Below are 57,671 nucleotides of genomic sequence, written 5' to 3' on the forward strand. Positions count from 1 at the left end.
TCACTTTAAGTGTAGTAGCGTCTTTTGGCGGTGCTAACTTTTCTGTGTACTTAGGGTAAAAACGATCGGGAAATGAATTATCGAAACTGTAATAAATATCAAGCCCAGGTACCTCTGTACTCAATTCGATCATAAGCTGCTTATCTGCCGATCTGCTTACACTAAATATAGGGTCATAAACACTTGGGGCATATTTTGTTTCAGCTACGTCGAGCCTTTTAAAATGCTGCTCAACCCGATTAAAGAAATTGTTCCAGTTTTTCTTTTCAATAGGCGACCATACGGACTCCGCTATGGCCAGCCCTCTTGGCCAGGTCATATATTCTGCCTGGCGGATATTGTAAACTTGTTCAGTCCATAAGTTGGCCTGTCCGCCTTTAATGTATTTTTTGTCAACACCAGCCGGGATAGGATCGAACTCATATGATTTACTTAGTCTTAATGAGGCATATACCTTGGGTTCTGTAATGGGGTCAGCCTGCATATAATCTAGGTAAGCATAAGTAGTTGGACTCATCACTACTTCGTGTTTTCTTTTGGCTGCTTCAATCCCGTATTTCATACCCCGCCAGCTCATCACGCTAGTGTTTGGTGGCATATCTCCATCCAGAATCTCATCCCAACCCATAAATTTCTTACCTTTTGATTCAACGATCTTTTGTACCCGCTTTTCAAAATAGCCCTGAACCTGATGCATATTTTTTAAGCCTTCCTTTTTCATTAGGGCTTTAATGCTATCACTCTTTTCCCAAAAGTTAAACGGAGCCTCATCACCACCCATATGAATGTATTCGAATGGGAATAATTGGGCTACCTGTGTAATTACAGTATCTAAAAAAGTGTACACTTTTTCATTGGCAGGACAAAGCGTGTTGTCTACTAGAGCAATAGGAGGGGCGCCTCTCGACCAATCCATAATTCGTTCACCAGAACGTACACGGTAGTTCTCGGCACCAGGGGTACATGATAATTCGGGATACGAAGCAATCGCAGCTAAACTATGACCGGGAACATCTATTTCTGGCATTATATCTACAAATCTTTCTTTAGCATATTGCACTAGTTCTCTTATATCATCCTGGGTGTAAAAACCTCCATAGTTTCGGGGCTCATCAGCGGCAGGAGGGAAGAAGTTTCCGAATTCACCTATCTTTTTAACATTCCATGCACCTACTTCAGTTAATTTTGGCAAACCTTTTATTTCTATTCTCCATCCCTCATCATCAGTTAGATGTAGATGCAGGATATTGTATTTGTATCTTACCATTGCATCTATGTATTGTTTCACTTCTGCTTTGGTGAAAAAATGACGTGCGACATCAAACATTAATCCTCTCCACCCCACTCGTGGATAATCTATTATTTCTACACAAGGAGCTTTCCATTCTATATTTTCAACAGCTTCTTTACTTTCAATTTCTTTAGGAAACAACTGGATAAGACTCTGAACACCATAAAATAAGCCTGCTGGTTTGTTTGCTTTAATGGTAATATGATTAGGTGTTACCGACAATTGATACCCCTCTTTACCTAACGCCGAATTTGCTTTTTCATTTAGGATGAGGTTAATGGTTGATTTTGCAGACGGAGTGCTCACCTCAGCAACGTAACTTCCTGTTGGAATAGAAAGTCTTTCTTGTAAAAAAGCCACCACCTGCTTAATTTCTGCCACTGCCGGGGCTTGTATAACGACATTTGAAGGAAGCAAAAAATACCCCTCACTTTTTATAACTGATACCGGTTCTGGTATAATTGCAATATCCGGTGCATTGTTTACTATAGCAACAGTTTCTGTTGTAGCTTCGGTATTGGGAATAGCATACTGACCGAAGGCAGGAATACTTAAAAGACTTAAACAGAGCAGGTAAAAGGTGTTTTTCATAATTGCCGCAATTTATCAATTTTACTTAAGGGCATCCAAAACCCGGAACAGTTTTTTGCTGATCCCGGAACCAGAATAGTTGTTTATGTTAATTACTATGATATATTTATTGCCGTTCTTGTCGGTGTAATAGCCGGCATAGGCTGATACGTCATTAATACTTCCGCTTTTAAGTCTCATGCCATTGTTTTCCGGCATGGATTCGTAATAAGCAGGGAACCAGCTTTCCTTTTGACTTTGAAAAAGAACGCTTGCCATTGCTGCGGTTGTTACTCGGGTGCCAGGCGATAGGCCACTGCCATCCAAAATGTTTAGCGCGCGACTATCTATGCCTTTTGCGGACCAGTAATTAATTACAGTAGCAGCTCCGTTTTGTGTGGTAGCTTCTTTTCCCGATTTCCAGGCAATGGTTTTTAATAAGTGTTCTCCATATAGGTTCACACTTTTTTTATTGAACCAGTATACAATTTCGCTAAGAGCAGGGGAGCTTATTGTTGTTAATTTTTGGGTTACTACCGGCATTGGTTTTTGTTCTGCCGTCAACTGTCTGGCTGTAGTAGGTGTTTCTGTTGCGCTTATGCCTATACGATGTAAAGTGTCTTGTAATCTAAATGCCGCATCAAAAGCCGGATCAGGCAGTGCTGCCGAAACTCCCGATTTTGAAATGCCAATAGCCCAGCTTCCTCTTAAATACGCAGTAGTGCTAAGTGGAGGTAAATAGGCATAAACCCTGTCTCCTGTGCCCTCAGCGCCCGCCTTCAATTCATTTACAAACTTAATGTAAGGCATTTCAGGGACGGTTTTTAATACTGTTACAGTCCGCTCAGCTTTATTTGCCTTTAAATGAAGATCAAATTGGTTCTCTCTCCAACTCAGTGCCGAAGCCCCTGCACCATAGTAATTACCTATATCTTGCCAAATCCAACCATCAGGAGTCGTTTGGCTTCCCCATAAACCATCATCGCCTATAACTTTTCCTTCAATCTTTTTAATCCCGGCACCTTTTATGGCATTTACCCATTGATTTAAGATCACCCCTTCTTTAGTTGTTTCATATCGCCATGAACCCAATGTAGGGTCTCCGCCGCCAACAATAATCAGGTTTCCTTTTAATGTCCCTTCTGAATTGATGGTGCCGCTGTAGGCTAATGTTGTCTGGTATTGAAAATCTTTACCTAGTAATCCAAATGCAGTTGCTGAGGTGATGGTTTTCAATGTCGACGCAGTAGCCACGCCTATATTCTCATTTCTGGCGAAGATCGTTTGTCCAGTTTTTGCATCCAGTACACATAAAGAGGTTAGTGCATATTTTGCCTGCGGGTCGGCAAGTAAATTATTAAAGGCCTGTTCCAGTTTCTGCACAGGCGCCTGTGCGTAAACAAGACTTTGAGACAATAAGAACAGTAAAAGGAAAAATTTCTTTAACATAGGCATTTTAAAAAAAAAGTGATGTAAAAATAGCAATCGAGCTATTTCTACATCACTAACGTTTTTTACAGATATTTTATATCAGCTCATTTCTTACCAGGAACTCTGCAATCTGTACAGCGTTGGTAGCAGCACCTTTACGCAGGTTATCGGCAACAATCCACATGTTTAATGTGTTTGGCAACGATTCATCACGTCTGATCCTTCCTACAAATACTTCATCTTTTTCATGAGCATCTTTAGGCATCGGGTATTTAAGGTTCGCTGTATCATCAACAACAATGATTCCTTCAGTTTTAGTAAGCAAATCTCTTACATCAGCAAGGTCAAAATCATTCTCAAACTCTATGTTCACTGATTCAGAGTGCCCCCCCATAACCGGGATACGTACTGTAGTAGCAGTAACCCTGATGCTGTCATCGCCCATGATCTTGCGTGTTTCAAGTATCATTTTCATTTCCTCTTTAGTATATCCGTTTTCAGTGAATACATCAATTTGAGGAATAACATTTAAATCAATAGGATATGCGTAAGCCATAGGGCCGTCTGTAATACCTTTACGCTCATTCATTAGTTGTTCTACAGCTTTTACACCAGTACCGGTAACAGACTGGTAGGTAGAAACCACAACGCGTTTGATTCTATATTTATCGTGAAGTGGTTTTAAAGCCACTACCATTTGTATGGTTGAACAGTTAGGGTTTGCAATGATCTTATCATCGATAGATAATTCATTTGCATTAACTTCAGGAACGATCAGTTTTTTTGAAGGATCCATACGCCATGCCGACGAATTATCGATTACTGTTGTACCAGCCTCTGCAAAAAGAGGAGCATATGTTAATGAGGTACCACCACCTGCAGAGAACAATGCGATGTCGGGCCTCATTGCAATTGCAGTTTCCATATTTACAACAGCATACTTCTTACCCTTGAATGAGATTTCCTTACCAACACTCTTCTCAGATGCTACAGGGATCAATTCAGTTAACGGGAAGTTACGCTCTTCTAATACTTTTAACATTACGGTGCCTACCAGACCGGTGGCGCCAACTACTGCAATTTTCATTTTTTTCTAATTGTTTTTTACTTGTTTTTAATTAATTATAAAGGTTTTATGTTTAATAAGTCCCCAAAGATGTGAAATATTTCAGCATTAAGTAAATGTTTCTGCAAACCAGGGTACTTATAAACAAAAAAGGGAAGTGATTTTTGTAAACCACTTCCCTTTTGTTGTTAAGATATATCTTCTTAAACCAGTTCGCGATTTACGTAATCAAAGCTTTGCTTAATGCTTACAAAAGGATCCTTTGAGAAATTCTCCTGCTCAACAATTAAGTGTTTAAGGCCTGATTCCTTGGCGTGCTTATAAATGCTCTTAAAGTCGATTTTTCCACTTCCTACTTCTGTATTAATCGTATTGTTCGCTTTATCCATATCCTTTACATGCCACATCACAAAACGACCAGGATGTTTCGCAAATAATGCAAGTGGATCGTTCCCGGATCTTACAACCCAGTATAAATCCATCTCAAACTGAACATTTTTCTTGTCGGTTTCCTGAAGCAATATGTCGTATCCGGTAGTATCTCCGTATTTTTTAAATTCAAAATCGTGATTATGGTATGCTAGCTGTAATCCAGATTTAGCACACAGTTCTGCTGCTTCATTTAATCTTGCCGCTACCTTTTTAAAAGCATCAAGATCGGGTCTTAATGATTCATCAAGATATGGACAGGTTAGATATTCCATATTTAAAGTTAAAGCACCTTCAATTAAAGGTTTAACTTCGTCCAGATTGCCGCTTTTAATAAAGCCATCTAAGCCAAAGTGGCCACTAGGAGCTTTTAATCCATTCGCATCAAGCAAACCTTTAAATGTTTTGGCATCTAAACCCCAAAATCCTGCATCAGCAGTATAACCATAGGTTTCAACTTCCTTGTAACCGGCTTTTGCTACCTTTTCTATTACACCTTTAACATCTTTAGGTAGTAATTCTCTTAAGGTATAAAGTTGTAGCCCAATTGGATGCGCACCACCTGCAGCAGGCGTGCTGCTGCAGGCAAAAGATGGTAATAACGCTGCACCTGCAACGGCAATACCTGCCTGCTTAATAAAATTTCTTCTAGAATTCATAGTTTTTGAATTATACATCACAAATATTTACTGCTTCTCTTAATGACTTCATACCGTCTTTACTCTTTGGAATAAATTCCTGGGCAAGATAGCCTTTGAAACCAGTTGCTACAATAGCTTTAATAATAGCAGGATAAAATAGTTCCTGAGTATCATCAATCTCATTTCTTCCGGGTACTCCGGCCGTGTGATAATGAGAAATGTATTGGTGGTTATTTGTTATTGTACTGATAACATTCCCCTCGTCAATTTGCATATGGTAAATGTCATAAAGCAATTTAAAGTTTTCAGAGCCTAACCTTTTACATAGTTCGACACCCCAAGGGGTATTATCGCACTGATAATCTCCATGGTTAACTTTACTGTTAAGTAGCTCCATAACCACTACTACATTATGCTTTTCAGCAATTGGAAGTATTTGTTTTAAGCCTTCAACACAGTTTTTTAATCCTGTCTCATCGTCTTTACCCCTACGGTTTCCGCTGAAGCAGATCAATTGCTTGTAGCCCGCTTCGGCAACCTTCGGAATCATTTCTGAATAGTTTTTAATCAGTGTTGCATGAAATTTAGGATCATTCCACCCGTCCGGGATACTGATTTCTGCACCATTACACATTGAAGAGTATAAGCCATGTTTCTTTAACGTAGCCCAATCATTAGGGCCAACAAGGTCTATCGCTTTAATGCCGATTTTTTTTGCCTCAATACATAAAGTATCAAGATCTACGCTTCCAAAGCACCAACGGCAAACAGAATGATTTACATTTCCTTTTAACATAGTTGACTTATATGGGTCAAGAGCAAAAGCGGGCAAAGCTGCCGAAACACCTAATGCGGCGGTTCCGGCAACGATATTTTTCAGTGCAGTTCTCCTGCTTAATTCTGATTCCATTTTTTTAAATATCTAAATTTTGATTTGGTTCAAATAGATTAATGGGCAATAGCTTCTTCTTCAATTTTCTTCTTGTCATTGAAAGTTAGTGCAAACAATAAGAAAACTACAAATGCAATACCAGATGGGATTAGCCACACCATTTTCCAGTCGGCAGCTCCGTTGGCACCTTTGTAAGTATCTGTAATCCATCCTGCAACTTCAAATCCAATAAGCATACCAACACCATATGTTGCTAACGTGATTAATCCCTGAGCAGCACTTTTATATCTTTCACCAGCTTTTGAATTGGTGTAGATCTGTCCTGATACAAAAAAGAAATCATAGCAAATACCATGTAATGCAATGCCAATCAGAATCATAAAGCTAAGCTCTCCTGCATTTCCATAGGCAAATAATAAATACCTAACAGACCATGCCAGCATACCCACAAGAATGGTTTTTTTGAATCCATATTTTTTGAAAAAGAATGGAATCAATAGTAAAAATAGCGCCTCTGAAATTTGTCCTATTGCCATTTTACCGGTAGGCCCTTCAACACCGATATTAGATAAGAAAGGGTGGGCATTTTGGTAATAGAATGCCAGAGGGATACAGATTAGGATAGCAGAAACAAAGAATATAGCAAAGTTTTTATCCTTTAATAGTTTCAAAGCGTCAAGACCTAAAATATCACCGATCTTTACTTTTTCACCTGCAGCTACTTTTGGTGGCGTTTTAGGTAATGTGAAACTAAATAAGCCTAAGCCTAATGAGGCAATACCAGCCATAAGGAAAGTATTTTTCAATAAACCTGCAGACAAGGCCTCAGGTGAATCCCAAATGAATACGTAACTGATAATTAGTCCAGCTGTAATCCAACCGATAGTTCCCCAAATCCTGATAGGAGAGAACTCTTTCTCCGGATCTTTCATCTGGTTAAAGGATACTGAATTCACCAATGCAAGTGTTGGCATATAAAGGATCATATAGCCTAATACGTATGGATAAAAAACAGATATATCTGCAGCAGTATACATTTGGTACATTAAAGCAGCACCAAGAAGGTGTAAAACACCAAGGATTTTTTCTGCATTGAAAAATCTATCGGCAATTAAGCCGATAATAAAAGGGGCAACTATTGCTCCCCATGATTGGGTTGAAAAAACAGCGGCAGTTTCTGAGCCAGAAGCAGAAAGGTTCTTGTCCAGAAAAGTACCTAAGGTAACAAACCATGATCCCCAGATAAAAAATTCCAGGAACATCATGATTGATAATTTAACACGGTTAGTCGTATTCATATTCGGGTTTTCGTTATTCTTTAAAAGTTAAATTATAGTTCTTTAATCATAATGTTACGGTACCAAACAGCATCTCCATGATCCTGAAGAGCTATTTTGCCTGATTTAAAAGTTCCAAATCCTTCCCAGCCAGCAAACTTGCTTTTTGAAACAAGATTTTTCCAGTTTTCATCCCAGAGTGTAGTAGTTACCACTTTAACGCCATTTAATCTTAATTCAAGGGCTCCATTGTTACTGATTACTTCAGCTGTATTCCATTCTCCAACAGGTTTTACCGGTTCAGAGTTACTTTTAACAAGATCATACAAATCTCCCGCTCTGTGCTTGGTTATCTTTCCGTCCGGATGACCATCGTTGTCCAGCACCTGCATTTCTAAACCTGTACTGTATGTAGCACCATATTTCGGGTCTTCGTGTACATAGAAAATTATACCGCTATTCGCTTTAGGAGCTACTTTCCATTCCAGTTTTAAATGGAAATTGCTGTATTCCTTATCTGTCACTAAATCACCTCCACCATCATTTTGGCCGTTTGGATCAAAGTGGAGTGTTCCATCTTCTACTTTCCATTTACTGCCGGCGGTTGTTTTTCCATATGTATGCCATCCGGCAGTGGATTCACCATTAAATAGTTTGGTGAATCCTTTGGTGCCTTTTTGACTTTTTGTACTACTGCAGCTCATTATTGTTGTTAAGATCAGCGCAGAGAAAATGTATTTTTTCATTATGTGGTTTAAAATTGTTCTTTATTTTTTATGCGCCCAAAGTCCAGCCTTTGCGATACTCACGTTTCACATATTGGTTCACATCATCAAGGTTAGTAACCTTCATCAGGTCGTTATCCCAAAGTAATTTAATATTACGGCCAGGATAAGAGATTTTTCCTTCACTGTTTTTACGTTGAACATCTACACCACGTATAGCAAGGTTTGCCATTAACAAGGCTTCTGTAAGCGGGCCTGCAATTTCAAAAGGAGAACTTACTTCCTGCTTGCCATAACCGGCAATAGCAGCTTCAACCCATTGTTTGTAGTGGCCACCTGCGCCACCTTGTACGCGGGCAAATTTTTGCGCTACCTTGATGTCTTTGTTTTTAGTTAAAGGAAGTAATTTCGGATTTGCGCTATAAGTTTCGCTCATCATTTTACCTTTTGTACCAATAAATAAGGTACCATTACCACCGTCTCCAAAGGTTTCGTTAGCTTGTAATTCTTCTGGTCTTTCAGGTTGGATACCACCATCCATCCAGTGTACAGTAACATCGCCCTTGGTCTTAGTTGTTTTAGGGAATTTTAATGTAACGTGACTTGATGGAGGACAACTATCAGGGAAATATCCTCTTTTGAATTCATCAACATATACAGAACCAACACTCGCCTGAACTTCGCTTGCATATTTTAAATTCAATACGCTAAACGGAGCTTCTAGTAGGTGACAGCCCATATCTCCAAGAGCACCAGTACCATAATCCCACCAGCCACGCCAGTTAAACGGAACCAATTTATCTACATAGTCTTTGTATGGGGCAGTACCTAACCAAAGATCCCAATCAAGATCTGATGGCACCTGAGCTTTGTTAGCCGACCATGGAATACCTTGAGGCCATACCGGACGATCTGTCCATGCATAAACCGTGTGTACATCTCCAATCAATCCTGCGTCATACCATTCTTTCATTTGTCTTGGGCCATCATTTGAAGCACCCTGATTTCCCATTTGGGTAACCACTTTATACTTTTTAGCAGCAGCAGTTAAAGCTCTTGCCTCATAAATATCATGAGTTAAAGGTTTTTGCACATACACATGCTTACCCAATTGCATTGCTGCAAGGGCAATAATGGCATGGTTATGATCTGGAGTAGAAACAGAAACAGCATCAAAATTTTTAGCTTCTTTATCCATCAATTCACGCCAATCTCTATAATATTTAGCTTTAGGGAAAGCTTTTACACTATTCGCAGCTCTTGAATCATGCACATCGCATAAAAAACCAATATCGGCTTTTCCACTTTTTGCAAATTCAGCAATATCAGATTGACCTTTTCCGCCTGCACCAATTCCCGCTACAATTAATCTGTCGCTAGGAGCTAAAAATCCTTTTCCGCCCAAAACGTGACGCGGAACTATCATAAATGCAGATGCAGCAATAGCTGATGTTTTTAGAAAACTACGTCTGTTGGTAGCATTCTGATCTTTTTTTGTTTCTTCCATGGTTCTATTTGGTTAGGTAGGTTGAATTATTTTTTAAGTGATAAAATATATTTTACCATTTCTTTTGCATCGTCTTTACTTAATGTTGGGTGCGGAGTCATTGGAATTGCACCCCAAACACCTTGTCCACCTGCAATGATCTTATCAGCCAGATGGTCAATGTTCTCTTCAGTTGCAGGATATTTACCAGCCACATTTACATAAGCAGGTCCAACAAGTTTTTGAGTTTTGCTATGACATGCAAGGCAGTCAGACTTAGAAATAAGTGCTTCGCCTTTTCCCTTTTCTGCAGTGGCAGCCGGAGCTGCCGGTGTAGTTGCAGCTGGTGCAGGTGCTGCTTCCTTTGCAGCCGTATCAGTAGCGGCAGGGGTTGTAGCTTCAGTTGCAGGAGTTGATGCTGATGTATTAGCTGAATCTGCAGCTTTATTTGCTGCGGCTCTTTCTTCCGGACTTGCACATGAGGCCATAAAGATTGCTAAACAGCCTAAAACTAATAATGTTCTTTTCATTGTTGTGTTGTATTATTTATCTAAACCTAAAATTCTGTTATTGAAATCATCGTCACCACCAGAAGCAGCAAAATCATCGAATGCTTTAGTGGTTACTTTTATGATATTCTTTTTAATGAATTCCGCGCCTTCTCTGGCGCCAACTTCAGCATCCTTAATGCAGCATTCCCATTCCATTACCGCCCATCCTTTGTAATCATATTGCGCAAGCTTACTGAATATGGTTTTGAAATCTACTTGTCCATCACCAGGAGAACGATATCTTCCGGCACGATTCGCCCAGCTTTGGTAACCACCAAATGTTCCTTGTTTACCTGTTGCATTAAATTCAGAATCTTTAACATGGAATGCCTTTATGCGCTCATGATAAAAATCAATATACTGAATATAATCAAGCTGTTGTAAAACAAAGTGTGAAGGATCGTAAAGCAAGCACGCACGAGGGTGATTGTTTACTTTTTCAAGGAACATCTCATAAGTGATGCCATCAAAGAGGTCTTCGCCTGGGTGTATCTCGTAACATACATCTACACCACAGGTATCAAACTCATTTAATATTGGCGTCCATCTTTTTGCAAGTTCGGTAAAAGCTGCATCAACAAGTCCTTCCGGACGTTGAGGCCACGGATGGAACATATGCCATAACAACGAACCACTAAATGTAGCATGTGCATTTAAACCAAGATTCTGAGAAGCTTTTGCAGCATATTTTAATTGCTGTACTGCCCATTCTGTTCTTGCTTTTGGATTGTTTTTATACTGATCAGGAGCAAAGGCATCAAATGCAAGGTCATATGCCGGATGTACAGCAACCAGCTGACCTTGTAAATGTGTCGACAATTCCGTGATTTCCAAACCGTATGATCTAACCTTACCGGTTAATTCATCAGCATAAGTTTTGCTTTCTGCTGCTTTTTGAAGGTCAATAAACCTTGTGTCAAGCGTGGGTACCTGGATACCCTTAAAGCCTAAGCTTGCCGCCCATTCACAAATAGCATCTAAAGAATTAAAAGGAGCCTCATCACCAATAAATTGAGCAAGGAAAACTCCGGGACCTTTAAGTGTTGTCATGATGTTTTTTATATTTTAAAATCTGTCCATTTTTGATCAGACTGACTTGAAGCTACTACTGTATCAATAAATGCCATACCTCTTACACCATCTTCAACCCTTGGGAAATCCAGCATGGCTTCTGTAGGAGTTGTTCCATGGATTTTAGCCGAAACCGTAAGTGCAAAATTTCTATAAATGTTTGCAAAAGCTTCCAGGTAGCCTTCCGGATGTCCGCCTGGAACACGTAAGTTGTGTTTTGCAATATCTGAAAGATAAGCTTGTCCTGCGCGGTAAATCTGAGCTGGTTCATTAAGCCATTTTAAAGTTAACGTATTTGGCTCTTGCTGGTTCCACTCTAATCCGCCTTTTTCTCCATATACTCTAATTTTTAAAGCATTTTCTTCACCTGCAGCTACCTGAGATGCTGATAATACACCGCTTGCGCCATTGTCAAATTTCAAAAGTACGTTACCGTCGTCATCAAGTGCCCTTCCCTGAACTACAACGTTCAGATCGGCACATAGCTTAGTGATTTTTAAGCCTGAAATATACTCTGCTAATTGCGCAGCGTGTGTTCCTATATCTCCCATACAACCGCTTTTTCCACTTTTGGTTGGGTCGGTGCGCCATGCGGCCTGGGCATTTCCTTCTCTTTCGGTAAGGGTGCTTAGCCATCCCTGAGGATACTCAACCATGATTTTTCTAATGGCACCAAGTTTTCCTTCTTTTACCATTTGTCTGGCTTGTTTTACCATTGGATAACCAGAGTAGGTATGAGTTAAGCATAGAATTAAGCCAGTTTCCTGTACTTTTTGCTGTAATAACTTAGCTTCTTCAAGAGATAAAGCAATTGGTTTTTCAATTACCACGTTAAACCCATGATCCAAGGCCATCATTGCAGGAGCAAAGTGGGCAAAATTTGGGGTAACAATAGTTACAAAGTCGATACGTTTGTCAGCAGGTAATTTGCTTTCTTTCTCAATCATTTCCTCAAAGTTCATATAAACCCTGTCTTCCGGAAGGAATAACATTTCACCAGATTCTCTGGCAATTTCGGGGTGTATACTCAATGCTCCGCAGCAAAACTCTACCTGGCCGTCAATGTTAGCGGCAATACGATGAACTGCACCGATAAACGCGTCTTTACCGCCGCCTACCATGCCCATTCTAATTTTTCTTGTCTTCATTAAATGTTACCTTTTTTTAATTCACTAACTGCAAAATCACAAGCTCTTGCTGTTAAAGCCATATATGTTAATGATGGATTCTGGCATGCAGCTGAAGTCATGCAAGAACCATCTGTTACAAATACATTTTTTACTTCATGCATCTGATTCCATTTATTTAATACCGAAGTTTTAGGGTCATGTCCCATGCGGGCAGTTCCCATTTCGTGTATTGCCATACCTGGAGCAGATCCGTTGTCATAAGTTTTTACGTCTTTAATTCCTGATGCTTCAAGCATTTCTGCAGCATCATTCATCATGTCAACGCGCATTTTTTGTTCGTTATCTTTAAACTCACAATCAATAGCCAATACAGGTTGACCCCATTTGTCTTTTTTGCTTTTGTCTATATAAACACGGTTTTCGAAATATGGGAGAGACTCACCGAAACCTCCTAATCCCATGTTCCATGCACCTGGTGTAGTCATTTGATCTTTAAATTCAGCACCAAATGCCATTTCAGCAACATCAGCATGCCAGTTACCTCTGCTTGCACCACCTTGATAGCCGAAACCTCTTACGTAGTCGCGTTTATCATTGCCCATGTTTCTATATCTAGGTATATAGATTCCGTTTGCTCTGCGGCCATAAGTATATTTGTCGTCAAAACCTTCAGCTCTTCCAGATGCACCACAACGGAAGTGGTGATCCATTAAGTTATGTCCCAATTGTCCACTGCCATTACCTAATCCATCAGGGAACTCAGCAGATGTAGAGTTAAGCAATAGGAAAGTTGAGCCTAAAGTTGATCCGTTTACAAAAACGATCTTTGCAAAATATTCTATAGTTTCTTTTGTTTCTGAGTCTATTACTACAACACCTTTTGCTTTTTGGGTTTCTTTATCATAGATAATGGTGTTTACTAATGAAAAAGGACGTAAAGTAAGGTTTCCTGTAGCTACAGCTGCAGGTAGGGTAGATGACTGAGTGCTAAAATAAGCTCCAAACGGACAACCTCTGCTGCAAAGATTACGGTATTGGCAAGATCCTCTTCCTCCATGAGGGACAGTTAAATTGGCTGTACGGCCAATTGTCATGATTCTCGATTTTTTCCACTTATCTTCAATACGTTTCTTTACATCTTTTTCAACGCAGTTCATCTCCATTGGGGGTAGGAATTGACCATCAGGTAATGCCGGCCAGCCTTCTACTTGTCCGCTGATACCTGCAAATTTCTCTACATAGTCATACCATGGAGCAATATCTTTATATCTGATTGGCCAGTCAACACCATGCCCATCTTTAAGGTTGTCTTCAAAGTTAAGATCGCTAAAACGGTAACTCTGTCTGCCCCACATCAGTGATTTTCCACCAACATGAAATCCGCGGTACCAGTCAAAACGTTTAATTTCTGTATACGGGCAATCGTGGTCATTTACCCAATAACTCTCGTTGAATTCCGAGTATGGATAATCTCTCTTTTGCACCGGATGCGCTTCTTTTTGTGCTTCGGTTATTCTTCCACGGTGTTCAAACTCCCATGGTTTCTTTGTAGCGGTAGTATAGTCTTTTATGTGCTCAATGTTTCTTCCTCTTTCAAGTAATAGAACTTTTAAGCCCTTTTCTGTTAGTTCCTTTGCTGCCCAGCCACCACTAATTCCAGATCCTACAACAATGGCGTCATATGTATTGTTAGCTGTCGCTTTCGTATTTAAATTGCTCATTTTAATGCTATAAAAGGTTTATGCCCAAACTTTTTGACCAGGTTTCAAATCCACACAGCCATCATAGCGGCCAGGGATATCAACATAAGCCATTGCTTTTGTTGCTCCAATCTCAGAGGTGAAATAACCTAGTAAGGTTAGATCTCTAATGATAGAAAAGAAACGTGGTTCTGTTTTCGGCTTGTCCTTTGGTAGTATTGATGCGAAGCCGGCATTTTCGGTTTGAGACTTTGCCTTATCAGGGTCAGTTTTTTGAGCGTCTGCCTCTTTTTGTTTATCCTGTTCAGCTTTGGTAGCAGCAATAGTCTCTTCTCTGAGTTTACTAAGCAATTGTGTACGCTCGGCCGGAGAAATTTCCAGGAAAGATTTTTTAAACTGGTCTTTAGATTGCTCTTCAAGAGCATCAAGTCCTTTCACAAATGCCTTTTGAGCATCCTCGGGATAACAATCTTTTACCATTAAGGCTATAAACGGGCCTACTCCTGCAGCCTTTGCACCCGGCGAGCTCGTTGTAGGGATAATGATGTCGGCAACTTCGGTAATCAGTTTAAGCTGGTTATCATCAAATAATTTGCCATTGGTTTTAGTAGATGGTGAGTTACAACTATCAAGAAATACTCCTATCGTAGTTGCAGATAAAGCTCCTCCCATTAGGAAGGCCATATTCCTCACTGCTTCTCGTCTGTCCATATTTGGTGTTTTAGGTGTTTTGGTGTATTCTAAGTGTGTTTTGTTTTGTAATATTAAGAAAAAATAAATAGTTAGTGTTCTAAATACACAATTAAAGTAAATATATAATGTTTTTGTTACTTTATAAAGCTACTTTGGAATTTAACGAAAATCCATCCAATTGAGTATCCTTATTATCGGTTTTATCCAGGTAAAATGTTGGTTGCACTAAAGATTTTTGAATAGGTTCGTTCATTTATTTATTTTTGTGGAAATCCAAATCAGTCATGATTGAGAATATAGTAGTTTTAGGCTCTAACGGCCAGATAGGCACAGAGCTGGTAACGGCTTTACGTAAAGTGTATGGAGAGTCCAATGTTATTGCGTGTGACATTCGCCGGCCCGATTATGACATCAAGAATTCGGGGCCTTTTGAATTTGTAAATGTTCTGGAAAAAGATACTTTAAATAGTATTTTTCAGAAATATCAGCCAACACAGGTTTATTTACTGGCGGCCTTATTATCTGCAACAGGCGAGCAAAATCCTAAGCTTGCCTGGGACCTTAACATGAATGGCTTACTTAATATCTTAGATTTGGCAATAACTTATAAAACAGCAAAAGTATACTGGCCAAGTTCCATAGCTGTTTTTGGTCCAAATTCGCCTAAAGATCATACCCCTCAGTTTTGTGTGATGGATCCCAATACCGTTTATGGAATTAGTAAACTGGCAGGTGAACGTTGGTGTGAATATTATAACCAAAAGTACAATTTAGATGTACGAAGTATCCGTTACCCAGGCCTAATAAGCTGGAAAGCTGCACCGGGTGGAGGAACTACAGATTATGCCATCCATATTTTTCATGATGCGTTAAAAAAAGGAACGTATGCATCGTTTTTAAATGCCGCAACAGAATTACCAATGATGTATATGGATGATGCCATCCGTGGTACTATAGAATTGATGGATGCTGAGGCATCAAAAATTACTATCCGTTCCAGTTATAATTTTGCGGGGGTAAGCTTTACTCCGGAGATTTTAGCAGCGGAGATCAGAAAGCATATTCCGGAATTTACATTAACTTACACCGAAAATGACCCCCGCCAAAACATCGCAGATAGTTGGCCAAGGTCCATTGACGACAGTTTCGCTGTGAAAGAATGGGGATGGAAGCCAGAGTTTGACCTTTCAAAACTTACGCTTGACATGATTAAGAATTTAAAGAAATAGTATTTACTAACTACTAAATAACCACCAAAGAGAATAAAATGGGAAGAGCATTTGAGTTCAGAAAAGAAAGAAAATTTAAACGTTGGGCCAAAATGGCCGTACAATTTACCAGGATAGGTAAAGAGATAGTAATGGCCGTTAAAGATGGCGGACCAAGTCCTGATACCAACTCTCGTTTGCGTACAGCTATACAAAATGCCAAGGCAGTAAACATGCCTAAAGATAGAGTTGATGCGGCAATTAAACGTGCTTCAAATAAAGATGAGAATGGGTATGAAGAGTATGTTTACGAAGGCTATGCACAACATGGTGTTGCTGTTTTAATTGAAACTGCAACAGACAATACAAACAGAACTGTTGCTAACGTACGTAGTTATTTTAATAAAACAGGTGGTACTTTAGGCAAAACGGGATCTCTTGATTTTATTTTTAATCGTAAATCAATATTCAGATTCTTACCTGGAGAAAAAGACCTGGAAGAACTGGAATTTGAATTAATTGATTCAGGACTGGAAGAACTATATCTTGAGGCTGATGAAGAAGGGAACGATATTGCTGTAGTTCAAACCGCTTTCGAAGATTTCGGTAAAATGCAGAAAGCACTTGAAGATCTGGCTGTTGAAATGAAAAGTGCTAAGCTTGAGCGCATTTCTCTTTCAACTACCGCAGTTACAGAAGAGCAGGCTGCAGATGTATTTAAACTAATAGATAAGCTTGAAGAGGACGACGACGTTCAGGCGGTTTATCACAATATGGCAGAATAAGTTCTGCCATATAAAAACCCATTATTTCTGATTGGAAAATAGCCATGGCAACAGTTCCGGCTCTGCAAAGGCAGAGTCCCAGCTGTTGTGATTGGCTTCGGGATAAAGCGTTATTTTCGGAGTTTTTCCCAATACTTGAAGCTGATCAGCAATGGATGTAGAAAGCACTACAGGCACTACATCATCTTTTTCTCCATGAAAAATCCATAGTGGAACCTTTTTATACTTCTGAACATTTGCAATGTTATCGCCACCGCAGATAGCAAAAGCAGCTGCAAATGTTTTGCGCTTACGTCGTAATAATTCATAAGTACCCATTCCTCCCATAGATAAGCCACCTATGTAAACTTTTTTCTTATCCACAAAGGGCTTATCCAAAAAATTATCTATCATACCCAGTAGTGCATGCATGGCTTTTGTGGGTTTACCTCCTGTTTGGAAATTAAATTCCCGCTTGCCATCTTCATTATTTTTGAATTCGACATTTGCCCAGAAACTATCATTGCTACATTGTGGGAATACGATTATTGCCGGAAATTTTTTACGAACACTGTCTTTTAAAAACAACTTGCCTCCATGGGTAAGCTGTTTCTCATTATCGTTTCCTCTTTCTCCACTTCCATGTAAGAAGAACAGTATTGGATATTTTTGATTTGGATCAAAGTTTTCGGGAAACAGAACCCTGTAATAAATGCTGTCTTTTCCTTCAATGAAATTCCCTGAATCATATTTCTTGAAGTCCTGGGCCATACCATTTAATCCTAATAGCAAGACCATAAAAGCCGTTAATTTAATCCTGTTCATATTACTAAACTAAACAAAATTGTAATCTTTTAAAAATGAGGGGATATAGGAATGACGATTGCTTTAAGCAGTCGTCCTCTCGACGATAGGAGAGATCTCTTGAACTGGCATAACCAAGGGATCTCTCACGATGCTCGAGATGACGAGGCGTGCTATAGGATGGCGATCAATTACATAAAAAAGGCTGATCATGTTATGATACAGCCTTATATACTCTAAACTTAATCTGCTAAAGCAGCGTAAACTGATTAGTCTTAACGTCTCTTGAATTTGTACCAATGAACACTTTAAAATCTCCTGGTTCTGCTACATATTTAAGTTCCGAGTTGAAGAATTTTAAATCATCAACAGTGATTTTGAAATTAACTGTTTTGCTTTCTCCCGCCTTTAAATCAATTTTTTCAAAGTGTTTTAATTCTTTAACAGGACGTGTAGAACTGCCTACAAGATCTCTGATGTAAAGCTGAACTACTTCTTTGCCTTCCCTTGATCCGGTATTCTTTACAATAACACTCGCATTGATCGTTTCGCCGGATTTAAATTTATCCTTGTCTAGCTTTATATCACTATAATCAAAGGTTGTATAGCTTAATCCGTATCCAAATGGATACAAGGGATCGTTGCTTACATCAATGTAATTAGAACGGAATTTAGAAAACCATTTGCCATCTTCTAATGGACGGCCTGTATTTTTATGACTGTAATACAATGGTATCTGACCCACATTTTGTGGGAATGTTGTGGTTAGTTTTCCTGATGGATTTACATCGCCGAATAATACATCAGTAATTGCTTTTGCCGCTTCGGTACCACCAAACCAAACATTAAGTATCGCCGGAACATTCTCGTTTTCCCAATTTAAAACTAATGGCCTACCACTAAACAAAACTAAAACAACTGGTTTGCCAGTTTTAAGTAAGGCCTGTAATAAGCGTTTTTGAACTTCAGGGATTTCCAGATTGGTACGGCTTGAGCTTTCACCACTCATTTCAGAACCTTCTCCCAAAGCTGCAATAACTACATCCGACTGTTTTGCAATGTCTACTGCTTCTTTGATCACTTCTTCTTCCGGGCGATTATCTCTTGGAATATCACGAGCAAACATAGTTGCTCTTTTTTGATACGCTTCATCCGCCAATAAGTTCGAACCTAAGCTATGTAATACTTTAACGTTTGATCCTAAAGCAGCTTTCATACCTGCAAGAAGAGAAGATGTATTGGCTAAATCACTATTTACACTCCATGTGCCCGGCATATTGGATCCAGTGTTGGCCAAAGGGCCTATTAATGCAACGGTGCCTGTTTTTTTGAGTGGTAATGTCTGTTTGTCGTTTTTTAACAAGACAAAAGATTGAGTTGCCGCTTCACGCGCAAATTGTAAATGTTCAGGTTTAAGTATTTCAGTTTTTGCACGTTCTTCATTGCAATAACGATATGGATCCTCAAACAAACCTAGCTTATATTTAGCCTCCAACACAAGGCGGCAGGCATTGTCAATTTGTTGTGTTTTTACTTTACCTTCCTGTACCGATTTTTTTAGGGTGGTTAAAAACCCTTCACCCACCATATCCATATCAACTCCGGCATTCAATGATAAGGCAGAGACTGTCTGCAAATCGCCCAGGCCATGATCTATCAGTTCGTTCACAGCGGTGTAGTCAGTAACAACGAAACCCTTAAAGCCCCATTGTTTACGTAGCAAATCTGTCATTAACCATTTGTTAGCGGTGGCAGGAACACCATTAATATCATTAAAAGATGTCATTACACTTCCGGCACCGGCATCAATAGCAGCCTTGTAAGGAGGCAGATATTCATTATACATCCTGTCCAGACTCATATCTGTAGTGTTATAGTCTCTTCCAGCTTCGGCAGCGCCATATAACGCAAAGTGTTTAACGCAGGCCATCATGGTGTTGTATTTAGAAAGATCATCGCCCTGGTAACCTTTAATCATTGCTTTTGCAATTTGACTTCCTAAATAAGTATCTTCTCCTGATCCTTCAGATATTCTTCCCCACCTGGGGTCTCTTGATATATCAACCATTGGAGAGAAAGTCCAGTTAAGTCCGTCAGCAGTAGCTTCAACCGCTGCTATACGTGCCGTTTTCTGGATAAGAGACATATCCCAGGTACAAGATAAGGCCAATGGAATAGGGAAGGTGGTTTTATACCCATGGATTACATCCTGCCCAAAAATGATAGGGATTTTAAGTCTGCTTTCGTTTACAGCGATTTCTTGTGCCTTACGGATTTTTTGAGGTGTTGTAAAGCTAAACATGCCGCCTACCTGACCTTTTTTGATCTTACTTTCAACATCTGTACTTACTACTGATCCTGTAGTTGCTTCGCCGCCGGTTAGCAAATTGAGTTGCCCTATCTTTTCATCTAAAGTCATTTTAGATAATAGGTTGCCGATAAAAGCATTCATCTTTTGATCAGCTGCGGGAACTTTTTTTTTCTGTTGCGCAGATGTTGCGCCGATGCAGAAAAACATAGACAAGAATAGTAAGTGAGATATTTTCATTTTTTGTGTTATTTTTTTAAATAGGGTGTTATTTCTTTGATCCAGATGGCATAGCCTTCTGGCTTCATATGTAGCATATCTTCTACAAACAGTTCTGGTCTTGGAGCACCGTTGCTGTCGAGCATTTTGGAGTTTACATCAATAAAAACTGCATTTTTTTGCTTACTGATATACTCTTTTATCATGGTGTTTGCTTTGGTCACATTATCAGCAAACTTCATTCTTGAAGGACTCTGCTTCATAGAGATATACACTATGTTTGCTTTGGGAAGACCTTTACGAAGGTTATTATAAAACGTTACAAATCTGTTGTACGTTTGCTCTGCACTTGTGCCTGTTGCAATGTCGTTTTCTCCACTGTAAATCACAACCTGCTTAGGCTTATAAGCAAACACAAGCTCGGTGATATACTCATTCGCCTGTTCAAGCGTAGAGCCTCCAAAACCACGGTTAATGGCATGATAATCTTTAAAAACCGTCTCCAGTTCATTCCAGCGTGTGAATGAAGAACTGCCCACAAATACAACTTTGTTTTTGGCAGGCATTGATACACTATCCTGATGTTTAAATTTCTGGATATCGTTCCAGAAAGGTTTCTCCTGCGCATGTGAGTTAACAGACAGACTTACCAGTAATACAAAAAGCAGACGGAAATAGAAGTGATGTTTCATGATTTTTTAAATTTCTAATTAACTTTGGCAACCTCTGTTTTAGGAGCGACTCCGCTCTCATTGATTGCTTCTATGCTAAAATAGTAAGTTTTATTTTTGTCCATCCCTTTATACCAGTATTCATTAGTATTATACACCATAATGCAGTTGTACAACTTGTCGGGTTCAGTGCCTATGTAAATGTTGTAAGCATAAGCATCTTCTACAGGTGCCCATTTTAACCATGCACTGCGTTTGTCTTTTTCGGTTCTTAGTACTACAAAATCTTTGACGCTTTTTGGTGTCGACTGATTGCCATTACCAAAAACCCGTAGGCCGCTAATAGCGAACTTACCTGTAGGCATATGTATGTTTTCCAGTTTTATAAATCGTGCCTTAACCGGTTGTTCAAGCTCAATATAATCATGAGGAACATCAGTTTTATTTGTGCCTTTATCCTTTAAGATTTTCCATTTAACACCATCTGTAGAATACCACAGCTTGTATTGATGATAAATATCCTGGCGTTTGCCAAGGAACTCGGCATCCTGATCTGCATAGTTAATCTGTACTGCATTTACTGTCGACACGCCACCGAGATCAGTTTGGATCCATTCGCCTTTATTTCCTGTTTTTGCACTCCAATAAGTTTTAATGCTTTCATCAACAGCATTGTTGGCATAGTATGATCCAAGTGTCGATGATACAGCTACAGGCTTGTTATAATTTAACAACATCCATCCGGTAAAACCGCTTTTTAAGTGATCCTGGGCTTCAGTAGGTAAGTAATGAGGATAATCGCCGAAGGCAGCATCCATATACATTACATCGTCATTATCGAATCCGGCTGGCCAAATACCAAGGCGACGTTCAAAGTTGTTTTTTACGGAGATGGCTATTGTAGAAACATGCCAGTAGTTCTTCCATTTATCCTGATAAGTAGCACCATGGCCTGCACCACGGGCAAAGCCACCTGGTTTCCATGAAAAAGGATTAGACTGGTGTTCAAATGGTCCCAAAGGAGTAGGCCCAACAGCAACACCATCGGCATAGCCGCTAAATTCCGTGCCTGGTGCGCCATATTGAAGGTAGTACTTACTGTTGTGCTTTGTTACCCAGGCACCCTCCATAAATGGATCTAAAAAGGTGTTGTCCAAATATTCTCCAAACCGTTGCCATCCATAGCGCTCCGGATTTAACAGGAGTAATTCTTTACGGGTGCCTATGGGATCAAAAGTTTTTCGGTTTAACTCAATACCATATAGCGGGTAGCTATTGCTGCTACCATTGTACATGTACAATTTGCCGTCGTCATCAACAAAATGAGCAGGATCCCATCCACCAATCTCAAATTCATGAACAGCTTCTTTCCATTCATTGTTTTTAGGATCTGTGCTCATCCATATCGGGAAATTTTTAGAATAAGTAGAGCCGAAAACAAGCATCGTGTCTCCCTGCACCCATACAGACGGGGCGCAAAGATCATCGTAAACCTTATGTTCAGGTCTTAAGAAGTTTTTAGAAACGAATTTCCAGTTATACATATCGCTGCTCCACCAATAACCCCATTGGTTGGTAGAAAACAGATAATAATCACCTTTGTAGGTTACAATAACAGGATCGGCTGTAGCCCTGTGTTTTCCTTGCTCCGCAAAATTAGGAATAGGAGTATAGCCGTAATCCAGATTAATTGGATTACAATAAGTAAGTTGTTTTTTTTGAGCAAATGTGCCCATGCTTACAATAAGCATTAACAACATTGAAATATATATATTCTTCGTCATCATCTACAAATTGGGACTCGTGAATCCTAAGGTTTTAAGACCTCTTTTTACATCAGGGCTGCTCATAAATAATTTCCACAATAAGCCGCTGCGGTAGTTTTCAATCATTACAATGATTGGCCCCTGATCTATAGCAAGGTGAGATTTTGCATACCAGTTTTTTTCTTCACTAAAAGCATCCACAAAACCATATTCACTCCATAGTTTGTCTCCTTTATCATAATAAAAATGTTTTAGCGCTTCCATTGAATATTCTGGGGTATAAGGGAAGGCAGATAAAGCTGCAGTTGGTGTAATTACACCAAGGTCTTCGGTTGGCGAATGGGCAGCATAGCCACCCCAGCTATCACTGGCAGTTAAGCCCCAGCTGTTGGCACCATAGCCTTTATATTTTTTTGGGTTTTCTATACAATAAGCCCTATTAATAAGTGTATGATTTTTATTTTGTTCCCAATAATCTGCATTGTTGTCTTTTAAACCACGTGGATCTAAGCCCATGAATGAGTAATGCGAAAAGAATAACGGGCCTCCGTAAGCAAAGCCTAGTGGTAGCGTAATGCCATTAAATTTACGACCATTGAAGTAGGTGTTGTTATTTGCGTAACCATCGTCGTAAACGCGTTTGTTGATAGGGAATTTTGGAGATGATGCTGCCATCACATAGGTAATCAAACACTCGTTCCATCCTTTAATCTGATGGTTCATGCTCCAGCCGTTGTTTGGACTCCAGTGCCAGTAAAGAACATTTTGATTTTGAGTGAACCAATTCCATTCAATACCTTCCCACATCCATAATATTTTATTTCTGATGTCGTTTTCGACAGGATTATCTTCAGTGTAATACTGACGGGCAGTTAATAAACCTTGAAACAATAAAGAAGTTTCAACGATATCTGCACCATCATCTTTTGGGCTAAAGCGGATTACTTTTCCGGTTTCGCCATTTAACCAATGAGGGAAAGCACCATGAAACATATCGGCCTTCCATAAAAAGTCTACTATTTTTTTTGTGCGTTCAGCAGCTTGTTCACGAGTGATAAATTTACGCTCTGAGGCTACTATCATAGCCATAACACCAAAGCCAGTACCTCCCGTTGTAACTACCTCATCGCCGTAGTCAAAAGATCGGTTACTTCGTTCGCGTGCCATGCCGCTAACAGGGTGTCCAAAATCCCAGAAGTATCTGAAAGTTTGTTTTTGTACCAGATCAAGAAGCTGATCGTCGGTAAGGTTTTTTTTAATTGAGAGGTCAGGTTTGATTCCTGCTACAGTTTTCTTTTGAGCGCTCGCCATTTTCGGAAACATGCTTGAACTGAAGGCAAGAGCTATAATTAATATTAGGGCGGAGCAATTTCTAGGAATTAACATGAATATTAAATTAAAAAGGTTGCCGGAGCTTGCGCTCTGGCAACCTTATGAAAAGGATATACTATCTGTAACCTGTGTTTTGAGTTAATAAGCCACCGCTACGTTCAATTTCAATATTTGGCACTGGCCATACCTCATTTTTGTTAGCTTTCCAGCCTTTTGGACCAAAAACCTCTGCACCACGACCCTGACGGATCACATCAAAATAACGATCACTTTCCAAAGCAAGCTCTACTTGTCTTTCTTTGTAAATAGCAGTTCTTAATGCAGTTTGGTCAGTAGTAGTAACATTAGGAAGGATAGTAGCATTACCACCTCTGGCACGTGCACGAACTCTGTTTAATGAAGACAATGCTAATGTTGGGTTGCCTGTCTCATTTGCAGCTTCTGCATTCATTAATAATACATCTGCAAAACGAAGAACTCTGATGTTTTGTTGAGCTCCCTGATTATATCCCGAAACGTAAAGACCAAACGGAACATATGATTTCTGATTGTACATGTCATTAGGAGTAGTAGTCGGAATTTTATCTCCTTGAGGAGTGGTTTCGCCTTTAAATAGAATGGTTGCGTCTCTTCTTGGATCACCAGGCTCAAATGCAGCAGCAAGTACAGTTGAAGGAGTATTGAAACCCCATCCACCTTCCGGGACACCGGCAACGCCTTGTACCTGACTGTATTGTGAGTTGGAAGCATCTTTGTTTCCCGGAATCATTTCTGCTTGTACCTCAAATAGAGATTCTACATTGTTCTCATTCTGAGTACGGAAACCTTTTTCAAAATCAGGAAATAAATCATATCCTAAGCCCATTACCTGGTTAGTATATGTTAATACATCAGCAAATTTTTTCTGATATAATGCCACTTTAGCATGTAAGCCCAAAGCTGCACCTTTAGTCGCTCTTCCAACATCTGTTGATGGATAATTAGGAGGCAATACTGCAGCCGCTTCTGTTAAATCTTTTTCAATTTGTGCATAAACAGTTGCTTTATCTGTACGCGGTATATTATACTCAGTAGCATTTTTAGGAACGTTTAACCTTAAAGGTACATCACCATAAGCTCTTACCAATCTGAAGTAAGAATATGCACGAACAAATTTAGCTTCGGCTAGATAACGGGATTTCAAAGCATCGTCCATTGAAATTCCCGGTACATTTTCCAGTACCTGATTGCATAAATTAATGTTTTGGTATTGTCCAGTCCAGAAGCTCTGTAAAGAGCCTTCGGTTGAAGTCACTGTAAATATATCATACAAATCAAAGAACGCAGCATCAGTAGGAGTACTACCTTTATCCGCTTCGTCAGAACCTGTACTTTCGATAGCTAAAGCCGGAAACGCTACGTTTTCCCAAGTGCGTAAATTGGCATAAATAGCAAATACGGCTTTAGTAGCATCACCTTCAGATACCCAAAACTGAGTAGCAGGTTGCTGGCCCTGAGGATCCACATTCAGGAAACTCTTTTTGCAGGATGATGAGATAAGTGTGGTTGATAATAATGCAATTGCACACCACCTTTGTAAAGAAATATTTTTATATGTTTTCATATCCTAATCAATTAAAATGTAAGGTTTACACCTAAATTATAAGTAGCATAAAGCGGATAAACGTTGATGTCTACTCCTGTATTTGTTGGGGTACCGCCCACTTCAGGGCTAAATCCTCTGTAACCAAAGAAGTTCAATGCATTTTGTGCATTGGCAAATACTCTTAGTTTTTGCATTTTCCATTTTGATACAAGTGACTGCGGTAAATTATAACCCAACTGAATGTTACGTAATCTTACATATGCACCACTTTCTACATAGAATGAGTTAGATTGGTTGTTGTTGTTGTTTGCTAAGTTAGCTGAAGGGTAGGTGTTTGAAGAACCAGCTCCATTCCAACGCTTATCAAAGAACTCTTTAACATAGTTCTCATTACCAAATCTAGAACCAAGGTTTGCATTGAATACATCAACCCCAGCTACACCTTGGATGTCTAGTGTTAAATCGAAATTTTTATAAGCAAAATTTGTATTCACACCGTATGTGTATTTTGGATTTGGATTACCTAACATAACTTTATCTTTCCCATCAATGAATCCATCACCGTTCTGATCTATGTATTTAAGGTCACCAGCGGTGGCACCACTCTGACCAGAAGCCGCTGCTTCTTCCACTGTCTGAAATACACCGCCTACTTTGTAGCCATAGAACATACCAATTGGATAGCCAGCTATCGTTCTGGTAGGAAGAACAGCATTGTTCAAACCGCCGCCACCAGCGTCGATTGCATTGGTTCCTGAGGTCACGTTCAATACTTTATTATTATTAATACCCGCATTTCCGCTAATGGTATAAACTAGTCCGCCTTCAGTTTTATCAGACCAGGTTGCACTAAATTCATACCCACGGTTTCTGAAATCGGCCTGATTGCCGATAAGCTTTCCGTTTGAAGTACCTAGAGATCCTAAAACAGGAATATCAAAAATTGCCTGTTCAGTTTTTCTATTGTAATAATCTGCTTCAATCTTTAATCTATCCGAAAGGAAGCCCATTTCTAAACCAACATCTGTTCCTGCGCTGCGTTCCCAAAATAGTGCCGGAGGTACAATTGTAGTTACACTTGCTCCTGTTTGAGGAATACCCCCAATAATTGCAACCAGTTGTGCGGCCTGGTTAACAGTTAATGTTGTCGGGTTAATAGGCACACCTGCGTTACCTACTTTACCCCAGCTTCCGCGAAGTTTTAAATTGCTGAAAACTGTTTGGTTTTTCATGAAGTTCTCGTTAGAGATAACCCAACCTGCTCCAATTGAAGGAAAATAACCCCAAAGATCACTTCCTCCGTAAAATTGAGAAGCAGCATCAGCTCTTAATGAAGCATTTAATAAATACTTGCTTTGGAATGAATAGTTTACTCTTCCAAAATAAGAAGTTGCCGTATTAAGAGTACCTGAATCTTTGATCAATCTACCATCAGCGTTTCCAAGGCTCACATATAAATCACCTTCTGAGCTAAAAGGAACATTCTGAGCGGATCCCTCAAGGGTATAGCTTTTATAACGCTGTGCTGTTTGACCAGCAAGGACTGTTAAGCTGTGATCGGCCCATTTATTATCATAAGAAAGTGTGTTTTCCAAAATATAGTTTCTGGTTTCAATTCTTTTAATTGCCAGGGTACTGATATTCGAGTTCTGAGCTGTAGTTGCAAAATACTTAGGCGTGTAATTTCGGTTTTCTTCTTGTCCAAAATCTCCACCTGCACTTGTTTTAAAAGTAAAATGTTTAGCAAATTTAAGTTCAGCATAGACATTACCAGTCACTTTGTAGTTTTTAGTGATGCTATTTGCAAAATCTATTGTAGCCTGTGGATTTACGTTACTACCATTACCTAAGTTGAAGGTGTTTGGATCTCCGTAGGAGCCATCAGGATTAAATACCGGAACTACTGGAGAAGCAGAGAACAATGCACGGAACACAGTAGTAGGTGCATCTTTTGAATTGCTTGAACTTCCTGTGACGTTGTAACCCACTTTTAAATTTTCTAAAACCTGGATCTCATGAGATAAACGAGCAGTATATCTCTTATAGTTGTTTTTTTCAACGATACCATCCTGATCTAAATAACCAAGCGATAGGTTGTAAGTAGATTTTTCTGTACCACCATTAATCGACACCTGATGGTTGTTAACCATTGCAGAACGTAATACCTGTTTGTACCAATCTGTACCGGCACCCAAATTTGTATTTGGAAATAATGGATCTTTCTTTAATAATGCATAAGCCTCGTTTACTGCTGTAGCGTACTCAGAGGCGTTAGTCATTTCTACAGCATTTGTTACGCGCTGAGTTCCAATATAACCGTTGTAGTTTACTGTCGGGTCTCCTTTTTTACCACGTATGGTAGTAACAAGTACAACTCCATTAGCCGCCCTTACACCATAAATAGATTGACTTGACGCATCTTTTAGGATACTTATATTGGCGATATCTGCCGGATTTAGGAAGTTAATGTCATCATACCAAACACCGTCTACAACATACAACACATTTGTATTGCCGTAAATGGTTCCTGTACCACGAATTGTTATTTGCGGGGCTTTACCCGGGGTACCATTATTTGTAATGGACACACCAGCAACTTTACCTTGCAAGGCACTTACAGGATTTACTGAAGCTTGTTTTGAAATTTCTTCACCTTTTAATGAAGCCACCGATCCGGTAACATCAATTTTTTTCTGAGTACCATAACCAACTACTACAACTTGCTCTAATTGTTGCGAGGATGAGGCAAGTTCCACGTTGATCACTGTTCTGTTGTTCACTTGCATCTCTGTTGGATTATATCCAATGTAAGAGAATACAAGAGTCGCATTGGCCGGAGCACTTATTGCGTATTTTCCCGTTGCATCTGTTTGTGTCCCAATTTGTGTTCCCTTTACTAAAACGCTTACACCTGGAAGAGTGGTTTTATCTGCACCGTCACTTACTACACCTCGTATAGTAATATCTTGCGCAGAAGCTGCGTTGATAAAAAGAAAACATAAAAAAGTTAAAACAGAAAGTTTTGTAAAGATTCTTTTCATGCTGTTTAAAATTTAGTTGTTAGTTGTATAAATCTCCGAGAGTATTTGAGTTAAAACAAATAAAACGCCTCAACATTAATACATCATCATAGAAATCTATACTTTCTCAAACAATCGAAATAGGCCTCTTGTTTCGCTAAAAACAGTGTTCTATGCCGACATAACAAAATTTAGACCTACAACAAGAGGTCAAAAGAATTTTATAAAATCAATCTTAAAAAAAAGGATATGAGAGGTAATGATGTAGTGCTATAGCTCCATTAGAAACTCCACGAGGTTCTTGTCGTGCGGTACATCAAGCTTTTTTCGAAGTCTGTAGCGGCGTATTTCTACACCTCGTAACGAAATGTTCAGTAATGATGCCATTTCTTTGCTACTCATATTCATGTGCAGATATGCGCAAAGTTTTAAATCGTTAGGTACAAGATCGGGGTGATTGGCTTTAAGTTTTTTGAAGAAACTCTCATGCGCCTCGTTAAAACTGCTCTCGAATAAATTCCAGTCGCGCTCATCGTTCATGCCTTCATCAATTACTTTTTGGATTTTTCTTAACTGTTCTTCTGCCAAAGGTTTTCCGCTCGAATCCTTAAGCTTCAGCATCTCCTGACTAAGCTTTTGCAGCAGCTCATTTTTGTAAACCAAACTCATGGCTGAGTTGGCAAGTTCCCGGTTCTTACCTGCAAGTTCTACCTGCAGTTTCTCTGTTTGCAATTTGATGATTTGCCTTTCAGTTGCCTCAGCTTCTTTTTTAAGAAATTCCTCCTTTTCAACCTGCAACTTATCAGAAATGGCTTGCTGATCTTTCATCAGCTTTCTTTCGTAAAAGCGCTTAGAAGCAATTAGTAAAAAGACAATGCCAACCAGGTATAGAACGAAAGCCCAGTTGCTGGCATAAAAAGGAGGGAGGATCGTAAACTCAAACGCTGTATCCTTGCTTATGGTCTCATCATTAATCTTAGCCCTAACCAGAAAGGTATAAGTTCCTGCACTAAGGTTAGTGAAATCTTTTTGCGAAGCAGAGCTCCAGTCAGACCATTGTTTAGAATAGCCTTTCAGGAAGTACTGAAACTTGATACTGCTTTGTCTGTAATAAGGAAGCGCGTACGAGATTCTGATGTTGTTTCTGCTAAACGGTATTTCAATTTCCGAATCTGAATTTCCTACCTCACTGATAATGGAATAGGTGTCTGTAATATCTTCTATTTTTCTAATTAATACAGATGGAAGTGCTATTTTTTTGCGCTTTAGCGAGTCTAGCTCATTGTAAATAACAAAGCCATCATCAACACTGATCAGATAAATATGGTCGCTGATCTTACTGATGTTTTCATAGTACTGAACCATTCTGCCATCTAAAACACTGAAACGATTGGAGTCTATTTCTATTTTTCCTGGCTGCGAAAAATTGATCAGCGCCATTTTACCATGGTTAATAAACCAATATTTCTTATGGTCGGCCTTAATGATCTTATTGGATTGAGAGAAAGATCCAAGTTTCTTATTCAGAGTGGTGTATTTGCTGAAATTGTTGCTGATCTCGTCGTAAGTTAAAAAGCCCTCATTGGACGAATAGATCAGTTTATTTTCAAGAGTGAAGAGGTTAATGCCATATGTACTTGGCAACCCATTCCGTTCGTCGTAATACTTAACGTTTGTAACTGTTTTAAAATCGGGACTCAATACCAATTTATATAAGCCTCTGTAGGCATGGCTTACCCAGATATCGCCTTTAGAATCCTGTTCTACGTATCTTGATGGTTCATCGAAACCTTTAATTTTGGAATCAAATTTCCACTGACCAGCCGGGTCCTTTTTGAATAATACCAGTCCATTATAAGTACCTTGAATAAGATAATTGTCGTTCAGTTTCTTGATAACCCAACCTCCGCTTATACCGGTAACTTTTTCAATTGTGTTTCCGGTAACGCTAAAAGTACCATCATTATGTCCACAAAGAAGCTGTCCGTCAATCATCCTTAAGTCCCAAACCTGTCCCTGCGATTTGGGTATCAGTTTGAAATCAAAAGAACTGAAAGTGTTGTCTTTACCACCAACCCATGGGCTGTAAAAAAGACCTTGGTTGGTTCCTAAATAAATTATGTTTTTATAAATAATGCTCGAATACACGGTGCCAAAAAGGCCGGTCTTATCAAAATAAAAGTAAAGAGGAGAATTTAATTCTATGCGGTCTATCCCGTTATCGAGACCAGTCCATAAGTTCTGATCGTCATCTGCATAAATACTAAGTACCGTATTGTTCTGTAAACCACTTGACTTATTGATCCTCTGTACAATATTTCCATCCTCATCAATAATAATCAAGCCGTTTAAAATTGTTCCGTAAGCATAGTATTTTCCTAATACTTTAACTCCGTTATTTAATTGATAGGTTTGCAGAAAGGTATTTGCAGGCGTATTAAAGGGAGTGTATTTTTCGCCATCGTATAGAAACAAACCATCTTTGCTGGTGCCAATTAATAAACTGCCGTTTTTATAAGGAAGGATCGAAAGCACGCTTCCGGGTAGTGGGGTGCCAATATTTTTAAGGGGAACAAGTTTATCGCCGGTTAGCTCAAACAAGCCTTTCCCTAAAGCTTCGATAATGAAACGTTTATCTACTTTATGCAGAAACAGAAAGAATGCAGGTATTTTTACAACACTTATTTTCTGGTCATTGTAAATATATATGCTCGAAAAAGACTGAAAGATAATGCGTTTGCCATCTACGTAGATTTTCCATATCTCATCGGTCATTTTATGTTCCTTCGGAATAAGATTGATGAGGGAAGTATATTTTAAACGCTTATGGTCTATTTTCCAATATCCGAATTCACCAAAGCTTCCGGTATAAATTATACCGTTATCATCTGTAGCTACCGAACGAACAATCTGGCGGTTTGGCATTTCATATTGTTGCCAGTATTTGCCATCGTAAGTTAAAAGGCCCTGGGTATTACCAAAATACATAATGCCATTTTTGCCTTTGGCAATAGACCAATTTTGGTTACCGGAAAGGTAAACTGATTTAGGATAATTTTGAATGTAAGGAACCCCAATACTTTTGATATCGTCTGCCAGAGCAGAAACAGATACAAAACAAAAGATTAAAAATATAAAGTATTTAAAGGGTCCGTTGCTCATCAACAGCTAAGATAGTTGTTTACTTGAAACGTTTACCTGCTGTGGTACTTTTACGTAATATCCTGTTCCATCATAAGGGCGTTTACGTGGGTTAGTAGTACACTCAACCGAGCAGCATCCTTGTAAAGCCTCTCCGCATTCGTCACATTGAGTGAAATGTTCATTACATTCCGGATTGGCGCAATTGATCATTTTTGGAGTAGTTTTGCCGCAATTATAGCATTTAGATACTATTGTTGGGTTTACAGTGTTTACGTCAACGGCAATACGGTTATCAAAAACGTAGCATTTACCTTCAAAATCTTCACCTCCGGCTTCTTTACCATACTTGATAATTCCGCCATGCAGTTGGTAAACATCATTAAATCCATGATGTAATAGCAAAGCCGATGCTTTTTCGCATTTTATGCCTCCTGTACAGTAAGTAAGTACTTTTTTATCTTTGTACTTAGCAAGCTCATTTATTTTATCAGGAAAATCTCTGAAATTCTCAATATCAAGGGTTACTGCATTTTTAAATTTCCCTAAATTGTGCTCATAGTTTGAACGCACATCAAGTATTACCACATCTTCCTGATCTATCATTTTCTGAAAATCAGCAGGTTCAAGGTGTTTGCCGGTTTGCTTGTTCGGGTCTATGATATTCGGATCTCTTAATCCTGAGTGGACAATTTCGGCTTTGTAACGACAGTGCATTTTGATGAATGAAGGCTCTTCAACATCATCGATTTTAAAATCAGTTTTTGCAAAACGTTCATCAGCTTTTATAGCTGCCATATAGGCTTCGCAGGATTCTTTTGTTCCTGAAACGGTACCGTTTAAACCCTCATTAGCAACAATGATGCGACCAACAAGATTTAAAGATTTGCAAAATGTAAGATGATCAGCAGCAAATTGTTCTGCCTCGGCTATGTGACTATAGCAATAGTAAAGTAGTGTCTGGAATTTTTTCATAATTCATTGATACCGATGCAAACGGCGTTTAATGCGCTGCAAAGCTAAGAAAAATATGTGAATTTGCATCAGATTGTGATCGTATGCTCAGGCTTTATTAGGGTTATGTTAAGGTGTTGGTAGGACAATCAGCCCTTTCAAGGCCCTACCAACGCCCTAGAAATGCCCTACCAACGCCCTGGCAACAATAGTCCTTTATGGTAAAGCAGTATTGTTTGTAACATTATTGTAAACCTACCACCTTAGTTAGATTATTGTTAAGTTTGTATGCGTTATTTAAAAACACAAATAAAACTAACTTATTATTTATAAAAATGACTAACACTACGATGAGATCATTGTGGCTGACCACAAGTCTTCTACTTGGATCAACAGTTGGATTTGCGCAAGACAACCTTGTAAATTCATTAAAAAACAACCAAAGCGAAAACAGCGCAACCAGCTTTAAATTTACTCCGGTTATCAATACTGAAGCTACTTCTGTTAAAAATCAAAAATCATCCGGTACTTGCTGGAGCTACAGCACCAACTCTTTTTTAGAGTCGGAAATGATTAGAATGGGTAAAAAACCTGTGGATCTTGCAGATTTATTTACTGCCCGTAATGCGTATGTTGAAAAAGGAATTAACTATGTGCGTATGCACGGTGCCTTAACATTAGGCGATGGGGGTGCATGCCATGATGTAATTAATATGTTTGCTAAATATGGCGCTTTACCTCAAGAGGTTTATAGTGGTAATGACTATGGCGCTCCTGGCTCATCAGATAGAATGAATAGCCTTACAAAAGCCATTCTGGAAAATGCAGTAAAAGCACCAGATGGTAAGCTTGATCCTAACTGGAAAACTAAATATATAGCCACTATTGATTCTTGTATGGGGGCTGTTCCAGAAAAATTCACTTACGAAGGAAAAGAATACACGCCAAAAACCTTTGCTAAAGAGGTTGTAGGTATCAATCCTGAAGATTATGTTGAACTTTCATCTTTCAATACTTCGCCTTATTATAAAAAAGCAGTTTTGATGGTGCCTGATAACTGGTCATATGATCAGGTATACAACGTACAAATGGACGATATCACTAAAATTATCGATAATGCTTTAAAAGGCGGTTATAGCGTTGCATGGGCAACAGATGTTAGCGAAAAAGGCTTTAGCTGGAAAAATGGTGTTGCTTACGTTCCTGAAAAGAATTTTGATAGCATGACGGACGAAGAGAAAAAAGCAATGTTCAATGGTCCGAAAGCTGAAAAAGAAATCACAGTTGATTTACGTCAGGCAGCATTTGATGATTATCAAACTACTGATGATCATGGTATGCAAATTACAGGATTAGCAATAGATCAAAACGGCAAAGAATATTACATTGTTAAAAACTCTTGGGGTGCTACTAACGATTATAACGGCTATTTATATGTGACCAAAAACTTTGTGAAATATAAAACCACAGCGTTTTTATTGCATAAAAAAGGTATTCCTTCAGATATCCGTAAGAAGCTAGACATATAACAGCAAAGGATTTTATTAAAAAGGGGCCTGTATCTTGAAATGCAGGCCCCTTTTTATTTAGGTTTTTTATGGATGCTGCAATATCTTTTAATCATACTGTGATATTTCTATACTTGAAACGAATAATTGAGTGAGTTAAAAAAGTATAACTTTATTCTAAGCATATGCCTTACAATGGATACACTTAAACAGAAGGAGCAGTTTGTATCAGTAATTGAACAGAACAAGGGGATAATTTACAAAATAGCCAATTCATTTAACAGGGATGAGGAGGATAGAAAAGATCTGGTTCAGGAAATTATATTTCAGTTGTGGCGTTCGTTTCCGGGTTATGACAACAAAAGCAAGTTCACTACATGGATGTATCGGGTTGCTTTAAATGTTGCCATTACCTCATACAGAAAGGAAAGAAAAAAATCGGCGCTAATTAGCCCCATTTCCGAAAATGTAATTGAGTTTATAGAGGATGATGTGCCAATTGATAATGAAGCCAATTTAAAACTTTTGCAACAGTTTATAAATGAATTAAAAGAGCTCGACAGAGCATTGATGCTGCTTTACCTGGAAGAAAAGAGCCAAAAGGAAATGGCTGAGATTCTTGGGCTTTCAGAATCAAACATTGGCACTAAAGTGAATAGGATTAAAGAGAAATTAAAGCAAAGATTTTTAAAGATTAACAACAATTAATAAACCGAAAATGGAAGAGCAAGATATAAAACGACTTTGGAGTAGTTTTGATGCGCAACTGGAAAGATCATTAGCACTTAATTTAAAAATGTTAAAAGAATTGCAGACCCAAAAAGCTGAACATAAGCTTCGTTCTTTTCGTAGAAATCAGGTAACAGGTGTAGTCCTTGGTGTAATATGGATTGCTTTTTTAGTTTTTTTACTGGTCAATACCTTGCACAATATTTATTTTGTAATATCTGTAGGCTTTATCATATTGTTTAATGTGTTTGCCACGGCTGCCTACATTAGGCATCTTGTAATGCTCTCTGAGGTAAATATAGAAGACAGTGTTACGGAATCTCAGAGAAAGATAACCAAAATCCAGTCGTCGTTTAATAATATCGGCAGAATACTAATTTTACAAACGCCATTCTACTGTACCTTTTGGTACAATGATGATCTGGTTGCAAATGCAGGACCAGGCTTTTGGTTAATTCAGCTCGTAATCGTTTCATTTTTTACCTTTATATCAGTATTCTTATTTAAAAAGCTGACATATAAAAATGTGCATATTAAATGGGTAAAAGCGGCTTTGGAAAGTTTTGGTGGTAAAACTTTAACTAAAGCCATGGAGTTTTTGGATGAAATAGAAGCTTATAAAACTGAACGATCATAAAAGACTAGAATCCATAATACAATCTAAACCCATGATTTACTCTTCTGTTTCCATCATAAGCAAAGCCATATGTGGCTTTGAAAATCAATCTTTGTAAGCCAAAGTAGAACTCTGTGTAATTTCTCTTTACTGGCTGACTCAAATAGTTAACCCCAACAAGTTCTTCCAGCTTTAATTTACGCAGCAGCGGAACTTTATTTGTTAAAAGGCCAGAGAAATTGTGTTCAAAGTGCGCTTCAAGATATTGACGGTCCGTACTGAAAAGATAGAAATCGAGGAATAAGAACTTTCTTAAGTTCGGAAGCCCAAGTAAAGAGTTATTACCTCTGAAATGTTTCGCCTCAGGATAGTAAACCGTGTTATTATTGATGAACTTACCAGCGCCAACAACGAATGATGAGTAACCCCATAAACCAGCGCTAATACGGTTTTGGGAAACTTCTAATGATACCAGGTCGTAATCTACATCACTATTGAATAATCCTTTTATGCCTTTTTTATAGGTAAGGTTAATTACCGGATATTTTGATCCCTGGTAAAATTTACCATCAGGGCGGGTTATATATTGCTGATCAATGGTGTAATTTAATGATGCCGTAATTGCTAACGATTTATATGTTGGAAACAATGGTGTTTCTGTATCAGGTGTAAAAGGGTTGTTTGATGTAAAAGTTTCGCCTTTTAGATCTTTTATTTTGAAGGTTGTCGAGTTTTCAAGATTAGTATGGCGAGCATAATCAGCAGTCAACGATGCCTGAAGTCCATTTGTCAGTTCCCTTGTGGTTCCAATGTTCGCAAATTCCTTTTTATAGAATTTGGAAAAGTTGGTTTCGAACAATAAAGAGTTAATGGAGTTGCCCAAAAGACTCATTGTTCCAAGGTCGTTTAAGTCGTAAATGCCAGAACCGCCACTTATACTAATGTTTGCTCGTTTTAACGGGTTGTAGTAATAATTTGCAGATATGTTCCCGGTTAGGGTTTTATTAGAAAATCCGTATCTCACCTCCGGTCGGATACTGTAATAACGGCTGTCCTGAAGTCGCTTCACATAAGTTACCCCGTATTTAAGTGCGAAACCTTCAACGGTGTTATAAAATATAGAACGATATATGGGGTCAAAACTATAATATTTCTGGGCGTACCTGTTGTTTATGGTGTATCCTGTTATAGCGGCCTTTACAATTCCAAATTTATTGTTTTCACGTTCTAATGAATCAAGATAATGCTTTGAAACTTTAAGCGCAGCAATGCTATCCTTTCTCACATAATCCCGGCTTTCTTCCTTTGTAAGCGGAATTGGTCTGTTATTAAGCCAAAACAAAGAATCTTTTTTATTTACCGCTTTGGTTATCTTGAGGATTTCGCCAGTGAAATAGTTTTTCGGAAAGTTTGGGTGGAGATTGTAATTGCTGTAAACCCCAACATAATAACCCTCGAACTTAAAGCCAAGCACATTCCCGTTAAACTGGAAATTGATATTTGAAGGCATATAAGTATTCTCGGTTTTAATAAACTGTTGTGAGATATTTAAAGTATCAAGAAGATTGATGCCTGAATTGCTGGTTAGGTACACATCGGCATTAAAAAGATGCCAGCTATCGTCTGTAATATATATAGTTCCCCTGAAAACAGGATCGTGTTCCCGGCGGGGGATGATCTGGATTTTGTTAATCGTTGCTCCGTTTTCTGTAGAAACACCTAGTAATTTGTATCTGTAATAGAGAAAAGCATTGTCGGAAATTGGTGATACAAAGCCGCGGGCACTTAGTTTATCCTCTAATAAAATGTTGTCGTAAAAATTTATAATCAGGTCTGATGCTTTATTGAAGCTAAATGCATTGTTACGGCCAGCAATTTTTGAAGACACCATTTCTTCGTGAATCTTATTTGGGCGCTCATATGAAAATGTAGAGGTCGACTCTGATAAATATAAAATCCCTTTTCTGTTGGTATCCAGATCAAGCGTTTTTTGAATGTCTTTTCCAAAGAACTTTTTTGGGGCACCTACAAGTTTTTGTACTCCTTTAATATATACATCGGCTTTATATGCCTTTACTTCGGTAAGGTGTTCTTTCCTTTTTTTAATGGCTTGCCTGATGATTTCGTAGGCAGGATCTTCTGCATTGCCATCTATGGTAACTCCGGCCAGGCTATAAGTTTCCGGCGTTATCACTACATCTTCAGTTAGGTTATCATTAATAGTGATTTCTTTCTCTAATGCTTTATAGCCAATTGCTTTATAAATAATGGTAAAAGTTCCCTTTTCAATGCTTAATGAATAAACACCATCCACATTTGCTGAAGTTCCAATCGTTGTGTTTTTTATATAAACAGAAGCAAATGGAACGGATTGTCCTTCTGTATCTTTTATTGTGCCACCAAGTTTAAGCTGTTGTGCTGATAGGCTAAGGGCGCTTACAAAAAGAAATAGCGTTAAAAAAATCTTCTTCATTAAATGGATTTAAGGCTTAAATATCGGATTAGTTGTGAATACTAAACAGTTTTTTTGTGTTAAAGTTTGCAACCATCGTTTAATTGCCTTACCACCACAAGACGATATTTTTATAACTTTGGTTGCATTAATTATTATAAATATGTACAAAACCTTAAAACCCGTTCTAGAACAAGAACTGGAGCAAATAGAAAAAGACGGTTTATTTAAACGTGAACGTATTATTGTAACCCCTCAGGGAGCCGATATTAAGATCAGCACCGGGCAGGAGGTGATCAACTTTTGTGCAAATAATTATTTGGGACTATCGTCTCATCCGGCAGTTATTGAAGCGGCAAAAAAAGCTATAGATAAATATGGTTACGGAATGTCCTCAGTACGTTTTATATGTGGTACACAGGATGTCCATAAAGAACTGGAATCAAAACTTTCCAAATTTTTAGGTACAGAAGATACAATTTTATATGCTGCAGCATTTGATGCTAACGGTGGTGTTTTTGAACCTTTGTTTAATGATCAGGACGCTATTATTTCTGATGAATTAAACCATGCATCTATTATAGATGGAGTGCGCTTGTGTAAAGCAAAGCGTTTTAGATATAAAAATGCGGATATGGCAGATTTGGAACAGCAATTAATTGCTGCTAAGGATTCCAGACATCGCATTATTGTTACAGATGGGGCATTTTCTATGGATGGAGTTGTGGCTCCATTAGATAAAATTTGTGATTTAGCAGATAAATATGAAGCGCTTGTAATGATTGATGAGTCGCATTGCACTGGTTTTATGGGTAAGACAGGTCGCGGTACTCATGAGCATTTCAATGTGATAGATAGGGTTGACATTATTACAGGTACCTTGGGTAAAGCGCTTGGCGGTGCATCTGGAGGGTTTACTTCGGGTAAGAAAGAAATTATTGACATGTTGCGCCAAAGATCTCGCCCTTATTTATTCTCAAATACACTTGCCCCTGCAATTACAGGAGCATCTGTAGCGGTTCTGGATCTTTTAAGTGAAACTACTGATTTAAGGGATAAACTGGAGCGTAATACTGCTTACTTCCGTACAAAAATGACTGAAGCTGGTTTTGACATTAAAGAGGGGGTACACCCGATAGTTCCTGTTATGCTTTATGATGCTAAGCTTGCCCAGGAATTTGCGGCTAAAATGCTCGAGGAAGGAATTTATGTAATCGGGTTTTATTATCCGGTGGTTGGACAAGGCAAGGCTAGAATTCGTGTGCAATTATCTGCGGCACATGAGCAGCACCATTTAGATAAGGCCATAGCAGCATTTACTAAAGTTGGTAAAGCGTTGGGCGTAATATAAAACTAAGCGGCTGAGTCTATTTTCTTTATGGAGTGATGCTTCATGACGATTTTTGGACTCAGCCGTTATAAATATATTGCATAAATAGCTGTATATTTGTTGCCATGTTACAAGACAAGATAACACAGTATACAGCAGAAATAAATGCTTTCTCAACTGATAAAGCAGATGAATTAGAACAATTCCGTATAAAATTCCTTGGTACTAAAGGAATTATCAAAGATATTTTCGATGAATTTAAGGCCGTGTCACCAGAAGAAAAAAGAACTCTGGGAAAGGTTTTAAATGAATTTAAACAGCTCGCAGAAGCAAAATATCAAACACTGAAAGATCAGGGTGGGGTAGCAGAAGTTTCAGCAAGTGCTGATATAGATTTAACCTTACCTGGTGAAGGGTTTGAAGTTGGCGCCCGCCACCCATTGGCTTTGGTTAGACGAGAAATCATCGAGATTTTTAATAAACTTGGTTTTATTGTAGCAGAAGGTCCGGAGATTGAGGATGACTGGCACAATTTCTCTGCTTTAAACTTCCCGGAAGAACACCCTGCTAGAGATATGCAGGATACTTTCTTTATTAAAAAAGGAGGCGAAAAAGGCGATATTGCCTTGCGTACGCATACTTCTTCTGTTCAGGTAAGAATGATGGAGGCTGGTAAGCCACCATTCAGAGCAATTATGCCGGGTCGTGTTTATCGTAACGAGGCCATTTCTGCTAGGGCGCATTGCTTTTTCCACCAGGTAGAGGGTTTGTATATTGATGAAAATGTTTCATTTGCAGATCTAAAGCAAACGCTATTCTATTTTGTACAGGAACTTTATGGAGAAGGTACAAAGGTTCGTTTCCGCCCTTCTTATTTCCCTTTTACAGAGCCGTCAGCTGAAATGGATATTTCTTGTACTATCTGCAAAGGCGCAGGTTGTCAGATGTGTAAGTATAGCGGCTGGGTTGAAATTTTAGGATGTGGCATGGTTGATCCTAACGTTTTGGAAAATTGTAATATCGACAGCAAGAAATATAGCGGCTTTGCATTCGGAATGGGTATTGAGCGTATTGCCAACCTTAAATTCGAAATCAAAGACTTGCGTTTATTTTCTGAAAATGATGCTCGCTTTTTAAAGCAATATAAAACGTCATTAATATAATGATTAAAAAAATAGTCGGATTATTTCTGTTGGTGATCACTTTTGGAGGATGTGGAAAAGAAAGTGAAATGATTCCTAATGTTTTTGTGGAATACAATGTGACCGTTCAGGAATTTAAGATTAAAGCCAAGAACAATGTATTACTGGTAGATAATCAGGGCGTTAAAGGTCTGATGATTGTTGCAATTGGTGGTGGCTACAGGACATTCGATAGAGCCAGTTCAGTAAACCCTCAAAATGGTGGTTGTGCAGTTGTTCCGGACTCGACCGGAATTACAGCTACTGATCCGTGTACAGGAGCTAAATTTTTGCTGCTTGACGGAACTCCGCAAAAAGCGCCGGCTGTACGTAATTTAAAATCTTATACTACATCACTTCGTGGTGGCCTGACTATAAATGTAAGTAACTAATGGAACCAGAGAAAATAAAGGAAAGTATAATCAGGTCTGCAAAAGAGCTATTCAGAAAGTACGGCTATCATAAAACAAGTGTTAATGAGATCGCCAGAAAAGCCAGAATAGCTAAAGCAACTATATATAAGTATTTTGAAAGCAAAGAACAGATTTTGGATGCTATCCTGATGAATTATCTGGACCTGAACCTTCATGAAATTTTAAAAAATAAAGCTCAGTTTGCTGATGAAGAAGAGCACCTTAAGGCGCTTGTAATGAAAACATGCAGACTTACTTATACCGTTTGTAATGAGTTTATCGGCTGGGATTTTGTTAGGGAAAATGCAAACTCGCAAGATTTTTTAAAGCATTTATCTGATCAGTTAGAGTCTTTATTGCTTTCTGCCTATTTAGAGCTCGACCATTTTAAAAATAACCCATCTCGTAAAGAAGGCCTGGCATTTTTATTAAAAGCAAGCAAGAGCATTGTATTCTCATTCGCCTTCACTTCTGTTAGTGATTCTGATGTTCGCAAGAACTTTGTTAGTTTTCAGAAAGAACTTCTTCCCTTCCTGGTAAAGGCCGCTTTGTAGGTTCTTTACAAAACCTTAACATGTACCGTTTTGGTATTCGGTATAAAAACATCTATATTTGACTGTATACGTCAATATATTATGAGTAAAGAGGTTTTAGAGATTTCTGTAATGGTTGATGAGAAATTTGATATGAGCTTTAATATGGTTGAAGGCTTTTTCGGTTTAATCCTTAAAGTTTTTGGTAAGTAGAGTTTGATATTGCATTTTCTTTTCTTTTAAAGGTGTTTTGAATGCCTTATGGAGATTAGTATGTCTGAAATTTTATCTAATTTTGCGGCATAATGAGTAGAAATAGAAAAGCCGGAACAGTAACCATCATCCCTAATCTAAGTATTATTGACATTGCCGAAGAGGGCAAAGGAGTTGGCAAAGCAGATGAACTAGTTATATTTGTGGATAAAGCCGTGCCGGGCGATGTGGTTGATGTCCGCATAGTAAAGAAAAAGAAAAATTTTGCAGAAGCAGTAATTGAAAGCTTAAATAAAGCTTCTGATTTAAGAGTTGACCCTTTTTGTCAGCACTTTGGTACCTGTGGTGGTTGTAAATGGCAACACATGGGCTATGATGCTCAACTAAAATTTAAGCATAAAAATGTAGAGGCTGCTTTACAGCGCCTTGCAAAAATTGATACCTCTGCAATGGAGCCAATTTTGGGTTCTGCAGAAAATAAATACTATCGCAATAAGCTTGAATACACGTTTTCTAATAAACGCTGGTTGAATAAGCAAGATATGGCAGATAGGCCAGAGGATTTAACTGGTCCGAATGAGGATCTGGAAATGAATGCGCTGGGTTTTCACGTTCCGCTAAGGTTTGATAAAATTCTGGACATCCAGCATTGTTACCTGCAGGCTGAGCCTTCTAATACATTAAGGAATAGTGTTAGGGCTTATGCTTTGGAAAACGGTTTAACTTTTTATGATCTGCGCAATCACGAAGGTAATTTAAGAAATCTGATTATACGTACTTCATCTACTGGTGAGGTAATGGTGGTGGTGGTTTTTGCTTATGCAGAACAGGAGCAGGTAGATGGTTTAATGGAGCATTTGAAAGTGAATTTCCCGGAGATCACTTCGTTGCTTTACATCCTGAACCAAAAAAAGAATGATACTATTTTTGATCAGGAGGTAATTACCTATGCAGGTAGAGATCATATTTTTGAGGAAATGGATGGCCTACAGTTTAAAATTGGGGCTAAGTCTTTTTACCAGACCAATTCTGATCAGGCCCATGAGTTGTATAAAATTACCAAAGAGTTTGCAGGTTTTACTGGTGATGAACTGGTTTATGATTTGTATACCGGAGCTGGTACCATTGCTAATTTTGTAGCAAGAAGTGTAAAACAGGTGGTTGGAATTGAATATGTGCCAACAGCTATTGAAGATGCCAAGTTTAATTCTGAGCTTAATAAAATAGATAATACTATTTTTTATGCAGGCGACATGAAGGATATCCTGACAAGGGACTTTATTGCAAGTCATGGTAAGCCTGATGTGGTAATTACAGATCCGCCAAGAGCCGGAATGCATGTGGACGTAGTGGAAAGACTCCTTGAAATGGAAGCTGAGAAAATTGTGTATGTGAGTTGTAATGCAGCTACCCAGGCAAGAGATTTGGCGCTGTTAAAAGAAAAATATGAGGTAGTTCGTATCAAACCTGTTGATATGTTTCCTCATACTCAGCACGTTGAAAATGTAGTGTTATTGAAATTTGTAGGTAGTACATCGGAAGATAGTTTAGAGAATAATTAAGATGGATATAGAAGAATTATTGCCACAGGAACCAGAAGGTGGAAAAGCAGAAGAGAAAAAGCAAAGCCCATTGGTAAGCTTAGAAAAGGATTTAGATTTATATGCTGACTCTATTAAAGAGATTGCTGTAGAGATAATGTTGGAAGGAATATCTGCTAATCCCATTTTTATTGCCCACCAGTACGAAGTAAATATTGGGGAGGTAATTTTGGATAGAAAAGAATTAAATACTGAATGGACTATACAGGCCTCTACTTTTGAAGAGTTTGTAGAAAAAGGTATAATCCAACCGGATAAAAAAGCATTATTCCTTAAAAGCTACAAAAAACCCGAAGATTTTATGTGCGTTTTTGTGATTGTACCTGAAGGGGCTAACTTTATTTATTATCCTTATAAAAACAAAGGATAACTATTCTTTTAAGAAAAGCAGTTTTTCTACTCTGACATGATTTAAAATAAGGCCATCAATTTGATGGCTTTCGTTTCTTCTGAAATTGAACTCCATTCCTGTTTCCGGGAGATAATAATAGTCTTTATTACCAGAAGAGGTTATTTTTTGTGTACTGCTGCCTATCTTCATATTCAGGCTACCATTATTTATTAGTATTGTATAATGAGCATCGATCTCAGGACTGTAAAAGTTTCCGCAATATTGATTTAAGGTATTGATGTCTTCTTTTTCCGGTTCAATTCTTTTTGCCCATGATGGTTTTCCTTGCTGAGTAATTAGCATTTTTTGAGTATGACTATTCTGGGGTTGCCTAAATTCGAAGGTGATGTCTTCCTCGCCTTTAATATAAAATAAGGAATCGTTTAATGGTAAAATAGGATAATCATTCTGATTCCATTTTTGGAGAACAGTTAAGGAACTGTCTTTACTGAGCACATCAAAAACCATATTTTGGCTTCCTTCTATCAGGTAACTGCCAGTGTAAGGTAAGGTACTTACACTAAGCTTGAATTCTTTAACTACTTTTTTTTCGATTGGTTTTTCTGTTTCTTGTTGAAGTAATATTGGTTTGGTACCAGGGTAGATGTTATTATAGATACTGGTAAGTATATTATAACCTGAAAAAGTACCATTGTTGCTCATAATGATAATACCAAGATCTTTTTCAGGAAAAAATGCCATATAGCTATGATAACTTGGCAAATCTCCACCATGAGAGATCATTTTTTGATCTTGGAAAGAGGTAATTCTAACTCCTCCTGCGTAATCTATTTGATTTCCATCGTTGTTTATGGCAGGTGTCAGTATTTTTTTCCAGACTTTATCACCCAAAACCCTATGGTTTTTCATTTCGTTGAACCATTTATCCCAGTCAGTGATCGCACTATAAACATTCGAATGACCTATAATTGAAGTCTTGGGATTATACTGGATGTATTTATTGTCTTCTAAAAGATATCCATTAGCCTTATTTTGTACCAGGTGGCTACGTGAGAAACCTGTATTTGCCATTTTTAAAGGATTAAAAATGTGCGCTTTAGCGAACTGACTAAGGTCCTGACCGCTTACTATACTCACAATTTTGGAAAGGAAAAAATAACCGGAATTAGTGTAGCTTTCCTGATCGCCCGCTGGAAAGTTTAATGATGACTGACGCGAAAGTGTAGCGTAAGCTTGCTGATCTGTGGTTTTACCATTTTCCTCCATATCCCTAAGCCAGAGTAATGTAGTGAAGTCTTTAATGCCGCTTTGATGGTGAATAAGCTGATCAATGGTAATGGTATCTGCATACGCAGGGAGGTCCTTGAAATATTTAGAAAGGTGGTTGCTTGTTTTTAATTTTCCTTGTTCTTCAAGCAAATAAATGCAGGCTGCCGTGAATTGTTTAGATACTGAGCAGATGTTAAAGCAAGTTGCAGAAGTATTTTTACGTTTTGTATTCAGATCAGCTAATCCAAACCCACTGGCGTAAACCAGCTTTTCCTTTTGTACAATACCTACTGCTACTCCGGGGATATTGTTCTTTGAAAGATTGGCTAGAATACTGTCAATCTTTTTCTTATTGATAGATTGACCATTAACAGCATTTGCAAAGAAAAGGAATATAATAATTATAGGAACAGAGAGGTTTTTCATAAGTATGGCGTCTATATAGTTATAGACGATTGATCTGAAATAATGGTTGCAATTTAAAATAAAAATTCCTGCCAGACATCCGTTTGGCAGGAATAACTAAAAACTAAAACTAAACTTTATTTTAATCGGTTTACATCTCCGCTTTTGCTGGAGTTGTTTTTTACTGATGCACTTCCTTTGTAGTTTATATCACTACCTCCACTGGCACTTGCCTCTAATGCTTTATTAACATGAATGTTTGCATCAGAACCACCACTTGAACTTACTTTTGCGTAATCAACTATAAAATCCAGTGCATTTACATCGCTGCCTCCACTTGTAGCAACCTCCATATTTGTTGCACTTCCTTTTAAATCAACATCAGATCCACCACTTGTGTGTACTTCAATATCTTTAGCAACTACATCTAATTTTAAATCAGAACCTCCTGATGCACTTAATGACAATCTATCGGTTTTTAGTGTGTTTTGAGTATACACATCACTACCTCCGCTTGCTGATAAGGCTTTTAACGTTTTATAATTGACATAAACTTTGATGCTTTGATTTTTAAATAACCGACCCCAGTTAACACCATCTTTATATCTGATTTTTAGGTTGTTTCCTTCTTTCTCGATGATGACATTTTTAATGAGATCAGGATGAGCGTTGATACGAATATTCTCGGAATTACTCTGTGTAAGGTATATGTCTATTCCACTTGAAACTGAAACTTCATTAAAGTTGGTTATAGAAACGTCTTTGTTCTGCTGGGCATTTGATGATATTACAGATGCCGAAAATACAAGTAATGTTAGGGCTGACTTAAGTATAGATGATGCTTTCATAATTGGTTTTAGATTGAGGGTTTATTGATTAGACGCAACAGAGGCCTAAACGTTGCACGATTTGTAAACTTTTTTTAAACGCATATAAAAATATTTTTATCTAAGTTTGAATATGAACCTTAAAATGGTTCTTTTTGTAGCATAAACAATGTGATACCAGATGGCAGAATCTCAATTACTTATTCTAGATAAAAAACAGATACAGCAAAAGATCAACAGAATTGCATACCAGATTCTGGAAGATAATTTAGACGAGAAGGAAATTGTATTGGCAGGAATATGGGACCGGGGCTATAAATTAGCCTTAAGGCTTAAGAAGGTATTGACAAAAATCTCTGATCTTAAAATCACGATGCTCAGGATAGATCTTGACAGGCTGAATACTAAATTGGTTGCTAATACTGATTTAGACGAGTCGCATTGGAAAAATAAGGTGATCATACTTGTTGATGATGTATTAAATAGTGGTAAAACACTTGCTTATGGTTTAGGCGTTTTCCTGAATACGCCACACAAAAAAATCCGTACAGTGGTACTGGTAGACAGGAGCCACAAAATTTTCCCGATAGCTACTGATTTTGTTGGTCTGGAGATGGCTACTGTTTTAAAGGAACATGTTGATGTGGTTATGGATGTTGAAGGTGAGGAAGACAGGGTTTATTTAAGCTAGCCGTTTGCATTTGAGGCTAATTTTTCTCATTTTAGAGGGATGTACCAGTCCCAAAAAAGCCCTGTAATTTTTAAGTTCTTTTCCTGGTATGTTACTTATATCATTAAGAAGGACTTTTCTTCGTACAATTTTAACAAGCTTCAGATCAAAGAAAATGAGGCTGTGCTTTTATTGGCCAATCATTTTAGCTGGTGGGACGGTTTTTTGATGTTCTATTTAAACAAAAAGTTGTTTAAGAAACAGTTTCATGTGCTGGTTACGAAAGAAGATTACGAGAAGTTATGGTTTTTAAAATATTTGGGCGCTTTTGCTGCAGAAACGAAAGGAAAGGATGTGGTGCAAACATTAACATATGCAGGGAGCTTACTGGATAATCCTGATAATTTGGTCCTCATGTTTCCTCAGGGAAAACTCTATACTAGCTACATCGGTAGTATAACTTTTGAAAAAGGAGTGATGCAGGTTGTGAATGCTTCCAGGAAGAAATTTCAAACTATATTTTCGGCTAATCTTACAGATTATTTTGGAGGCAGAAAGCCAGAGGCGAGGAGTTACCTCGCCACCTGGGAAGCGGAGGAGTATGTGAGTTTGCAACTACTCAAAAGTGAGTATAACAAACATTATGGGTATGCAGTTAAAAGCCAGAGTAAAACAATATGATCACTTTCGTTTATGCTGTGCTTGTATTTATTGTGCTGCGGTTTTCAGTTACGTTATTTAATTTCTTATCCAATCCAAAGCTTGGCTATTACGGAAAACACTTTACAGATAAGGTTTCAGTTATCATTTCTTTGTCGGATAAAAATGATGATCCTTCTTCATTGATCGCATCTATCAATGCTCAGGATTACACGAATGTTGAAGTTGTTGTTAAAAAACATTCAGAAACAACAGAAAAAGCAGTGGCTAAAACAACTGGCGGCTTTATTCTTTTCTTGGATGTTAATACAATTATTAATAAGGGGTTGATAAACAATCTTATTTGTCGTGCTAAGGTGTTTGATCTGGACTTGTTGAGCATAGTTCCTAATCGTAGATTTAGCGGACTATTTAGCCGGTTGGTTTATCCTTTAAGTGATTTCATTTTGCTGAATCTTTTGCCGTTAAGATTGGTGAGGTTGAGTACCCAACAAATATTTGCAACAACTAATACCGGGTGCATGTTTTTTAAAGCAAGCAGCTATAAGACGAGTGACTGGCATGGGAAAACAGAAGTTTTACTTGCAAATAAGTTCGTTTATATTGATGAAAAGGTAGGATTTGATAAGGTCTCATCGCAGTTGTTGCTGACATTTGGGAATAACATATTTGCCGTGTTAATTTACCTGGTGCTGGTTATTGCCGGACCTATTATTGTGTTGATCAATTTTGAACCGGTATTTTTGGTTTTACCTTTTGGATTGATTTTCCTGAGTAGGGTAATGATATCTTTCCTTACAACACAAAATCCTTTTATAAATGTTTTGCTCCATCCAATTCAAATGATTATGCTCTTAGGACTGTTATTAAAGGGACTTTGGATTAAGGTATTGACATCAGTTAAACATAAGATATAAGAATATGAAACTCTTTTTGTGTAATTTTGTACATTATTAGTGTCAGAAGAAAGATGAAATACGATTTAACCGTTACTATAGATAAGGCGTCGGGCTTTTGCTTTGGGGTAGTTTATGCTATTGATATGGCTGAAGATATTTTAGATCATGAGGATTACTTGTATTGCCTGGGCGATATTGTGCATAACGATGAAGAGGTTAAACGGTTAACCGATAAAGGTTTAAGGATAATCGATCATGAGCAATTGCAGGGCTTAAAGAAGGAAAAGGTTCTGATCAGAGCTCATGGAGAAGCTCCATCTACTTACCAGCTTGCATTGGAAAATGAACTAACATTAATTGATGCTTCTTGTCCGGTTGTTTTAAAACTTCAAAACAGAATTAAGAACTCACACGATGATGATGAGCAAATTCTGATCTTCGGTAAACATGGTCATGCGGAAGTAGTAGGCTTACAAGGACAAACTGATGGGAAAGCAATTGTTTTTCAGGATTTGGCAGAGTTGGATCATGTAGATCTGCCTTCGAAATTCACTTTGTATAGTCAAACAACTAAGAGTACAGATAAATTTTACCAGATAAAAGATGAACTCATAAGTAGGGGATATGACATTAAAGCAAATGACACCATTTGCCGACAAGTTTCTAACCGTTATACTGATTTGGAGAAATTTGTGGTAAACTATGATAAGATCATATTCGTTTCGGGGAAGAAATCATCTAACGGAAAGGTTTTATATGATGTTTGCAAAAAGTATAACGACAATTCATATTTCATTTCAAATATTGAGGAAATAGATTTCAACTGGTTTTCTCCTAAAGATAAGGTTGGAATTTGCGGTGCTACATCTACGCCTATGTGGTTGATGGAAGAGGTTAAAGCCTTTCTCCAAAATCATTAAAAAGTAATTATTGTTTTTACGGAAGATTATAAAAGTATAATAAGTTAATTTTGGGCCATATTATGGGAAAAAAGGGCGTTTTGTTAGTCAATTTAGGAACTCCGGATAGTCCGGAAGTAAAAGATGTACGCAAATATCTTGATCAGTTTTTGATGGATGAGCGCGTAATTGATGTTAATGCTTTTAACCGTACACTATTGGTTAAAGGTATAATTGTTCCTTTTCGCAGTCCTAAAACTTCAAAATTATATAAAGAAATCTGGGATGAAAACGGATCTCCATTATTGTATTATAGCAAAATACAAGCTGCGTTAGTTCAGGAGAAATTAGGAGATGAATATCATGTTGAACTGGCGATGAGGTATCAGAACCCTTCGATTCAGTCTGCTTTAGATAAAATGAAAGCAGGTTTGGTTGAAAGTATAAAAGTAATTCCCTTGTTTCCTCAATATGCTTCTGCTAGCAGTGGTTCGGTAATACAAAGCGTAATGGAAATTGTAAGTAAATGGACCACTATACCTCCGGTTTCATTTGTAAATTCATTTCACGATAACGAATTGATGTTAGAGGTCTTTGCTGAAAATGCAAAGAAATATCAGCCAGAGACCTATGACCACGTATTGTTTAGTTTTCACGGGCTTCCGGAGCGCCAATTGTTAAAGTGTGATCATACTGGAAATTATTGTCTGAAAAAGGACAATTGCTGTGAAACTTTAAATGATACCAATAAATTTTGCTACTCTGCGCAGGGGCATGATACAGCAAGGTTACTTGCAGAGAAATTGAATATTTCCAGAGAAAATTATACCGTTTGCTTCCAATCGCGTTTGGGTAAAGAGCCATGGGTGCAGCCATACACAACCGATGTGTTAAAGAAACTTGCTGCTGAAGGAAAAAAACGTTTACTTGTATTTAGTCCTGCATTTGTTGCCGATTGCCTGGAAACACTTTATGAAATTACAGTTGAATATCATGAAGAATTTAAGGCCTTAGGTGGCGAACATGTTCAGTTGGTTGAAAGCCTTAATGATCATCCAAAGTTTATTGATGCCATTGCAGAAATGGCGGTGAGCTAAAAATTTTGAGCAATGTATTTAATGATCTGATCTGTTGATCCGGTCTTTGTGTTTACATACCTTTTTGCAAGATCACCCGAAGTTCTGTCCTCTGTAAGCTTTTGGAATGCAATGAATAATTCCTCAGCATTTTTAATGCTAACAGCAGCATTTATGGAGATCAGGTCTTTTGCTTCTTGAAATTTATCGTATCTAGGCCCAAAGATTACGGGCATTCCAAATGCGGCAGCCTCCAGTGTATTGTGTATCCCTACACCAAATCCCCCACCTATATAAGCAATTTGTCCGTACTGATAGATAGATGATAAAAGACCAATGTTATCTATTATTAGCGTTTGAGTATCTACAGGCTGGTTTGTTAATTCTGAATACTTAACCGATTCAGGGATAAGTTTTACAATTTCGTCTATATGCGCTTTATCTATCTCATGAGGGGCGATAATGAATTTCCAGTTCGGATAGGCGTTAATAAGTGTTGCTAGTAAATGCTCATCAGCCGGCCAGGTACTTCCTGCAATAAGCGTGTTGTTGTTATCACAAAATTTTCTGATTGTTTCAAATTCCTTTGGCGATTTTGCATTCTCTGCCACCCGGTCAAACCTGGTATCGCCACTGATACTTACATTGTGTATGTTTATTTGACTGAGCAACTGCTTGCTTTCTTCATTCTGGACAAAAAAGTGATTTACAAAACTTAAAATTTTGCGGTTAAAAGAGCCATACCATTTGAAGAAAATCTGATCGGGTCTGAAAATACCGGATATAATGTAAAGTGGAATACCAGATTGGTGAAGGACTTTAAAATAATGATACCAGTACTCATATTTAGTGAATACCGCTAATTCAGGATTTATAGCTGCAATAAGTTGTTTGGCATTACTGGGTGTATCAAGCGGCAGGTAAAATACTCCGTCAGCCAAGGCGTAGTCTTTTCTGATTTCGTATCCTGATGGGGAGAAAAAAGTAATTATAATTTGCTTTTCGGGATAAGTACTTTTAATTTTTTCTAATAAAGGCCGGCCTTGTTCAAACTCTCCAAGTGAGGCAAAGTGAAACCAGATGTTTGACTTAGCGGGATCTATCTTTTTTTGTATTTTTTCAAAAATATTCCTTCTTCCTTGAACAAAAAGTTTAGCTTTATTATTGAACAGGGAGAATATTTTAATAATTAAACCATAAAGTTGAATCGCGATATTATAAAGCAAAAGCATTTTGTGTTTATTTCTTATCTTAGCCGAAGATACTTCAATAAAATTAAAACCGAATTAATATATGAAAATAGCCGTAATAGGAACAGGGTACGTAGGTTTAGTTACCGGTACTTGTTTGGCCGAAACTGGTAACGACGTTATATGCGTTGACGTTAATGAAGCCAAAGTGCTCAAAATGCAAAATGGTGAAGTTCCTATTTATGAACCCGGATTAGATGTACTATTTCACAGAAATATTGCTCAGGGAAGATTGGTTTTTACTACTGATCTTGCAGCCGGAATTAAGGAAGCACAAATTATTTTTATGGCTTTGCCTACGCCTCCAGGTGGCGATGGTGCAGCAGATCTATCGTATATTCTAGGGGCAGCAAAAGATATTTCGAAGCTGGTTACTGAATATAAGGTGGTTATTAATAAATCGACAGTTCCGGTTGGAACAGCAGATAAGGTGCAGGCTGTTTTTAAGGAAAATACTTCAGTAGAAATTGATGTGGTTTCTAACCCAGAGTTTTTACGTGAAGGTGTGGCTGTAGATGATTTCATGAAACCTGATAGGGTAGTAATTGGCACCAGCAGCGAAAAGGCAAAGAAATTGCTTTTAGAGCTATATGGCCCGTATGTTAGACAAGGAAATCCGATATTGTTTATGGACGAGCGATCGTCTGAGCTGACAAAATACGCTGCTAATTCATTTCTTGCTACCAAAATAACATTTATGAATGAGGTGGCTAACCTATGCGAAATTGTAGGAGCCGATGTTGACGCTGTACGTAAAGGTATTGGCTCTGACGCAAGAATTGGCAAAAGATTCTTATTCCCTGGTATCGGTTATGGTGGAAGCTGCTTTCCTAAAGATGTGCAAGCCTTAGCAAAAGCTGCGGATGAACATAATTATGATTTTCAGATTCTGAGAGCGGTGATGAATGTGAATGAAAGGCAGAAAATTGTTTTGGTTGATAAGCTTTTGAAATACTATAAAAATGATTTAAAAGGCAAGCACTTCGCTTTATGGGGCCTTGCCTTTAAACCAGAAACAGATGATATCCGTGAGGCACCAGCTTTGTATATTATTCAAGAGCTAGTGAAACATGGTGCAACGGTTACTGCATTTGATCCGGAAGGGATTGACAACGTAAAAGCGCTGATAGGTGATAAAATTCAGTACTCAAGCAATCAATACGAAGCTTTGGAAGGTGCAGATGCATTGCTGATTGCAACAGAGTGGTCTGTTTTTAGAAATCCAGATTTCGAAAGAATGGAACAGACATTAACTAACAAGGTTATTTTTGACGGCCGTAACCTATACGACTTAGAAAAGATGATTGACTTAGGTTATTACTATAATAGTGTAGGCCGTAAGCTAATAAACTAATGGGACGTAAAAGAGTTTTAATAACCGGTGCTGCCGGTTTTCTAGGATCGCATTTGTGCGATAGATTTATAAAAGAAGGCTATTATGTGATTGCCATGGATAACCTGATAACAGGGGATCTGAAAAATATAGAACACTTATTTGGTTTAGAGAGTTTTGAATTTGCACATCATGATGTTTCAAAATTTGTTCATGTACCTGGTAAATTAGATTATATTTTACATTTTGCTTCGCCTGCGAGCCCTATTGATTATCTTAAAATTCCTATTCAAACGTTAAAGGTAGGATCTTTAGGAACACACAATCTGTTAGGTTTAGCAAAGAATAAAAAAGCCAGGATGCTCATTGCTTCTACTTCGGAAGTTTATGGCGATCCAAGTGTAAACCCTCAGCCAGAGGAATACTGGGGAAATGTGAATCCGGTTGGGCCTAGAGGTGTTTATGATGAAGCCAAACGTTTTCAGGAAGCAATGACTATGGCTTATCACACCTTTCATGGTGTGGAAACACGAATAGTTAGGATTTTTAATACTTATGGCCCTAGAATGCGTCTAAATGATGGACGTGTTTTACCTGCTTTTATTGGTCAGGCCTTAAGAGGTGAAGACTTAACTGTGTTTGGCGATGGGTCTCAAACCAGGTCTTTCTGTTATGTTGATGATCTGATAGAAGGTATTTACAGGTTATTGTTAAGTGATTACGTGATGCCGGTAAATATTGGTAACCCGGATGAGATAACAATTAAGCAATTTGGAGAGGAGATTATTAAACTAACGGGAACAAATCAGAAACTGGTTTTAAGAGATTTGCCGGTTGATGATCCGAAACAACGCCGCCCGGATATTACAAAAGCAAGAGAGATTTTGGGCTGGGAGCCAAAAGTTAGTCGTGAAGAAGGATTAAAGATTACCTACGAATATTTTAAATCACTGCCAGCTGAGGCTTTAATAAACAAGGAACATAAAGATTTTACAACATATAATCGTTAATAAGAATGTCTAAAATATTAGTAACTGGAGGAACTGGTTTTATTGGTTCGCATACAGTAGTTGAATTGCATAATGCAGGATATGAGGTGGTAATTATTGATGACCTCTCTAATTCTAACCCTAAAATACTTGATCAGATAGAAACAATTATAGGAATTAAGCCAGAATTTGTTCAGCTTAACCTATGTGATGAAGCTAAGGTAAATGAATTTGCAGCAAAAAACACTGATATTGATGGAGTAATCCACTTTGCAGCTTTTAAAGCAGTTGGAGAGTCTGTACAGCAGCCACTGAAGTATTATAAAAATAATTTTTACTCACTAATTAACCTGATTACTGCGTTTAACAGTTCAGTTAAATTGGTGTTCTCTTCATCATGTACCGTTTATGGTCAACCAGATGTGTTGCCGGTAACAGAATCAGCCCCTACAAAAAGAGCAGAATCGCCATATGGCAATACCAAACAAATAGCTGAAGAAATTTTACAGGAAACCTGTGCAGTTACACCATCATTAAATGTGATTTCACTTCGTTATTTTAACCCGGTAGGTGCGCACGAAACTGCCTTAATTGGTGAGTTGCCAATTGGTGTACCTCAAAACCTTGTTCCGTTCATTACACAGTCGGCAATTGGAAAACGTGGACCGATAACTGTTTATGGTAATGATTATGATACTCCTGATGGAAGTGCGATAAGAGATTATATTCATGTGGTAGATTTAGCTAAAGCACATGTTGCAGCTATTAAGCGCCTGGAAGGTAATAAAGCAGATTCAAATTACGAAGTGTTTAATTTAGGAACCGGAAAAGGATCTTCAGTATTGCAAATTATTGATGCCTTTGAGAAATCAACAGGACAAAAGCTGGATTACACTATTGGAGCAAGGAGAGAAGGTGATATCGAGAAAGTTTGGGGTGATGTAACAAAATCTGCAAGAGACTTAAACTGGAAGGCAGAATTAGACATCGATGTAATGATGTCATCGGCCTGGAACTGGGAGAAGTACTTAAAAGACAACCCATTTTAGTATGCTGTTAAGTGAGCATAAGGATCTTAAACTGGAGATAAAATCTCTTCCCGAAAAGGAAAAAGATAAATTATTGCTCAGACTAATTGCAAAGGATAAGGTTTTAACAGAACATTTGCATTTTAAGCTGCTCGAAGATGAACATGATCTGGTAGAACGTTATGAAAAACTATTGGCAACAATAGATGAAACGGCTAAAGATCTTTTATCTAATAAAAAACTCACTTCAAAAGATACACTATTAAGAATGCGTAAATTAAATGGAAGCATCAGTCATCATTTTAAGGTAACAAAGGACGTTACTACAGAAATGGAGTTGAGAATTCATTTATTAAACCAAATTCCAATAGATTTTAAAGAAGGTATTTTTTCGCCTTTGCATAAGTTTAACGAAAAACTTTCTGTTTACTTTGTTAAGTCGACAGTTTCAGTATTGAATAAGTTTTATAAACTACATGAAGATCTGCAGTTTGATTTAAAGGATCGACTAGATACCGTGCTTAGTAAAATATATCAAAACAAAACATCTTCGGTAGCTCTGGAACTTGGACTGCCTAAAGAATTATAGACTATGAAAAAAATATTAATAACCGGAGGAGCTGGGTTTATTGGCTCTCATGTTGTAAGAAGATTTGTAAATAACTATCCTGATTACATGATTGTAAATCTGGATAAGTTAACCTATGCTGGTAACCTTGCAAATCTTACCGATATTGAGGATAAACCAAATTACCGTTTTGTTAAAGCTGATATTACAGATGCAACTGTAATAAATGAGTTGTTTGGTAAAGAGAATTTTGATGCAGTTATTCATTTAGCGGCTGAATCGCATGTTGACAGGTCGATCACTGATCCGACAGCTTTTGTGATGACCAATGTTATCGGAACAGTTAATCTTTTGAATGCGGTACGTGAATACTGGAAAGGTAGCTATGATAAGAAAAGGTTTTACCACGTTTCAACAGATGAAGTTTATGGTGCGCTTGGCGAAACAGGAATGTTTACTGAATCTACAGCTTATGATCCACATAGTCCTTACTCTGCTTCAAAAGCATCTTCGGATCACTTTGTAAGAGCTTATCACGATACTTATGGGATAGATATAGTTGTGTCTAACTGTTCTAATAATTACGGATCTCATCATTTTCCTGAGAAATTGATACCATTGGCAATCAATAATATTAAAAATGAACAACCAGTGCCGGTATATGGTAAGGGCGAGAATGTTCGCGATTGGTTATGGGTAGAAGATCATGCACGCGCGATTGATGTTATCTTCCATCAGGCTAAAACAGGACAAACATATAATATTGGTGGCCATAACGAATGGAAAAACATAGATCTTATTCATTTACTATGTAAGATTATGGACAAGAAACTAGGCAGGGCAGAAGGGGAGTCGGCAAAGCTGATCACTTTTGTAACGGATAGAGCCGGTCATGACTTACGTTACGCTATTGACTCCACCAAACTTCAAAATGAATTAAACTGGGTGCCTAGTTTACAGTTTGAAGAAGGATTAGAAAAAACAGTAGAGTGGTATTTGAAAAATGAAGGGTGGCTTTCTGATGTCACTTCCGGGAATTACCAGGCTTACTACGAAAATCAATATGAGGGAAGATAATTATCTTCCCTTTTTTATTCATACCTTAAAGCTTCTACCGGATCGAGTTTAGAGGCTTTTTTTGCAGGGTAATAACCCGAAATAATACCTACCCCAACACATAATGCAAAACCGCCCATAATCCATTCCCATGGTATTATGAATGATCCTCCCATTGCAAATGAGATGAGATTTCCTATGGCTATTCCAAGGAATATGCCAAATGCACCTCCAATAAGACAAATTATAACGGCCTCTATTAAGAATTGTTTACGAATTACAGAAGGATTTGCACCAATGGCCTTCCTGATTCCGATTTCCCTGGTTCTTTCTGTTACGGAAACCAGCATAATATTCATTAGTCCAATGGACGCACCAATTAGTGTAATGGCTCCGATGGCAATTCCTCCTAACACTACATATCTTAATTGTTCGAAAAGGGTTTGGGCAAGGGAATCACTTTTTGTGATCTCAAAATTGTTCGGTTCTGAAACCTTTACCTTTCTTATCTTTCTTAGTTCTGATGTAGCTTCGCCAATAATGTTATCCATCTGATCATTGCTTGGTACCATTACCGTAATGGTATAAGAAGGATTTGAGTTGGAGTTAATCAACTTAGCTTTTAGAAGGGGAACATAAACGGATCTGTCGCCGCTAAACCCCATACTTTGACCCTTTGACTCAAGAACTCCAATAACTTTTAACCTGTTGTTTCCAACGTTTATTACTTTATCTATGGGACTTTGATCTCTAAAAAGCTTAGTCCTGATCTCATTACCTATTATGCAGACATTGTTCCCTGACACTACTTCGGCGGGACTGAAATTACGCCCAAGCGAAAGATTCAAGCCTTGTGAGTTCAATCCATTTTCATCAATACCTTGAATATTGATATTAGGGTTAGTTTTTTCAGCGCCAAACTTAGCTGTTGAGCCTCCTGTAGCAAATACACTGATCGCGACTGTTGCAGGTGTATTTAATCTTTCCTTAAAACTTACCGCATCTTCGTATTTGATAGACCGGAATGGTTTTGGGCGTTGGCCAGAGCCGCCAACCCTTATGCCTGATCCTCTGTTTCTGATGGTAAAC

General features: G+C 38.1%; 49 protein-coding genes (2 of these 49 cut by a window edge). 22 read left to right on the plus strand and 27 right to left on the minus strand.

From position 1 onward, the window contains the following. The 13 genes from HQN86_RS01960 to HQN86_RS02020 form a co-directional block, all read right to left on the minus strand. Positions 1-1,882, minus strand: partial view of a beta-N-acetylhexosaminidase gene (locus tag HQN86_RS01960; protein ID WP_172659362.1) — the 5' portion only. The gene continues 80 nt to the left of window position 1, outside the view; only the first 1,882 of its 1,962 coding nucleotides appear in the window; the start codon lies at positions 1,880-1,882; its stop codon lies beyond the left edge, outside the window. A 21-nt stretch (positions 1,883-1,903) separates the two neighbouring features. After that, on the minus strand, positions 1,904-3,310 hold the full coding sequence (dacB, locus tag HQN86_RS01965) for a D-alanyl-D-alanine carboxypeptidase/D-alanyl-D-alanine endopeptidase (protein WP_172659363.1): 1,407 nt from the start codon (positions 3,308-3,310) through the stop codon (positions 1,904-1,906). Between the two features lie 76 nt (positions 3,311-3,386). Continuing rightward, positions 3,387-4,379 carry an aspartate-semialdehyde dehydrogenase gene (locus HQN86_RS01970; protein WP_048903702.1) on the minus strand — a complete coding sequence of 331 codons (993 nt, stop codon included), beginning with the start codon at positions 4,377-4,379 and terminating at the stop codon, positions 3,387-3,389. A gap of 182 nt (positions 4,380-4,561) precedes the next feature. Beyond that, positions 4,562-5,446 (minus strand): sugar phosphate isomerase/epimerase family protein, encoded by an 885-nt coding sequence (locus HQN86_RS01975; protein ID WP_172659364.1) that lies wholly within the window; start codon positions 5,444-5,446, stop codon positions 4,562-4,564. A gap of 10 nt (positions 5,447-5,456) precedes the next feature. Next, a complete protein-coding gene (locus HQN86_RS01980) occupies positions 5,457-6,338 on the minus strand; it encodes a hydroxypyruvate isomerase family protein (RefSeq protein ID WP_172659365.1) in 882 nt (293 codons plus the stop codon). Positions 6,339-6,376: 38 nt separating this feature from the next. Then, the gene (locus HQN86_RS01985) at positions 6,377-7,618 is read right to left on the minus strand and encodes an MFS transporter (protein ID WP_048903704.1); all 1,242 of its coding nucleotides are present in this window, start codon (positions 7,616-7,618) and stop codon (positions 6,377-6,379) included. A gap of 32 nt (positions 7,619-7,650) precedes the next feature. Further along, the gene (locus HQN86_RS01990; protein WP_172659366.1) at positions 7,651-8,343 is read right to left on the minus strand and encodes a 3-keto-disaccharide hydrolase; all 693 of its coding nucleotides are present in this window, start codon (positions 8,341-8,343) and stop codon (positions 7,651-7,653) included. Positions 8,344-8,371: 28 nt separating this feature from the next. Beyond that, positions 8,372-9,829: a Gfo/Idh/MocA family protein gene (locus HQN86_RS01995; RefSeq protein ID WP_172659367.1), complete on the minus strand. Its 1,458-nt coding sequence runs from the start codon at positions 9,827-9,829 to the stop codon at positions 8,372-8,374. A 26-nt stretch (positions 9,830-9,855) separates the two neighbouring features. After that, complete coding sequence (locus tag HQN86_RS02000; protein WP_172659368.1) at positions 9,856-10,338, minus strand: c-type cytochrome; 483 nt, start codon at positions 10,336-10,338, stop codon at positions 9,856-9,858. A 12-nt stretch (positions 10,339-10,350) separates the two neighbouring features. Continuing rightward, positions 10,351-11,409, minus strand: coding sequence for a sugar phosphate isomerase/epimerase family protein (locus tag HQN86_RS02005; protein ID WP_172659369.1), 1,059 nt, complete (start codon positions 11,407-11,409; stop codon positions 10,351-10,353). A gap of 8 nt (positions 11,410-11,417) precedes the next feature. After that, a complete protein-coding gene (locus HQN86_RS02010) occupies positions 11,418-12,578 on the minus strand; it encodes a Gfo/Idh/MocA family protein (protein ID WP_172659370.1) in 1,161 nt (386 codons plus the stop codon). After that, complete coding sequence (locus HQN86_RS02015; protein WP_172659371.1) at positions 12,578-14,281, minus strand: GMC oxidoreductase; 1,704 nt, start codon at positions 14,279-14,281, stop codon at positions 12,578-12,580. Before HQN86_RS02015 ends, HQN86_RS02010 begins: the two co-directional genes overlap by 1 nt. Positions 14,282-14,299: 18 nt before the next feature. Then, positions 14,300-14,971, minus strand: a complete 672-nt coding sequence (locus HQN86_RS02020) for a gluconate 2-dehydrogenase subunit 3 family protein (protein ID WP_048903711.1) — start codon at positions 14,969-14,971, stop codon at positions 14,300-14,302. A gap of 266 nt (positions 14,972-15,237) precedes the next feature. On the opposite strand from HQN86_RS02020, the gene HQN86_RS02025 reads away from it, so the two are divergent. Both HQN86_RS02025 and HQN86_RS02030 read left to right on the plus strand, forming a co-directional pair. Continuing rightward, positions 15,238-16,182, plus strand: a complete 945-nt coding sequence (locus HQN86_RS02025) for an NAD-dependent epimerase/dehydratase family protein (RefSeq protein ID WP_172659372.1) — start codon at positions 15,238-15,240, stop codon at positions 16,180-16,182. Positions 16,183-16,220: 38 nt separating this feature from the next. After that, complete coding sequence (locus HQN86_RS02030) at positions 16,221-16,946, plus strand: YebC/PmpR family DNA-binding transcriptional regulator (protein WP_172659373.1); 726 nt, start codon at positions 16,221-16,223, stop codon at positions 16,944-16,946. A 21-nt stretch (positions 16,947-16,967) separates the two neighbouring features. On the opposite strand, the gene HQN86_RS02035 is transcribed toward HQN86_RS02030, so the two are convergent. From HQN86_RS02035 to trhO, 9 genes are all read right to left on the minus strand, one after another. Beyond that, positions 16,968-17,750, minus strand: coding sequence for a carboxylesterase family protein (locus HQN86_RS02035; RefSeq protein ID WP_172659374.1), 783 nt, complete (start codon positions 17,748-17,750; stop codon positions 16,968-16,970). Positions 17,751-17,979: 229 nt separating this feature from the next. Beyond that, positions 17,980-20,277, minus strand: a complete 2,298-nt coding sequence (gene bglX, locus HQN86_RS02040; RefSeq protein WP_172659375.1) for a beta-glucosidase BglX — start codon at positions 20,275-20,277, stop codon at positions 17,980-17,982. Between the two features lie 8 nt (positions 20,278-20,285). Beyond that, positions 20,286-20,948, minus strand: coding sequence for a GDSL-type esterase/lipase family protein (locus HQN86_RS02045; protein ID WP_172659376.1), 663 nt, complete (start codon positions 20,946-20,948; stop codon positions 20,286-20,288). A 14-nt stretch (positions 20,949-20,962) separates the two neighbouring features. Beyond that, a complete protein-coding gene (locus HQN86_RS02050) occupies positions 20,963-22,711 on the minus strand; it encodes a family 43 glycosylhydrolase (RefSeq protein ID WP_172659377.1) in 1,749 nt (582 codons plus the stop codon). A 3-nt stretch (positions 22,712-22,714) separates the two neighbouring features. After that, on the minus strand, positions 22,715-24,016 hold the full coding sequence (locus HQN86_RS02055; protein WP_172659378.1) for a glucoamylase family protein: 1,302 nt from the start codon (positions 24,014-24,016) through the stop codon (positions 22,715-22,717). Positions 24,017-24,140: 124 nt separating this feature from the next. Then, positions 24,141-25,628, minus strand: coding sequence for a RagB/SusD family nutrient uptake outer membrane protein (locus tag HQN86_RS02060; protein ID WP_172659379.1), 1,488 nt, complete (start codon positions 25,626-25,628; stop codon positions 24,141-24,143). An 11-nt stretch (positions 25,629-25,639) separates the two neighbouring features. Beyond that, positions 25,640-28,651, minus strand: coding sequence for a SusC/RagA family TonB-linked outer membrane protein (locus HQN86_RS02065; RefSeq protein WP_172659380.1), 3,012 nt, complete (start codon positions 28,649-28,651; stop codon positions 25,640-25,642). A gap of 249 nt (positions 28,652-28,900) precedes the next feature. Next, the gene (locus tag HQN86_RS02070; protein ID WP_172659381.1) at positions 28,901-31,792 is read right to left on the minus strand and encodes a ligand-binding sensor domain-containing protein; all 2,892 of its coding nucleotides are present in this window, start codon (positions 31,790-31,792) and stop codon (positions 28,901-28,903) included. A 6-nt stretch (positions 31,793-31,798) separates the two neighbouring features. After that, the gene (gene trhO / locus HQN86_RS02075; RefSeq protein WP_172659382.1) at positions 31,799-32,746 is read right to left on the minus strand and encodes an oxygen-dependent tRNA uridine(34) hydroxylase TrhO; all 948 of its coding nucleotides are present in this window, start codon (positions 32,744-32,746) and stop codon (positions 31,799-31,801) included. Positions 32,747-33,060: 314 nt separating this feature from the next. Here trhO and HQN86_RS02080 point away from each other — a divergent pair, with 314 nt between their 5' ends. From HQN86_RS02080 to HQN86_RS02090, 3 genes are all read left to right on the plus strand, one after another. Then, positions 33,061-34,254 carry a C1 family peptidase gene (locus tag HQN86_RS02080; RefSeq protein WP_172659383.1) on the plus strand — a complete coding sequence of 398 codons (1,194 nt, stop codon included), beginning with the start codon at positions 33,061-33,063 and terminating at the stop codon, positions 34,252-34,254. A 174-nt stretch (positions 34,255-34,428) separates the two neighbouring features. Further along, entirely contained in the window at positions 34,429-34,941 is a 513-nt protein-coding gene (locus tag HQN86_RS02085) for an RNA polymerase sigma factor (protein WP_172659384.1), read from the plus strand. 10 nt (positions 34,942-34,951) lie between these two features. Beyond that, complete coding sequence (locus HQN86_RS02090; RefSeq protein WP_172659385.1) at positions 34,952-35,599, plus strand: hypothetical protein; 648 nt, start codon at positions 34,952-34,954, stop codon at positions 35,597-35,599. A gap of 4 nt (positions 35,600-35,603) precedes the next feature. On the opposite strand, the gene HQN86_RS02095 is transcribed toward HQN86_RS02090, so the two are convergent. Then, a complete protein-coding gene (locus HQN86_RS02095) occupies positions 35,604-38,051 on the minus strand; it encodes a DUF5686 and carboxypeptidase regulatory-like domain-containing protein (protein WP_172659386.1) in 2,448 nt (815 codons plus the stop codon). A gap of 142 nt (positions 38,052-38,193) precedes the next feature. Between HQN86_RS02095 and kbl the strand changes: the two genes are divergently transcribed. The 7 genes from kbl to HQN86_RS02130 all read left to right on the plus strand — a co-directional run bounded on the left by kbl (position 38,194) and on the right by HQN86_RS02130 (position 43,671). Then, positions 38,194-39,381 (plus strand): glycine C-acetyltransferase, encoded by a 1,188-nt coding sequence (gene kbl, locus HQN86_RS02100; protein ID WP_172659387.1) that lies wholly within the window; start codon positions 38,194-38,196, stop codon positions 39,379-39,381. Between the two features lie 104 nt (positions 39,382-39,485). Then, positions 39,486-40,523, plus strand: coding sequence for a phenylalanine--tRNA ligase subunit alpha (gene pheS / locus HQN86_RS02105; RefSeq protein ID WP_172659388.1), 1,038 nt, complete (start codon positions 39,486-39,488; stop codon positions 40,521-40,523). Beyond that, positions 40,523-40,933, plus strand: coding sequence for a hypothetical protein (locus tag HQN86_RS02110; protein WP_172659389.1), 411 nt, complete (start codon positions 40,523-40,525; stop codon positions 40,931-40,933). The genes pheS and HQN86_RS02110 overlap by 1 nt, the downstream gene beginning before the upstream one ends. Further along, positions 40,933-41,508: a TetR/AcrR family transcriptional regulator gene (locus HQN86_RS02115; protein ID WP_048903726.1), complete on the plus strand. Its 576-nt coding sequence runs from the start codon at positions 40,933-40,935 to the stop codon at positions 41,506-41,508. Before HQN86_RS02110 ends, HQN86_RS02115 begins: the two co-directional genes overlap by 1 nt. An 81-nt stretch (positions 41,509-41,589) precedes the next feature. Beyond that, the gene (locus tag HQN86_RS02120; protein ID WP_172659390.1) at positions 41,590-41,700 is read left to right on the plus strand and encodes a phenylalanyl-tRNA synthetase subunit alpha; all 111 of its coding nucleotides are present in this window, start codon (positions 41,590-41,592) and stop codon (positions 41,698-41,700) included. Between the two features lie 92 nt (positions 41,701-41,792). Further along, the gene (rlmD, locus tag HQN86_RS02125) at positions 41,793-43,262 is read left to right on the plus strand and encodes a 23S rRNA (uracil(1939)-C(5))-methyltransferase RlmD (RefSeq protein WP_172659391.1); all 1,470 of its coding nucleotides are present in this window, start codon (positions 41,793-41,795) and stop codon (positions 43,260-43,262) included. A 1-nt stretch (position 43,263) separates the two neighbouring features. Then, the gene (locus tag HQN86_RS02130; RefSeq protein WP_172659392.1) at positions 43,264-43,671 is read left to right on the plus strand and encodes a hypothetical protein; all 408 of its coding nucleotides are present in this window, start codon (positions 43,264-43,266) and stop codon (positions 43,669-43,671) included. Here HQN86_RS02130 and HQN86_RS02135 read toward each other — a convergent pair whose 3' ends face one another. Both HQN86_RS02135 and HQN86_RS02140 read right to left on the minus strand, forming a co-directional pair. After that, positions 43,672-45,348: a serine hydrolase domain-containing protein gene (locus HQN86_RS02135; protein WP_172659393.1), complete on the minus strand. Its 1,677-nt coding sequence runs from the start codon at positions 45,346-45,348 to the stop codon at positions 43,672-43,674. 116 nt (positions 45,349-45,464) lie between these two features. After that, a complete protein-coding gene (locus HQN86_RS02140; RefSeq protein ID WP_172659394.1) occupies positions 45,465-46,175 on the minus strand; it encodes a head GIN domain-containing protein in 711 nt (236 codons plus the stop codon). Positions 46,176-46,335: 160 nt separating this feature from the next. Between HQN86_RS02140 and HQN86_RS02145 the strand changes: the two genes are divergently transcribed. The 5 genes from HQN86_RS02145 (at position 46,336) to hemH (ending at position 50,379) form a co-directional block, all read left to right on the plus strand. Then, positions 46,336-46,845, plus strand: coding sequence for a phosphoribosyltransferase family protein (locus tag HQN86_RS02145; protein ID WP_172659395.1), 510 nt, complete (start codon positions 46,336-46,338; stop codon positions 46,843-46,845). Positions 46,846-46,884: 39 nt separating this feature from the next. After that, on the plus strand, positions 46,885-47,505 hold the full coding sequence (locus HQN86_RS02150; RefSeq protein ID WP_172659396.1) for a 1-acyl-sn-glycerol-3-phosphate acyltransferase: 621 nt from the start codon (positions 46,885-46,887) through the stop codon (positions 47,503-47,505). Then, on the plus strand, positions 47,502-48,401 hold the full coding sequence (locus HQN86_RS02155; protein ID WP_172659397.1) for a hypothetical protein: 900 nt from the start codon (positions 47,502-47,504) through the stop codon (positions 48,399-48,401). The genes HQN86_RS02150 and HQN86_RS02155 overlap by 4 nt, the downstream gene beginning before the upstream one ends. Positions 48,402-48,454: 53 nt before the next feature. Then, positions 48,455-49,303 carry a 4-hydroxy-3-methylbut-2-enyl diphosphate reductase gene (locus HQN86_RS02160; protein WP_172659398.1) on the plus strand — a complete coding sequence of 283 codons (849 nt, stop codon included), beginning with the start codon at positions 48,455-48,457 and terminating at the stop codon, positions 49,301-49,303. Between the two features lie 62 nt (positions 49,304-49,365). Then, positions 49,366-50,379, plus strand: a complete 1,014-nt coding sequence (hemH, locus tag HQN86_RS02165; RefSeq protein WP_172659399.1) for a ferrochelatase — start codon at positions 49,366-49,368, stop codon at positions 50,377-50,379. Here the strand turns inward: hemH and HQN86_RS02170 are convergent. Next, positions 50,376-51,590, minus strand: coding sequence for a 3-deoxy-D-manno-octulosonic acid transferase (locus HQN86_RS02170; protein WP_172659400.1), 1,215 nt, complete (start codon positions 51,588-51,590; stop codon positions 50,376-50,378). The genes hemH and HQN86_RS02170 overlap by 4 nt on opposite strands. Positions 51,591-51,651: 61 nt before the next feature. Here HQN86_RS02170 and HQN86_RS02175 point away from each other — a divergent pair, with 61 nt between their 5' ends. From HQN86_RS02175 to rfbB, 5 genes are read left to right on the plus strand one after another with little or no spacing between them, the layout of a single operon-like run. Next, positions 51,652-52,962, plus strand: coding sequence for a UDP-glucose dehydrogenase family protein (locus HQN86_RS02175; RefSeq protein ID WP_172659401.1), 1,311 nt, complete (start codon positions 51,652-51,654; stop codon positions 52,960-52,962). After that, on the plus strand, positions 52,962-53,951 hold the full coding sequence (locus HQN86_RS02180; protein WP_172659402.1) for a UDP-glucuronic acid decarboxylase family protein: 990 nt from the start codon (positions 52,962-52,964) through the stop codon (positions 53,949-53,951). Before HQN86_RS02175 ends, HQN86_RS02180 begins: the two co-directional genes overlap by 1 nt. A gap of 5 nt (positions 53,952-53,956) precedes the next feature. Next, the gene (galE, locus tag HQN86_RS02185; RefSeq protein ID WP_172659403.1) at positions 53,957-54,979 is read left to right on the plus strand and encodes a UDP-glucose 4-epimerase GalE; all 1,023 of its coding nucleotides are present in this window, start codon (positions 53,957-53,959) and stop codon (positions 54,977-54,979) included. Between the two features lies 1 nt (position 54,980). Further along, positions 54,981-55,547: a hypothetical protein gene (locus tag HQN86_RS02190; protein WP_172659404.1), complete on the plus strand. Its 567-nt coding sequence runs from the start codon at positions 54,981-54,983 to the stop codon at positions 55,545-55,547. A 3-nt stretch (positions 55,548-55,550) separates the two neighbouring features. Then, positions 55,551-56,603, plus strand: a complete 1,053-nt coding sequence (gene rfbB / locus HQN86_RS02195) for a dTDP-glucose 4,6-dehydratase (protein ID WP_172659405.1) — start codon at positions 55,551-55,553, stop codon at positions 56,601-56,603. A gap of 14 nt (positions 56,604-56,617) precedes the next feature. Here the strand turns inward: rfbB and HQN86_RS02200 are convergent, their stop codons facing one another. Further along, positions 56,618-57,671 carry the 3' portion of an ABC transporter permease gene (locus HQN86_RS02200; protein WP_172659406.1) on the minus strand. It continues 179 nt past the right edge of the window, so the window shows 1,054 of its 1,233 coding nt (coding positions 180-1,233); its start codon lies off the right edge, out of view — the gene reads right to left on this strand; the stop codon is at positions 56,618-56,620.

Source organism: Pedobacter panaciterrae, from assembly GCF_013204795.1.
Classification (GTDB): Bacteria; Bacteroidota; Bacteroidia; order Sphingobacteriales; family Sphingobacteriaceae; genus Pedobacter; species Pedobacter panaciterrae.

What these genes read in the sequence shown, in the direction of transcription:
- dacB (WP_172659363.1), bottom strand. Translation starts at nt 3,310, where the DNA reads ATGTTAAAGAAATTTTTCCTTTTACTGTTCTTATTGTCTCAAAGTCTT.
- HQN86_RS01970 (WP_048903702.1), bottom strand. Translation starts at nt 4,379, where the DNA reads ATGAAAATTGCAGTAGTTGGCGCCACCGGTCTGGTAGGCACCGTAATG.
- HQN86_RS01975 (WP_172659364.1), bottom strand. Translation starts at nt 5,446, where the DNA reads ATGAATTCTAGAAGAAATTTTATTAAGCAGGCAGGTATTGCCGTTGCA.
- HQN86_RS01980 (WP_172659365.1), bottom strand. Translation starts at nt 6,338, where the DNA reads ATGGAATCAGAATTAAGCAGGAGAACTGCACTGAAAAATATCGTTGCC.
- HQN86_RS01985 (WP_048903704.1), bottom strand. Translation starts at nt 7,618, where the DNA reads ATGAATACGACTAACCGTGTTAAATTATCAATCATGATGTTCCTGGAA.
- HQN86_RS01990 (WP_172659366.1), bottom strand. Translation starts at nt 8,343, where the DNA reads ATGAAAAAATACATTTTCTCTGCGCTGATCTTAACAACAATAATGAGC.
- HQN86_RS01995 (WP_172659367.1), bottom strand. Translation starts at nt 9,829, where the DNA reads ATGGAAGAAACAAAAAAAGATCAGAATGCTACCAACAGACGTAGTTTT.
- HQN86_RS02000 (WP_172659368.1), bottom strand. Translation starts at nt 10,338, where the DNA reads ATGAAAAGAACATTATTAGTTTTAGGCTGTTTAGCAATCTTTATGGCC.
- HQN86_RS02005 (WP_172659369.1), bottom strand. Translation starts at nt 11,409, where the DNA reads ATGACAACACTTAAAGGTCCCGGAGTTTTCCTTGCTCAATTTATTGGT.
- HQN86_RS02010 (WP_172659370.1), bottom strand. Translation starts at nt 12,578, where the DNA reads ATGAAGACAAGAAAAATTAGAATGGGCATGGTAGGCGGCGGTAAAGAC.
- HQN86_RS02015 (WP_172659371.1), bottom strand. Translation starts at nt 14,281, where the DNA reads ATGAGCAATTTAAATACGAAAGCGACAGCTAACAATACATATGACGCC.
- HQN86_RS02020 (WP_048903711.1), bottom strand. Translation starts at nt 14,971, where the DNA reads ATGGACAGACGAGAAGCAGTGAGGAATATGGCCTTCCTAATGGGAGGA.
- HQN86_RS02025 (WP_172659372.1), top strand. Translation starts at nt 15,238, where the DNA reads ATGATTGAGAATATAGTAGTTTTAGGCTCTAACGGCCAGATAGGCACA.
- HQN86_RS02030 (WP_172659373.1), top strand. Translation starts at nt 16,221, where the DNA reads ATGGGAAGAGCATTTGAGTTCAGAAAAGAAAGAAAATTTAAACGTTGG.
- HQN86_RS02035 (WP_172659374.1), bottom strand. Translation starts at nt 17,750, where the DNA reads ATGAACAGGATTAAATTAACGGCTTTTATGGTCTTGCTATTAGGATTA.
- bglX (WP_172659375.1), bottom strand. Translation starts at nt 20,277, where the DNA reads ATGAAAATATCTCACTTACTATTCTTGTCTATGTTTTTCTGCATCGGC.
- HQN86_RS02045 (WP_172659376.1), bottom strand. Translation starts at nt 20,948, where the DNA reads ATGAAACATCACTTCTATTTCCGTCTGCTTTTTGTATTACTGGTAAGT.
- HQN86_RS02050 (WP_172659377.1), bottom strand. Translation starts at nt 22,711, where the DNA reads ATGACGAAGAATATATATATTTCAATGTTGTTAATGCTTATTGTAAGC.
- HQN86_RS02055 (WP_172659378.1), bottom strand. Translation starts at nt 24,016, where the DNA reads ATGTTTCCGAAAATGGCGAGCGCTCAAAAGAAAACTGTAGCAGGAATC.
- HQN86_RS02060 (WP_172659379.1), bottom strand. Translation starts at nt 25,628, where the DNA reads ATGAAAACATATAAAAATATTTCTTTACAAAGGTGGTGTGCAATTGCA.
- HQN86_RS02065 (WP_172659380.1), bottom strand. Translation starts at nt 28,651, where the DNA reads ATGAAAAGAATCTTTACAAAACTTTCTGTTTTAACTTTTTTATGTTTT.
- HQN86_RS02070 (WP_172659381.1), bottom strand. Translation starts at nt 31,792, where the DNA reads ATGAGCAACGGACCCTTTAAATACTTTATATTTTTAATCTTTTGTTTT.
- trhO (WP_172659382.1), bottom strand. Translation starts at nt 32,746, where the DNA reads ATGAAAAAATTCCAGACACTACTTTACTATTGCTATAGTCACATAGCC.
- HQN86_RS02080 (WP_172659383.1), top strand. Translation starts at nt 33,061, where the DNA reads ATGACTAACACTACGATGAGATCATTGTGGCTGACCACAAGTCTTCTA.
- HQN86_RS02085 (WP_172659384.1), top strand. Translation starts at nt 34,429, where the DNA reads ATGGATACACTTAAACAGAAGGAGCAGTTTGTATCAGTAATTGAACAG.
- HQN86_RS02090 (WP_172659385.1), top strand. Translation starts at nt 34,952, where the DNA reads ATGGAAGAGCAAGATATAAAACGACTTTGGAGTAGTTTTGATGCGCAA.
- HQN86_RS02095 (WP_172659386.1), bottom strand. Translation starts at nt 38,051, where the DNA reads ATGAAGAAGATTTTTTTAACGCTATTTCTTTTTGTAAGCGCCCTTAGC.
- kbl (WP_172659387.1), top strand. Translation starts at nt 38,194, where the DNA reads ATGTACAAAACCTTAAAACCCGTTCTAGAACAAGAACTGGAGCAAATA.
- pheS (WP_172659388.1), top strand. Translation starts at nt 39,486, where the DNA reads ATGTTACAAGACAAGATAACACAGTATACAGCAGAAATAAATGCTTTC.
- HQN86_RS02110 (WP_172659389.1), top strand. Translation starts at nt 40,523, where the DNA reads ATGATTAAAAAAATAGTCGGATTATTTCTGTTGGTGATCACTTTTGGA.
- HQN86_RS02115 (WP_048903726.1), top strand. Translation starts at nt 40,933, where the DNA reads ATGGAACCAGAGAAAATAAAGGAAAGTATAATCAGGTCTGCAAAAGAG.
- HQN86_RS02120 (WP_172659390.1), top strand. Translation starts at nt 41,590, where the DNA reads ATGAGTAAAGAGGTTTTAGAGATTTCTGTAATGGTTGATGAGAAATTT.
- rlmD (WP_172659391.1), top strand. Translation starts at nt 41,793, where the DNA reads ATGAGTAGAAATAGAAAAGCCGGAACAGTAACCATCATCCCTAATCTA.
- HQN86_RS02130 (WP_172659392.1), top strand. Translation starts at nt 43,264, where the DNA reads ATGGATATAGAAGAATTATTGCCACAGGAACCAGAAGGTGGAAAAGCA.
- HQN86_RS02135 (WP_172659393.1), bottom strand. Translation starts at nt 45,348, where the DNA reads ATGAAAAACCTCTCTGTTCCTATAATTATTATATTCCTTTTCTTTGCA.
- HQN86_RS02140 (WP_172659394.1), bottom strand. Translation starts at nt 46,175, where the DNA reads ATGAAAGCATCATCTATACTTAAGTCAGCCCTAACATTACTTGTATTT.
- HQN86_RS02145 (WP_172659395.1), top strand. Translation starts at nt 46,336, where the DNA reads ATGGCAGAATCTCAATTACTTATTCTAGATAAAAAACAGATACAGCAA.
- HQN86_RS02150 (WP_172659396.1), top strand. Translation starts at nt 46,885, where the DNA reads ATGTACCAGTCCCAAAAAAGCCCTGTAATTTTTAAGTTCTTTTCCTGG.
- HQN86_RS02155 (WP_172659397.1), top strand. Translation starts at nt 47,502, where the DNA reads ATGATCACTTTCGTTTATGCTGTGCTTGTATTTATTGTGCTGCGGTTT.
- HQN86_RS02160 (WP_172659398.1), top strand. Translation starts at nt 48,455, where the DNA reads ATGAAATACGATTTAACCGTTACTATAGATAAGGCGTCGGGCTTTTGC.
- hemH (WP_172659399.1), top strand. Translation starts at nt 49,366, where the DNA reads ATGGGAAAAAAGGGCGTTTTGTTAGTCAATTTAGGAACTCCGGATAGT.
- HQN86_RS02170 (WP_172659400.1), bottom strand. Translation starts at nt 51,590, where the DNA reads ATGCTTTTGCTTTATAATATCGCGATTCAACTTTATGGTTTAATTATT.
- HQN86_RS02175 (WP_172659401.1), top strand. Translation starts at nt 51,652, where the DNA reads ATGAAAATAGCCGTAATAGGAACAGGGTACGTAGGTTTAGTTACCGGT.
- HQN86_RS02180 (WP_172659402.1), top strand. Translation starts at nt 52,962, where the DNA reads ATGGGACGTAAAAGAGTTTTAATAACCGGTGCTGCCGGTTTTCTAGGA.
- galE (WP_172659403.1), top strand. Translation starts at nt 53,957, where the DNA reads ATGTCTAAAATATTAGTAACTGGAGGAACTGGTTTTATTGGTTCGCAT.
- HQN86_RS02190 (WP_172659404.1), top strand. Translation starts at nt 54,981, where the DNA reads ATGCTGTTAAGTGAGCATAAGGATCTTAAACTGGAGATAAAATCTCTT.
- rfbB (WP_172659405.1), top strand. Translation starts at nt 55,551, where the DNA reads ATGAAAAAAATATTAATAACCGGAGGAGCTGGGTTTATTGGCTCTCAT.